Origin of the sequence: Pseudomonas sp. Z18(2022), assembly GCF_036346535.1 — a bacterium.
GTDB classification, from domain to species: Bacteria; Pseudomonadota; Gammaproteobacteria; order Pseudomonadales; family Pseudomonadaceae; genus Aquipseudomonas; species Aquipseudomonas yamanorum_A.
In genome coordinates this window covers 1-53,917 of the sequence record NZ_JAOTOA010000031.1, presented here as the reverse complement: position 1 = coordinate 53,917, position 53,917 = coordinate 1, and the positions used below count along the sequence as shown (strand labels likewise).

44 protein-coding genes are annotated in these 53,917 nt (G+C 62.9%); 25 read left to right on the top strand and 19 right to left on the bottom strand.

The genetic code is table 11. The features are described 5' to 3' along the window. Window positions 1–149: 149 nt before the first annotated feature. Both rhtA and V3W39_RS31400 read left to right on the top strand, forming a co-directional pair. Entirely contained in the window at window positions 150–1,037 is an 888-nt protein-coding gene (gene rhtA, locus V3W39_RS31405; RefSeq protein ID WP_177042782.1) for a threonine/homoserine exporter RhtA, read from the top strand. 167 nt (window positions 1,038–1,204) lie between these two features. Next, window positions 1,205–1,486: a hypothetical protein gene (locus V3W39_RS31400; protein ID WP_003210144.1), complete on the top strand. Its 282-nt coding sequence runs from the start codon at window positions 1,205–1,207 to the stop codon at window positions 1,484–1,486. A gap of 12 nt (window positions 1,487–1,498) precedes the next feature. On the opposite strand, the gene V3W39_RS31395 is transcribed toward V3W39_RS31400, so the two are convergent. Further along, entirely contained in the window at window positions 1,499–2,059 is a 561-nt protein-coding gene (locus tag V3W39_RS31395) for a TetR/AcrR family transcriptional regulator (protein ID WP_177042783.1), read from the bottom strand. A gap of 88 nt (window positions 2,060–2,147) precedes the next feature. Between V3W39_RS31395 and V3W39_RS31390 the strand changes: the two genes are divergently transcribed. Then, entirely contained in the window at window positions 2,148–2,879 is a 732-nt protein-coding gene (locus tag V3W39_RS31390) for an SDR family oxidoreductase (protein ID WP_167665787.1), read from the top strand. Between the two features lie 36 nt (window positions 2,880–2,915). Continuing rightward, complete coding sequence (locus V3W39_RS31385; protein WP_177042784.1) at window positions 2,916–3,506, top strand: 2-hydroxychromene-2-carboxylate isomerase; 591 nt, start codon at window positions 2,916–2,918, stop codon at window positions 3,504–3,506. On the opposite strand, the gene V3W39_RS31380 is transcribed toward V3W39_RS31385, so the two are convergent. After that, a complete protein-coding gene (locus V3W39_RS31380; protein ID WP_330214030.1) occupies window positions 3,503–4,498 on the bottom strand; it encodes a zinc-dependent alcohol dehydrogenase family protein in 996 nt (331 codons plus the stop codon). The genes V3W39_RS31385 and V3W39_RS31380 overlap by 4 nt on opposite strands. A 115-nt stretch (window positions 4,499–4,613) precedes the next feature. Here V3W39_RS31380 and V3W39_RS31375 point away from each other — a divergent pair, with 115 nt between their 5' ends. Next, window positions 4,614–5,522 carry a LysR family transcriptional regulator gene (locus tag V3W39_RS31375; RefSeq protein WP_330214029.1) on the top strand — a complete coding sequence of 303 codons (909 nt, stop codon included), beginning with the start codon at window positions 4,614–4,616 and terminating at the stop codon, window positions 5,520–5,522. On the opposite strand, the gene V3W39_RS31370 is transcribed toward V3W39_RS31375, so the two are convergent. From V3W39_RS31370 to V3W39_RS31360, 3 genes are all read right to left on the bottom strand, one after another. Next, window positions 5,515–7,323 (bottom strand): aminopeptidase P family protein, encoded by a 1,809-nt coding sequence (locus V3W39_RS31370; protein ID WP_330214028.1) that lies wholly within the window; start codon window positions 7,321–7,323, stop codon window positions 5,515–5,517. The genes V3W39_RS31375 and V3W39_RS31370 overlap by 8 nt on opposite strands. A gap of 36 nt (window positions 7,324–7,359) precedes the next feature. Further along, window positions 7,360–8,520, bottom strand: coding sequence for a cysteine desulfurase family protein (locus tag V3W39_RS31365; protein ID WP_177042788.1), 1,161 nt, complete (start codon window positions 8,518–8,520; stop codon window positions 7,360–7,362). Window positions 8,521–8,747: 227 nt separating this feature from the next. Then, on the bottom strand, window positions 8,748–9,017 hold the full coding sequence (locus tag V3W39_RS31360) for a hypothetical protein (RefSeq protein WP_177077854.1): 270 nt from the start codon (window positions 9,015–9,017) through the stop codon (window positions 8,748–8,750). Between the two features lie 397 nt (window positions 9,018–9,414). Between V3W39_RS31360 and msuE the strand changes: the two genes are divergently transcribed. Genes msuE through V3W39_RS31340 form a run of 4 tightly spaced genes read left to right on the top strand, consistent with a single transcriptional unit; the run spans window position 9,415 to window position 13,484 of the window. Then, entirely contained in the window at window positions 9,415–9,978 is a 564-nt protein-coding gene (msuE, locus tag V3W39_RS31355) for an FMN reductase (protein WP_088425167.1), read from the top strand. 9 nt (window positions 9,979–9,987) lie between these two features. Beyond that, the gene (gene ssuD / locus V3W39_RS31350; protein ID WP_330214027.1) at window positions 9,988–11,133 is read left to right on the top strand and encodes an FMNH2-dependent alkanesulfonate monooxygenase; all 1,146 of its coding nucleotides are present in this window, start codon (window positions 9,988–9,990) and stop codon (window positions 11,131–11,133) included. 47 nt (window positions 11,134–11,180) lie between these two features. Continuing rightward, complete coding sequence (locus V3W39_RS31345; RefSeq protein WP_177042791.1) at window positions 11,181–12,368, top strand: acyl-CoA dehydrogenase family protein; 1,188 nt, start codon at window positions 11,181–11,183, stop codon at window positions 12,366–12,368. 12 nt (window positions 12,369–12,380) lie between these two features. After that, entirely contained in the window at window positions 12,381–13,484 is a 1,104-nt protein-coding gene (locus V3W39_RS31340; protein ID WP_169385844.1) for a sigma-54 interaction domain-containing protein, read from the top strand. On the opposite strand, the gene V3W39_RS31335 is transcribed toward V3W39_RS31340, so the two are convergent. After that, on the bottom strand, window positions 13,476–13,838 hold the full coding sequence (locus tag V3W39_RS31335; RefSeq protein WP_177042792.1) for an antibiotic biosynthesis monooxygenase: 363 nt from the start codon (window positions 13,836–13,838) through the stop codon (window positions 13,476–13,478). The genes V3W39_RS31340 and V3W39_RS31335 overlap by 9 nt on opposite strands. Before the next feature lie 90 nt (window positions 13,839–13,928). Here V3W39_RS31335 and soxR point away from each other — a divergent pair, with 90 nt between their 5' ends. Continuing rightward, a complete protein-coding gene (soxR, locus tag V3W39_RS31330; RefSeq protein WP_330214026.1) occupies window positions 13,929–14,378 on the top strand; it encodes a redox-sensitive transcriptional activator SoxR in 450 nt (149 codons plus the stop codon). 138 nt (window positions 14,379–14,516) lie between these two features. On the opposite strand, the gene V3W39_RS31325 is transcribed toward soxR, so the two are convergent. Genes V3W39_RS31325 through V3W39_RS31315 form a run of 3 tightly spaced genes read right to left on the bottom strand, consistent with a single transcriptional unit; the run spans window position 14,517 to window position 17,215 of the window. Next, the gene (locus V3W39_RS31325) at window positions 14,517–15,287 is read right to left on the bottom strand and encodes a MetQ/NlpA family ABC transporter substrate-binding protein (protein ID WP_177042794.1); all 771 of its coding nucleotides are present in this window, start codon (window positions 15,285–15,287) and stop codon (window positions 14,517–14,519) included. A 35-nt stretch (window positions 15,288–15,322) separates the two neighbouring features. Beyond that, window positions 15,323–15,988, bottom strand: a complete 666-nt coding sequence (locus V3W39_RS31320) for a methionine ABC transporter permease (RefSeq protein ID WP_259201286.1) — start codon at window positions 15,986–15,988, stop codon at window positions 15,323–15,325. 3 nt (window positions 15,989–15,991) lie between these two features. After that, window positions 15,992–17,215: an SfnB family sulfur acquisition oxidoreductase gene (locus V3W39_RS31315; RefSeq protein WP_330214025.1), complete on the bottom strand. Its 1,224-nt coding sequence runs from the start codon at window positions 17,213–17,215 to the stop codon at window positions 15,992–15,994. Window positions 17,216–17,548: 333 nt separating this feature from the next. Here V3W39_RS31315 and V3W39_RS31310 point away from each other — a divergent pair, with 333 nt between their 5' ends. The 3 genes from V3W39_RS31310 (at window position 17,549) to V3W39_RS31300 (ending at window position 20,830) form a co-directional block, all read left to right on the top strand. Next, on the top strand, window positions 17,549–18,424 hold the full coding sequence (locus tag V3W39_RS31310; protein ID WP_177077860.1) for an alpha/beta fold hydrolase: 876 nt from the start codon (window positions 17,549–17,551) through the stop codon (window positions 18,422–18,424). Window positions 18,425–18,523: 99 nt separating this feature from the next. Continuing rightward, window positions 18,524–19,828 (top strand): C4-dicarboxylate transporter DctA, encoded by a 1,305-nt coding sequence (gene dctA / locus V3W39_RS31305; protein WP_003207293.1) that lies wholly within the window; start codon window positions 18,524–18,526, stop codon window positions 19,826–19,828. 87 nt (window positions 19,829–19,915) lie between these two features. Next, a complete protein-coding gene (locus V3W39_RS31300) occupies window positions 19,916–20,830 on the top strand; it encodes a LysR substrate-binding domain-containing protein (RefSeq protein WP_330214024.1) in 915 nt (304 codons plus the stop codon). Here V3W39_RS31300 and V3W39_RS31295 read toward each other — a convergent pair. The 3 genes from V3W39_RS31295 to leuC all read right to left on the bottom strand — a co-directional run bounded on the left by V3W39_RS31295 (window position 20,811) and on the right by leuC (window position 24,345). Continuing rightward, window positions 20,811–22,046 carry an MFS transporter gene (locus V3W39_RS31295; protein ID WP_330214023.1) on the bottom strand — a complete coding sequence of 412 codons (1,236 nt, stop codon included), beginning with the start codon at window positions 22,044–22,046 and terminating at the stop codon, window positions 20,811–20,813. The two genes, V3W39_RS31300 and V3W39_RS31295, sit on opposite strands and share 20 nt — an antisense overlap. Window positions 22,047–22,312: 266 nt before the next feature. Then, window positions 22,313–22,927 (bottom strand): 3-isopropylmalate dehydratase small subunit, encoded by a 615-nt coding sequence (gene leuD, locus V3W39_RS31290; protein WP_330214022.1) that lies wholly within the window; start codon window positions 22,925–22,927, stop codon window positions 22,313–22,315. Next, window positions 22,924–24,345: a 3-isopropylmalate dehydratase large subunit gene (gene leuC, locus V3W39_RS31285; protein ID WP_330214021.1), complete on the bottom strand. Its 1,422-nt coding sequence runs from the start codon at window positions 24,343–24,345 to the stop codon at window positions 22,924–22,926. Before leuC ends, leuD begins: the two co-directional genes overlap by 4 nt. A gap of 251 nt (window positions 24,346–24,596) precedes the next feature. On the opposite strand from leuC, the gene V3W39_RS31280 reads away from it, so the two are divergent. The 8 genes from V3W39_RS31280 to V3W39_RS31245 are packed head-to-tail and all read left to right on the top strand — an operon-like array spanning window position 24,597 to window position 30,724. Next, window positions 24,597–25,799 (top strand): PepSY-associated TM helix domain-containing protein, encoded by a 1,203-nt coding sequence (locus V3W39_RS31280; RefSeq protein WP_177077870.1) that lies wholly within the window; start codon window positions 24,597–24,599, stop codon window positions 25,797–25,799. Further along, on the top strand, window positions 25,796–26,335 hold the full coding sequence (locus V3W39_RS31275) for a thiamine pyrophosphate-binding protein (protein WP_177042804.1): 540 nt from the start codon (window positions 25,796–25,798) through the stop codon (window positions 26,333–26,335). The genes V3W39_RS31280 and V3W39_RS31275 overlap by 4 nt, the downstream gene beginning before the upstream one ends. After that, on the top strand, window positions 26,332–26,661 hold the full coding sequence (locus V3W39_RS31270; RefSeq protein WP_177042805.1) for a hypothetical protein: 330 nt from the start codon (window positions 26,332–26,334) through the stop codon (window positions 26,659–26,661). Before V3W39_RS31275 ends, V3W39_RS31270 begins: the two co-directional genes overlap by 4 nt. Further along, window positions 26,658–27,215, top strand: coding sequence for a DUF6162 family protein (locus V3W39_RS31265; RefSeq protein WP_177121931.1), 558 nt, complete (start codon window positions 26,658–26,660; stop codon window positions 27,213–27,215). The genes V3W39_RS31270 and V3W39_RS31265 overlap by 4 nt, the downstream gene beginning before the upstream one ends. Window positions 27,216–27,241: 26 nt before the next feature. After that, window positions 27,242–28,162, top strand: a complete 921-nt coding sequence (locus V3W39_RS31260; RefSeq protein ID WP_177042807.1) for a metal ABC transporter substrate-binding protein — start codon at window positions 27,242–27,244, stop codon at window positions 28,160–28,162. Beyond that, on the top strand, window positions 28,159–28,905 hold the full coding sequence (locus tag V3W39_RS31255; protein WP_259201087.1) for a metal ABC transporter ATP-binding protein: 747 nt from the start codon (window positions 28,159–28,161) through the stop codon (window positions 28,903–28,905). The genes V3W39_RS31260 and V3W39_RS31255 overlap by 4 nt, the downstream gene beginning before the upstream one ends. Continuing rightward, entirely contained in the window at window positions 28,902–29,801 is a 900-nt protein-coding gene (locus tag V3W39_RS31250) for a metal ABC transporter permease (RefSeq protein ID WP_029300631.1), read from the top strand. Before V3W39_RS31255 ends, V3W39_RS31250 begins: the two co-directional genes overlap by 4 nt. Next, window positions 29,801–30,724 carry a metal ABC transporter solute-binding protein, Zn/Mn family gene (locus V3W39_RS31245; protein ID WP_177077878.1) on the top strand — a complete coding sequence of 308 codons (924 nt, stop codon included), beginning with the start codon at window positions 29,801–29,803 and terminating at the stop codon, window positions 30,722–30,724. The genes V3W39_RS31250 and V3W39_RS31245 overlap by 1 nt, the downstream gene beginning before the upstream one ends. Window positions 30,725–30,859: 135 nt before the next feature. Here the strand turns inward: V3W39_RS31245 and V3W39_RS31240 are convergent, their stop codons facing one another. The 5 genes from V3W39_RS31240 to V3W39_RS31220 all read right to left on the bottom strand — a co-directional run bounded on the left by V3W39_RS31240 (window position 30,860) and on the right by V3W39_RS31220 (window position 35,585). Then, window positions 30,860–31,084, bottom strand: coding sequence for an MbtH family protein (locus tag V3W39_RS31240; protein WP_003209001.1), 225 nt, complete (start codon window positions 31,082–31,084; stop codon window positions 30,860–30,862). A gap of 53 nt (window positions 31,085–31,137) precedes the next feature. Then, entirely contained in the window at window positions 31,138–32,538 is a 1,401-nt protein-coding gene (locus V3W39_RS31235) for an aspartate aminotransferase family protein (protein ID WP_177077880.1), read from the bottom strand. Between the two features lie 150 nt (window positions 32,539–32,688). Further along, the gene (locus V3W39_RS31230; RefSeq protein ID WP_330214020.1) at window positions 32,689–33,462 is read right to left on the bottom strand and encodes an N-acetylmuramoyl-L-alanine amidase; all 774 of its coding nucleotides are present in this window, start codon (window positions 33,460–33,462) and stop codon (window positions 32,689–32,691) included. Between the two features lie 123 nt (window positions 33,463–33,585). After that, window positions 33,586–34,905 (bottom strand): ATP-binding protein, encoded by a 1,320-nt coding sequence (locus tag V3W39_RS31225; RefSeq protein ID WP_330214019.1) that lies wholly within the window; start codon window positions 34,903–34,905, stop codon window positions 33,586–33,588. Beyond that, entirely contained in the window at window positions 34,905–35,585 is a 681-nt protein-coding gene (locus V3W39_RS31220; RefSeq protein WP_003209011.1) for a response regulator, read from the bottom strand. Before V3W39_RS31220 ends, V3W39_RS31225 begins: the two co-directional genes overlap by 1 nt. Window positions 35,586–35,761: 176 nt before the next feature. Here V3W39_RS31220 and dsbD point away from each other — a divergent pair, with 176 nt between their 5' ends. The 3 genes from dsbD to dsbG are packed head-to-tail and all read left to right on the top strand — an operon-like array spanning window position 35,762 to window position 39,098. Beyond that, window positions 35,762–37,492 (top strand): protein-disulfide reductase DsbD, encoded by a 1,731-nt coding sequence (dsbD, locus tag V3W39_RS31215; RefSeq protein WP_330214018.1) that lies wholly within the window; start codon window positions 35,762–35,764, stop codon window positions 37,490–37,492. Beyond that, window positions 37,492–38,361, top strand: coding sequence for a TlpA disulfide reductase family protein (locus V3W39_RS31210; RefSeq protein ID WP_177042814.1), 870 nt, complete (start codon window positions 37,492–37,494; stop codon window positions 38,359–38,361). The genes dsbD and V3W39_RS31210 overlap by 1 nt, the downstream gene beginning before the upstream one ends. Beyond that, complete coding sequence (dsbG, locus tag V3W39_RS31205; protein WP_177042815.1) at window positions 38,337–39,098, top strand: thiol:disulfide interchange protein DsbG; 762 nt, start codon at window positions 38,337–38,339, stop codon at window positions 39,096–39,098. Before V3W39_RS31210 ends, dsbG begins: the two co-directional genes overlap by 25 nt. Window positions 39,099–39,224: 126 nt before the next feature. Here dsbG and V3W39_RS31200 read toward each other — a convergent pair whose 3' ends face one another. Both V3W39_RS31200 and V3W39_RS31195 read right to left on the bottom strand, forming a co-directional pair. Continuing rightward, window positions 39,225–52,160 (bottom strand): non-ribosomal peptide synthetase, encoded by a 12,936-nt coding sequence (locus tag V3W39_RS31200; protein WP_330214017.1) that lies wholly within the window; start codon window positions 52,158–52,160, stop codon window positions 39,225–39,227. A 64-nt stretch (window positions 52,161–52,224) separates the two neighbouring features. Next, the gene (locus tag V3W39_RS31195; RefSeq protein ID WP_330214016.1) at window positions 52,225–52,983 is read right to left on the bottom strand and encodes a thioesterase II family protein; all 759 of its coding nucleotides are present in this window, start codon (window positions 52,981–52,983) and stop codon (window positions 52,225–52,227) included. 278 nt (window positions 52,984–53,261) lie between these two features. Between V3W39_RS31195 and V3W39_RS31190 the strand changes: the two genes are divergently transcribed. Continuing rightward, on the top strand, window positions 53,262–53,813 hold the full coding sequence (locus V3W39_RS31190) for an RNA polymerase factor sigma-70 (protein ID WP_076953019.1): 552 nt from the start codon (window positions 53,262–53,264) through the stop codon (window positions 53,811–53,813). Window positions 53,814–53,917 lie beyond the last annotated feature (104 nt).

Below are 53,917 nucleotides of genomic sequence, written 5' to 3'. Positions count from 1 at the left end.
CTTTTCTATCAATCCATCCCGACAATCCCGAAATTCGACTATATAGAGAAGAATCCCGAACAAATTGAGCAATATATTGCCCATCGCCTAACAGTTAAGCATCATAGTCACTTCTGCTTCTTTAATATGACCTCGGACGAACACCCTCAATGACCACTTCACCCCGTAGCCTGGCCACGACATTGTTTCCGGTCGGCCTGCTACTCATTGCCATGGCCTCCATTCAATCAGGGGCATCGCTAGCCAAAAGCATGTTCCCCATCGTCGGAGCCCAGGGCACAACTACCCTGCGCCTGGTTTTCGCCAGCGTGATCATGCTGCTTCTATTACGCCCGTGGCGCGCCAAGCTGACAGCCAAGTCACTGCAAACCGTCATCGTTTACGGAATGGCGTTGGGCGGAATGAACTTCCTCTTCTATATGTCGCTGCGCACCGTCCCCCTCGGAATCGCAGTAGCCCTCGAATTCACCGGCCCGCTGGCAGTCGCCATCTATGCTTCGCGACGCGCTGTGGACTTTCTCTGGATAGCATTGGCCATCGTTGGCCTCCTGCTGTTGATCCCCACGGGAGAAGCCAGCAGCGGCATCGATCTCACTGGCGCAGCCTATGCACTGGGCGCTGGTGCATGCTGGGCGCTCTACATCCTCTTTGGACAAAAGGCTGGTGCCGACAACGGCGTACAAACTGCTGCCCTTGGCGTAATGATTGCCGCACTGTTTGTTGCACCGATCGGGATCGTCCACGCAGGCGCAGCCTTACTCACCCCCTCGCTGATCCCGATCGCCATTGGAGTCGCGGTTTTATCCACCGCCCTGCCCTACACCCTGGAGATGGTCGCCCTGACTCGCTTGCCTGCCCGCACATTCGGCACCTTGATGAGCATCGAACCCGCGTTCGGCGCCTTGTCAGGCCTGTTTTTCCTTCAAGAGCACCTGTCCCTGGCGCAATGGCTGGCCATCACCTGCATCATCCTGGCCTCGGTTGGCGCAACCCTGACCATGCGTAACGAATCGAAGCCACTCGTTCCTGCCGATTGATTCAGGATTTGACGTAGCTCTGGCATTTGCCGCTCAATTAGGCCATGTTTAGGCCGTAACCCAGTGTCACTCATGGAGAATTTCGATAAGGACATCATGAACGCTACACTCGAGAGCGAGCAAAGCCAGCTTCGCGCAGTTAAGCGAGGCGGCTATTAAGGATAGTAATGAAGCGAATTTTGATGCTGTTCATGATTGTGGCAATCGCAGGTTGTGCCGCGACAACCAAGACTGAAGTGAAACGGGGAAAAAAAGGGCTGCATATCAACTGTTCGGGCCTGTCCTCCTCCTGGGATCAGTGCTACGCCAGTGCAGCCAATTCATGTGGCGCCAAAGGCTATAAAGTCATCGCCAAGTCGGGCGACAACGCCGAAGACCCGGGCGACTACCCGTTCGGCCTCAACCCTGCCGGCTACACCAGCCGGAGCATGATTGTCATCTGCAAATAACTGTCGAGGCACTTACAGGCTCGACAGTTGCTGGCTGAGCACGTCGTAGTTCGATGACAGGACCTGCGCCTGCACCTGCGGGTTGACCATCATCCGCGCCACCACCAGGGCGCCGATGCATTGCGACAGGATCGACCACGCCAGGTCCTCGCTACCCAGCGTTGCAGCCCAGCCCGCCTGTAACCGGCAAATCCAGTCCTGCGCCTGTTGGCGCACCGACACATCCGATCGCGCAATCTCCGCACCCAGGCTCGGCAACGCACAGCCGGCTTCCGACTGCTCCACATGAGCCATGCTCAAGTAAAACTTCAAACAGCGATCCAACCGCTCCTTACTCTGCACCCCGGTGCCATTCAAGCGCTCGAGGCTATGGCTCAATTCGCGCTCGACTATCGAGCTGAACAACTCATCCTTGGAAGCGAAGTGGCTGTAAAACGCACCGCCACTCAAGCCAATGGCTTTCATCAAGCCATCCACTCCAACACTGGAAAACCCTTCTTTTTTCGCCAGGGCAGCACTGCTATCCAGCAGCTTCTCTCTGGTTTCCTGCTTATGGCTGGCTGAATATCGCATCACTTACCCCCGGTTTCGTCAGCTTGACGCCTACCGAATCGTAGCATAACGTTCGTTTGGCAAACGATCGTTTACTAAAGGATTTCCCATGACGAACAACAAGAAAATCGTATTGGTAGTGGGTGCCGGCGATGCCACGGGTGGCGCCATCGCCAAACGCTTTGCACGCGAAGGTTATGTCGCATGCGTGACCCGGCGCAGCGCCGATAAACTGCAACCCTTGGTGGAAAGCATCCACGCGGCTGGCGGCGAAGCCCATGGTTTTGCCTGCGATGCCCGCAAGGAAGAAGACGTTATCGCGCTGATCGAGCAGATTGAAACCGAGCTGGGCCCCATAGAAGCCTTTGTCTTCAACATCGGCGCGAACGTGCCGTGCAGTATCCTGGAAGAAACCGCCCGCAAGTACTTCAAGATCTGGGAAATGGCCTGCTTCTCAGGCTTCCTAAACGCCCGGGAAGTGGCCAAGCGCATGGTCACCCGCAATCGCGGCACTATTCTGTTTACAGGCGCCACTGCCGGGTTGCGTGGCGCCGCCGGTTTTGCCGCATTCGCAGGCGCCAAACACGGGATCCGTGCACTGGCGCAGAGCATGGCTCGTGAACTAGGTCCGCGGAATATCCACGTCGCCCACGTGGTGGTGGATGGCGCCATCGACACTGACTTCATCCGCGACAACTTCCCGCAAAAGTACGCCCTCAAGGATCAGGACGGTATTCTCAACCCCGAGCACATCGCCGATAACTATTGGTACCTGCACAGCCAGCCTCGGGACGCCTGGACCTTCGAGCTGGACCTGCGCCCGTGGAATGAACCCTGGTAAGCACGCCCCCATAACAATAAACAGCGAGTACCCAGCATGAGTAAAACCGTGGAATTTTTCTTCGACCTCGGCAGCCCTGCCACTTATCTGGCCTACACCCAGCTTCCTGGCCTGTGCGCTGCAACCGGCGCCCAGCTGATTTACAAGCCAATGCTGTTGGGCGGCGTGTTCAAGGCCACCGGCAATGCATCGCCGGTCACCATTCCCGCCAAAGGCCGCTACATGCTCCAGGACCTGGCGCGCTACGCCCAGCGCTACAACGTCCCGCTCAAGTTCAACCCGCACTTCCCCATCAATACATTGACGCTGATGCGTGCAGTCACCGGTGTCCAAATGCGCCAACCCGAGCGCTTCCAGGATTTCATCGACTGCCTGTTCCGAGCCCTTTGGATAGAAGGCCTTCACCTGGGTGATCCTGCTGTGGTGGCTGCGGTGCTGGCTGAACACGGCTTTGATCCCGAAGCAGTCCTGGCGTTGACGAATGACGACGCCGTCAAGGCCACCCTCAAGGACAACACCGAGCACGCCATCCAGCGCGGCGTATTCGGGGCGCCTACGATGTTCGTCGGCGACCAGCTGTTCTTCGGCCAGGATCGCCTGGAGTTTGTTCGCGAAGCGTTGGGCTAGATTTCAATCACCAAACGCCCTTGAGCGCCGCCTGCGAGTAACTCATAGGCGGCGTTTGCCGTGTGCAGGTCGAATTGACGCCCGTCGAGAATCGGCTTGAGCTTCCCGGCATCAATCAACCGCGCCGCCTCGGCAAGAATCTGCCCGTGGTGCTCGCGGCCCTTGCCCGTCAGCATCGGCAGCAGGGTAAACACCCCGGAATAGGTCGCCCCGCGAAACGATAACGGCGCCAGGCTATGAGAGCCCCAGCCAAGACAACTCAGCACATGGCCGTGATAAGTCCTGGCCGCCCGGAAGGACGCATCCAGCGTCGGCCCGCCCACCGTGTCATACACAATGTCAAAACCTTCGCCCGCCGTGTGCAAGGCTACATACTCCTCGACGGTCTGCTGTTGATAGTCGATAAACGTAGCCCCCAGTCCTTCGATCAGCGCCCGATGCCTGGCGGAACCTGTCGCAAATACCTCTGCGCCAAACGCATTAGCCAGCTGCACCGCAACATGTCCTACACCACCCGCACCACCCTGGATCAGTACTTTATGCCCAGGGCCTACATGCGCACGGTCCACCAGCCCTTCCCATGCGGTGATCAGCACCAGCGGCAATGCCGCGGCTTCGCGCATGCTCAGGGTCACGGGTTTTCTCGCCAGCAGGCGTGCATCCACCACGGCAAACTCCGCCAACGACCCCTGGATGCCCCCAACTCCCGTCGCCAGGGCGTACACCTCATCGCCCGCCTTCCACTCGTTGATATCCGGGCCCACTGTCTCGATGATCCCCGCCAAGTCCAAGCCAATTACAGCTGGGAACGACTGACGGGCATGGGCTGCCTCGCCTGCGCGAATTTTCCCGTCCAATGGATTGAGGCCACTGGCCTTGATCCTTACCAGCACCTCACCGTCACCCGGAGTCGGCCTGGGAATCGTTGCCAGCCGTAACGGCCCATTCGCCACATCCACCATCAGGGCATGCATTTGAGTTGTATCAGTCATGGTCGCGATCTCGATTCATCAGGAAGTGATCACCATGATGTGCCCGACCATTCATGCCGATAAGACGCCAAGCCGCTATAGTGACCATGCTCATTTGGCATGAATCGGTAGTCCCGTGGATAAGCTCAACGCAATGGCCATTTTCGTCCGGGTAATCGAGCGCGGGAGTTTCTCTGCGGTCGCCCGGGAGTTGCAGACCACTCAGCCCACCATCAGCAAAGTAATGCGGGCGCTGGAGACCGAACTGGGTGGCAAGCTGATTTCCCGCAGTACCCGCAAACTCTCCCTGACCGACGAAGGCCAACGCTATTACAGCCATTGCCGACAAATCCTCGCGGCAGTGGATGCCGCGGAACACAGCTTCCAATCCGGCAAGGAAGCCGTTGCAGGTCCGCTACGTATAGGTTCGTCGGTGAGCTTTGGCCGCCTGCACATTGCCTCGCGCCTGGCGGGATTTCTTGAGCGATATCCACAGGTCCAGGTTGACCTGCAACTCAATGACCAGAACCAGGATCTGGTCAGTGAAGGCCTGGACGTCACCCTGCGCATTGGCGAGCTGCCCGACAGCGGCCTGGTCGCCCGCCAGATCGGCACTACCCACCGAGTCACGCTCGCCAGCCCGGCCTATCTGGCCAAACACCCTGCACCGCAAAGCCCGCAAGCGCTGACCCAGCACAATTGCCTGCTGTTCAACCTGCTCAGCAGCCAGAACCAATGGGTTTACGAACAGGACGGGACGCGGCACAGCGTCAAGATCAAGGGCAACGCCCAGAGCAATAACTCCGAGGCAGTACGCGAGATGGTATTGGCAGGGCTCGGCATTGCGCTGTCGCCCCTATGGCTGTTCTTTGATGACCTGAACGCTGGTCGGGTGGTCGCGTTGCTGCAGGACTACACCCCACAGTCGCTGCCGATTCACGCCGTTTCGGCGCCGAATCGTCGCCAGTCCGCCCGGGTCAAAGCGTTTATCGACTACATGGCCGATGCCCTGACCCAGGCGCCCGAGCTACAGCCCCTTAGATAGCGGCCGTACGCACCTGCAACCATTCCAGCGCCGCGCCACTGAGCAGCGGGCTCAGGCGCTCACGCACTTGCGCGTGGTAATCGTTGAACCACTGGCGCTCCTCGGCCGTCAGCAAGGACGACTCCAGGCAACGGGTGTCGATCGGGCACAGCGTCAGTGTCTCGAACTTGAGGAACTCGCCAAACTCGGTCTTTCCCGCCTCACGGTTCAGCACCAGGTTCTCGATCCGCACACCCCACCGGCCAGGACGGTAAGTGCCTGGCTCGATGGACGTAATCATGCCGGCCTGCATCGCGGTTTGCGGTGCGGCGACGGCTTGATAAGCGATCACCTGCGGGCCTTCATGCACATTGAGGAAATAGCCCACGCCATGACCGGTGCCGTGGCCATAGTCCACGCCTTCGGCCCAGATCGGCGCACGGGCGATGGAATCCAGCAGCGGCGAAAGAATGCCCTTGGGGAAATGCGCGCGGGACAAGGCAATCACACCTTTGAGCACCCGCGTGCAATCGCGTTTCTGCTCCTCGGTTGGCGTACCAATAGGCACCATACGCGTGATATCGGTGGTGCCGCCCAGGTACTGGCCACCGGAGTCGATCAGCAGCAAGCCATCGCCTTCGATCAGCGCGTGCTCTTCTTCAGTTGCGTGGTAGTGCGGCATCGCGCCATTGGCATTGAATGCAGCAATGGTGTTGAAGCTCAACGACACATAACCCGGCCGGCGGGTGCGCGCCGCCGTCAGGTGTTCATCAATGGTCAGTTCGGTGATGCGCTCACGACCCAACGCACTGTCGAGCCAGGCGAAGAATTCGCACAAGGCCGCGCCGTCCTGCTCCATGGCCTGACGAATATGCTCGGCGTCTGCCAGGCTTTTGCGCGATTTGGCCAAGGTGGTCGGGTTAAGCCCTTCGATCAGCTTGACGTCACTGCCGAGGTTTTCCAGCAACCCGGCGGTCACCCGCGCCGGATCGACCTGCACACTGGCGCCCGACGGAATGGCCTTCAACGCAGCTGCGACTTCGCTGTAATCACGCAGGGTCACGCCATCCTGCTCCAGCACGGCACGAAGCTCGGCATCGACTTTGCTCAAAGCCACAAACAATGTCGCCTGCTGCTGGCCGATCAAGGCAAACGACACAAACACTGGGTTGAATGAAACATCACCGCCACGCAGGTTAAACAGCCAGGCGATGTCGTCCAGGGTTGCGATGAAATGCCAGTCGGCGCCCTTCTCGCTCAATCTTTCGCGCAGGGCCGCGAGTTTTTCACCGCGGCTGACGGTGGCCTGGGGCGGCAAGTGTTGATAGATCGGCTGGTTCGGCAAGGTGGGACGGTCTTGCCAGACTTCGTTCAACAGGTCGATATCCGTGCGCAAGCGTGCACCCCGTGCCTCCAGCTTGCTGCCCAGGGTACGCGCCGAGGCCACGGCCATGACCGCACCGTCCACTGCCACCACGCCACCTTCCGGGGTCTGCTCCGCCAGCCATTCCAGCGGCCCGGGCTGGCCGGGTTGCAGCTTGACCAACTCGATACCGCTGCCCTTGAGTTCCTTGGTCGCCTGTTCCCAATAGCGGCTGTCTGCCCATACACCGGCGAAATCAGCGGTGACAATCAGGGTGCCCACAGAACCGTGAAAGCCCGACAACCACTGGCGCCCTTGCCAGTAACCCGGCAGGTATTCGGACAAATGCGGGTCGGCCGACGGCACCAACAGGGCATGAATGCCCTCGCGGCTCATCAGTTCGCGGGTATGCGCCAGGCGCTGGGGAACCGTTCCATGGGTCAAAGGCTGTGTGCTCATCGTGTCTCCTGCTAACCACTAATAATTGTTATGGGGTCAAACGGCCCAGAACGCCGGTGCGCTGGCCAGTGCCGCCTTGATCAGTTGTACCGCCTGATCGATGTCCTGCTCGGTGGTAAACCGCCCGAGGCTCAAGCGAATGGTGCGACCCGCGCTGCGGGCATCGTGGCCCAGCGCCAGAAGCACATGGGACGGGGCATTGCTCGCCGAATTGCAGGCCGACGTGGCCGAGAATGCAATGCCCGCGCTCAAGGCGGCGGAATTGAACTCGCCCTCGCTGAACGTCAGGCTCAAGGTGTGGGGAATGCGCTGGGTAAGGCTGCCATTGAGGCGCACCCCGGCAATCGTATTCAGTTGTTCCAGCAGGCGCTCGCGCAAGGCAACGATGGTCGCCTTTTCTTCTGCAAACGACGCTGCCGCTAACGCGAACGCTGTGCCCATGCCGGCGATCTGGTGAGTCGCCAGGGTGCCGGAACGCAAGCCGCCTTCATGGCCACCGCCGTGAATCTGCGCCAGCACTTTCTGCTGCGCACGCGGGCCGACGTACAGCGCGCCGATGCCCTTGGGGCCATAGAGTTTATGGGCGGAAAACGACATCAGGTCTACTGGCCATTCGGCCAGGTCAATCGCCACCTTGCCCGCGCCCTGCGCCGCATCCACGTGAAACAACGCTCCATGCTCGCGCACGCGCGCGCCGATCGCCTGGATATCGTTGAGGGTGCCCAACTCGTTGTTCACCAACATCAGCGACACCAGGAAGGTGTCTTCACGCAACGCTTCGCTAACCGCCTCGACGCTGATCAACCCCTCGGCATCCGGCACCAGGTACGTCACGGCAACCCCGGCTTCCTGCAACTGGCGAGCGGTGTCGAGCGTGGCCTTGTGTTCGATCTGGCTGGTGATGATGTGCCCACCGGCCACACCCCGCGCCTGGGCAACGCCCTTGATGGCGAGGTTGTTGGACTCGGTGGCACCGGAGGTCCAGACGATGCTTGCCGGCTCGGCGCCGACCAATTCCGCCACTTGGCGCCGCGCCTGCTCAACCGTTTGCCGGGCCTGTTGGCCGAACGCATGGGAACTGGACGCAGGGTTACCGAAGTTGGCGTTGAAACCCAGGCACTCGACCATCACCTGGATGACCCGCTCATCCACCGGCGTGGTGGCGGCATAGTCGAAATACAGCGGACGTTTATTCATGACGTTAAAGACTCGCAGAGCATGTTCCCGAGAGCAGCGTCTCAGGGGCAGCGATCAGAAAGGAAGATGGTTTACCTGATCCCGTGCCGTTAAAGAAAGACCACTTTATTTAAAAGTGCGTAGGAACGCTCCTGAAATTCAGCTTAACAGGCTCCGGGAAACGGATGGCAAACAAAAAGCCCGAGGTTCCTGTGGGAAACCTCGGGCTCATCGACCTGGCCACTGACTCAGCTGGGGCGACCGTGCAGCGTTATACCGCGCTCGGCATTCATCTCGCCCTGACGGTCAAAACCAAAGCTTTTCTGTGGCTGGCCGGTCAGTTCGGCTTTCTTCTGTTGGTATTCATCAAACGACAGGCCTCGGCGGCTCAGGGCTTCCAGCGCCAGCTCCTTGCTTTCTTCAGCCGAGTAACCACGCAGTTCAGGCGACGACGGTGTCGCACAACCGGCAAGGACTGAGGTGACAAGCAATACGGAAATGGCGAGAAAGCGGTTCATGGCGAAGGTCCTGCGAAACGGGTTGAAGTCAATGAGCACAGGCTACTCCCGCCCCTTCAAGGTGAAAAATCACGCGCCGTGATAGTCGCTATCAACCTTTGCGACGCTGGTGATAGTCGCACCACATATTCCATACAGATCTATAAATATGGAAATACGTTCATTTACGGAATAAACACAACCCTCTATAAATGGCTTCAACGCTCACGCCACTGTTCGCCTGGCAACTGTTGCCCAGGCAACAGTCATTCAACAAAACACCAGGCAGACAACACCGCCATTTTCCAACACCTGGCCCACAGCCCGCGCCAGTCAAGGGCTACGCAGCTTGGTACAGCTCTTGCTCAAGCCCCGCTACTGCTCTTGCCCTGAGCCACTGTTGAAAAAGGAACTGTTGATGACCCGTCCACTGAATGTCGTTGCCCTCTCCGGCGGAACCTGGCGTCCGTCCCGCACCCTGGTGTTGACCCAGGCGGTGCTGGCCGAACTGGCCAATCAATTGCCGATCCAGACCACCCTGATTGAATTGGGCGACATTGCCCGGCCGCTGGGCGGCGCACTGTCCCGCCAGGAACTGCCCGCCGACGTCGAAGCCCAACTGCAAGCCATCGAACAGGCCGACCTGCTGATCGTCGCCGCCCCGGTGTATCGCGGCTCCTACCCTGGCCTGCTCAAGCACCTGTTCGACCTGGTGGACCTCAACGCCCTGATCAACACCCCGGTGTTGCTGGCGGCCACCGGCGGCAGCGAACGCCATGCGCTGGTACTCGATCACCAGTTGCGCCCGCTGTTCAGTTTCTTCCAGGCCTTGACCTTGCCGATTGGCGTGTACGCCACCGAGGCCGATTTCACCGATTACCAAATAACCAGTGAGCCCTTGAAGGCCCGCATTCGCCTTGCTGCAGAACGCGCCGCGCCGTTGTTTGCCGCGCATCCCACCTCTCTGCTGAAAATCGCTTAAGGATTTGTCATGGATGTTTTCTGGTTTCTGCCTACACACGGTGACGGCCATTATTTGGGCACCACCCAAGGCGCTCGCCCGGTCACCCTCAACTATTTGAAACAAGTCGCCCAGGCCGCCGATAACCTCGGCTACCACGGCGTGTTGATCCCCACCGGCCGCTCCTGCGAAGACTCCTGGGTGATCGCCTCGGCGCTGGTCCCGCTGACCGAACGCCTGCGCTACCTGGTAGCGATTCGCCCGGGGATCATTTCGCCGACCGTCTCGGCCCGCATGGCCGCCACCCTCGACCGCCTGTCCGGTGGCCGCCTGTTGATCAACGTGGTGACCGGCGGCGACCCCGACGAAAACCGCGGCGACGGCAGCTTCCTCGATCACGGCGAACGCTACGAAGTGACCGACGAATTCCTCAAGATCTGGCGCCGCGTGTTGCAGGGCGAATCGGTGGATTTCGAAGGCAAACACCTGCGTGTGCAGAACGCCAAGGCACTTTACCCACCGGTGCAGAAGCCGTATCCACCGCTGTACTTCGGCGGTTCCTCGGACGCTGCCCACGACCTCGCGGCCGAACAGGTAGACGTGTACCTGACCTGGGGCGAACCACCGGCTGCCGTCGCGGAAAAACTCGCCGACGTGCGTGAACGCGCCGCGCGCCATGGCCGCACCGTCAAGTTCGGGATTCGCCTGCATGTGATCGTGCGCGAAACCGAAGAAGACGCCTGGAAAGCCGCCGCCAAACTGATCGAACACATCAGCGACGAAACCATCGCCGCCGCGCAAAAATCCTTCTCGCGCTTCGACTCCGAAGGCCAGCGGCGCATGGCCGCCCTGCACGACGGGCGTCGCGACAACCTGGAGATCGCCCCCAACCTGTGGGCCGGCGTTGGCCTGGTGCGAGGCGGCGCGGGCACGGCCCTGGTGGGCAACCCTCAGCAAGTCGCCGAGCGGATCAAGGAATACGCGGACCTGGGCATCGAAAGCTTCATCTTCTCCGGCTACCCGCACCTGGAAGAGGCGTATCGCTTTGCCGAGCTGGTGTTCCCGCTGCTGCCGGAGCCCTACGCGAGCCTGGCCGGGCGCGGCGTCACCAACCTCACCGGACCGTTCGGCGAAATGATTGCCAACGACGTGCTGCCGGCAAAAGCCAAGGCCTGACCTGCCGTCTGCCGGGGTACGCCCCGGCACACCATGAGGAACACCGCGTGACAGCCAAACCCAACAGCGTCCTGCCCTCACCGTTGCAGACCGCCAAACTGCTGGCCGCCGAATTCGCCCTCACCGCCGTCGAACGCGACGAACGTGGCGGCACCCCCAAGACCGAACGCGACGCCCTGCGCCAGAGCGGCCTGCTGGCCCTGAGCATTCCCACCCAATACGGCGGCCTCGGCGCCCGCTGGAGCGAGACCCTGGAGATCGTGCGCGAATTCGCCAAGGTCGACAGCTCCATCGCCCACGTCTTCGGTTTTCATCACCTGATGCTCGCCACCGTACGGCTGTTCTCCCGCCCGGAGCAATGGCAACCCTGGTACGAACAAACCGCACGCAAAAACTGGTTCTGGGGCAACGCCCTCAACCCGCTGGACACGCGCACGGTGGTCAAGGCCTTCGGCGGCTGGCGGGAATTTTCCGGCAAAAAGAGTTTTTGCTCCGGCGCCAGCGACTCGGAAATGCTGATCGCCTCGGCCGTGGATGAAAGCGCCGGCGGCAAACTGCTGATCGCCGCAATTCCCAGCGGGCGCAGCGGCATCACCTTGCACAACGACTGGAACAACATCGGCCAGCGCCAGACCGACAGCGGCAGCGCCTCTTTCGAACGGGTACGTGTGGAGGAGTCGGAACTGCTCCTGGACCCCGGCCCGCTGAGCACACCCTTCGCCTGCCTACGCCCGCTGATCGCGCAACTGACCTTCACCCACATGTTCCTCGGCATCGCCGAAGGCGCCTTTGCCGAAGCCCGCCATTACACCCTGACCGAAACCCGGCCGTGGCATAAGTCCACGGTGCAGGACATTCGCCAGGACCCGTACGTACTCAACCACTACGGCGAATTCTGGGTCGCGCTGGAAGGCGTGCGCCTGCTGGTGGAGCGTGCCGCCGAACTGCTGGACCAGGCCTGGGCCAAAGGCCCGAGCCTCAGCGAAAGCGAGCGCGGCGAACTGGCCATCGCCATCGCCACGGCCAAGGTGGCCGCCACCCGCAACGGCCTGGAACTGTGCAGCCGCCTGTTCGAAGTCACCGGCGCGCGCTCCACCCACGCTTCCCTGCGCCTGGACCGGCACTGGCGCAACCTGCGCACGCAAACCCTGCACGACCCGGTGGACTACAAACTCCACGAACTGGGGGACTGGGCGTTGAACCAGTCCCTGCCGATTCCGACGTTCTACTCCTGAAAAGAGGTGCCCATGCAGCTTTTAACCTTACCGCCCTCGCCCGCTCTTGCGACCTCGATCCGCGCCACGGCCCAGGTCTTCGAAGACCCCAAATCCCAGGCGTTGCTGGCGCACATCCAGCAAGTCGCGCCGAGCGAAGCCAGCGTGCTGATCATCGGCGAAACCGGCACCGGTAAAGAGCTGGTGGCGCGCCATATCCACAACCTCAGCGCGCGGCGCAACCGGCCGTTCGTGGCGGTGAACTGCGGCGCGTTTTCCGAATCCCTGGTGGAGGCCGAGCTGTTCGGCCATGAAAAAGGCGCCTTCACCGGCGCCCTCAGCGCCAAGGCTGGCTGGTTCGAAGAGGCGGACGGCGGCACCCTGTTCCTCGATGAAATCGGCGACTTGCCGATGGCGATTCAGGTCAAGCTGCTGCGTGTCCTGCAAGAGCGCGAAGTGGTGCGCCTGGGCTCACGCAAAAGCATTCCCATCGACGTGCGGGTGTTGGCCGCCACCAACGTTCAGTTGGAAAAAGCCATCAACGCCGGGCATTTCCGCGAGGACCTGTACTACCGCCTCGACGTGGTCAGCCTGGAGTTGAGCCCGCTGCGGGACCGCCCCGGTGACATCCTGCCGTTGACCCGGCACTTCATCGAAGCCTACAGCCAGCGCCTGGGTTACGGCCCGATCACCATCAGCCGCGAGGCCGAGCAGAAACTCAAAAGCTACAGCTGGCCGGGCAACATCCGCGAGCTGGAAAACGTGATCCACCACACCCTGCTGATCTGCCGCAACGGCGTGATCGAGCGCGACGACCTGCGCCTGTCGAACATGCGCATCGAGCGTCAGGACGACAACCAGCACGGCATCGACAACAGCGCCGAAGCCTTGCTGGAGCGAGCCTTTCAAAAACTCTTCGAAGAACAGGCCGGCGCCCTGCATGAAAAGGTCGAGGATGCGCTGCTGCGCGCCGCCTACCGCTTCAGCCATTACAACCAGGTGCACACCGCCAACCTGCTGGGCCTGAGCCGCAACGTGACGCGAACCCGTTTGATCAAGATCGGTGAACTGGCGGTAAACAAGCGACGCCCCGGCGAGAACGTGCAGGGCGAGCGCATGCTGCACCTGTCAATTTAGGCGGCAGTGCAAGGCGTTGTCATGGCTGCGCTCGATGCTGCGCAGCACCTGGAACGAACCGAAGGTGACTGCCGTGGCCTGGTGGGCGCGGATCAGCGTCCAGAAATCTTCCTCACCGTGCTCAAAACACTTGAAGGCCGCCTCCCCGTCTTCGCGGGAGCGCCATTGCAGGTAGCTGAGCACCCGGCGTCCATCATCGCTGACCTGCACGCTGGCATTGATAAAGCCGCCATGGCCTTGGGCCAGACGCTCGCTTTGGGATGACAGGGCCGCCACCAAAGCCGATTGCTGCTGCGGTTCGATCTGGAACTCGACCATCTGGGTAAAACTCAGACGCTTCTCTGATACCTGCATGAACATTCCCCTCTCACTGTAGGCACAATCTTGCGATTCGATGCCACGCAGGGTAAAACCTCTAGTTAAGTCAAGGTCAAGGGCTTTTTCATGGTCAACAAAGAACTTACCGTCGGCCAACTGGCGGCCCGTAGCGGCGTGGCAGTCACCGCGCTGCACTTCTATGAAACCAAGGGGTTGATCAAGAGCAACCGCAACGCCGGCAATCAACGGCGCTACCCGCGGGACGTGTTGCGCCGGGTGGTGGTGATCAAGATTGCCCAGCGTTTGGGCATTCCCCTGGCGACGATCCATGAGGCGCTGCAAACCCTGCCCGATGGTCGCACGCCTAACGCAGCCGACTGGGAGCGCCTGTCTGCGCTATGGCGTGAAGACCTGGACCAGCGCATCGACAAGCTGATGCTGCTGCGGGACAAACTCAGTGGCTGCATTGGCTGCGGGTGTTTGTCGCTGGAGGCCTGCCCGTTGCGCAATCACGACGACGTACTCGGTGAGCGCGGCCCCGGCGCACAACTCTTGGAGCCCACCCCTGATCCCTGATGTGTGAACCCACTCAATGTGGGAGCTGGCTTGCCTGCGATGCAAGCACCTCGGTTTTTCTGGCAAACCGCAGTGATGCTATCGCGGGCAAGCCCGGCTCCCACAAAAGCCAGCGCCCACCTTAGATCGGTCTGGGTCTTAGAAACCCGGGGCAATCTGCCCTTTGTAGCGGGTCAGGATGAACTGGCGTACTTCATCGGAATTCAACGCCTTGGCCAGCTTCTGGATGCCGGGGTCGTTGATGTTGTCCGGGCGCGCTACCAGATACTCGACGTACAGGCTCTTGCCCTTCTCGACGATCAACGCACTGTTGGTATCGATCCCCGCTTCCAGGGCGTAGTTGGCGAACACGAATGCCAGGTCCACCTGGCTCACCGAGCGGGCCAGCAATGCCCCTTCCAGTTCACGGATTTTCAGGTGCTTGGGGTTTTCGACGATGTCCCGCGGGGTGGCCAGGGTATTGCTCGGGTCCTTGAGCTTGATCAGGCCGGCTTCATCCAGCAGCACCAGCGCGCGGCCAGTGTTGACCGGGTCGTTGGGGATCGACACCGTGGCGCCGTCTTTCAACTCCGAGATATTTTTGATCTTGGTCGAATAAGCGCCGAACGGCTCGATGTGCACGCCCACTACCGGCACCAGATTGGTATGCCGGGTCTTGTTGTAGTCATCCAGGAACGGCCGGTACTGGTAGTAGTTGGCGTCGATATTCTTCAGCGCCAGTTGTTGGTTGGGCTGGATGAAATCGGTGAATACCTTGATTTGCAAGTCCACGCCTTCCTTGGCCAGCACCGGTTTGACGAATTCGAGGATCTCCGCATGCGGCACGGGCGTGGCCCCCACCACCAACGTCTCGTTGGCGACGGCATTCAGGGAGAAGACAGCAGCCAAAATGGCCAGGGATTTTTTCATGATTGCTCCGAAAGCAGTGGTTCTAGGAATAGGTTTCAACGCCGGCTGTAACGCGCCACCAGACGGTCGCCGGTCATCTGCAGGGCCTGCACCAGCACCAACAGCAGCAACACGGTGACCACCATCACGTCGGTCTGGAACCGCTGATAGCCGTAGCGGATGGCCAGGTCGCCCAGGCCACCGCCGCCAATCACCCCGGCCATGGCGGTGTAGTCCACCAGCACAATCGCGGTGACGGTGACCGCCGCCAGCAGGCCGCCCCGGGCTTCCGGCAACAGCGTGTGGCGGATCACCTGCCAGGTGCTGGCGCCCATGGACTGGGTGGCTTCCACCACGCCACGGTCGACTTCGCGCAAGGCGGTTTCCACCAGCCGCGCGAAGAACGGCGTACAGCCCACCACCAACGGCGGAATCGTGCCGGGCACGCCCAATGAGGTGCCCACCAGCAAGGTGGTCACCGGGATCAGCACAATCAGCAGGATGATGAACGGCAGCGAACGCAGCACGTTCACCACCACCGACAGCGCTCGGTACACCACCAGGGTTTCGTGCAACTGGCGCTTGCCGGTGAGGAACAACACCACCCCCAGCGGCAACCCCAGCAACACGGTAAAACCCAGGGCGGCGCTGAGCATGCTCAGGGTTTCCAGGCAGGCCTGGCCGATGTCGGCCCAATAGATGTGTTTAAACAGCTCGGCCATGATTCAAGACCAGTCGTGACGCGGGGGCTTGGCGCCGTTGAGCAACCAGTTGCCCACCACGTGGTACTTCCAGCGCACCGGGTCATGCAGGGTATGCACCCGGGCATTGCGCCAGTGACGATCGAAGTTGTGCTTCTTCAGGGTTGACCGGGTGCCGCCGAGTTCGAAGAGCTTGTTGCTGGCTTCGATGGCGATTTCGGTGGTCAGCACCTTGGCCCGGGCGACGGCCAGGGAAGCGTGAGCGACGTTGTCTTCATCGGGCGCCGGGCGTGCGGCGTCGAGGGCTTTTCCGGCGCGCTCCAGCAAGGCCTCTGCCGCTTCCAGGCGAATATCCAGCGCGCCCACCTGAATGATGGTCAGCGGGTCTTCACTGGTTTTTTCCACCCCGGCATCGATCCATGGGCGGGCGAATTGCCGGACGAACTGCACCGTGTCGCGCAACGCGGCACGGGCGATGCCGGCGTCGATGGCAGCGGTAGTCAGTTGCGCGAAAGGGCCGGCCAAGGTTGGCGAATCGTAGGAACGATGGGTAGGAAACAGGTTGAACGCCGGCACCTTCAGGTCTTCGGCCAACACCGTACCGCTGGACGTGGTGCGCTGGCCCATGCTGTCCCAGTCGTCGACCACCACCAGGCCTTCAGTGCCGCGGGGCACAAACGCCAGTTGCGCATTCTGCTGCTCATCCAGCGCCAGCACCGCCAGCCAGTGGGCGTACAGCGAACCGGTGCAATAACCCTTGCGGCCGTTGATCACATAACCGTCACCTTGCCGGCGAATGGTCGCCTGAATGTCCTGGACGTTCTTGCCGCCGGTTTCCGACAGCGCATTGGCAAACCGATGCCCCTCCAGCGCCAGGCCAAAAAAGTACGCCTGCTGCTCGGGCGTGCCTTGCAGGCGGATGTCTTCCAGCAGGCAGTAATGGTTCTGCGGGATTTGCCCAAGCGACGGGTCGGCCGCCGAGATAATCGCAATCACCTGGGCCAGCACCGCGTAGGACACCTGGGCGCCGCCAAACTCGCGGGGCACGCTGATGCCCCACAGGCCGCTGTTGGAATACAGGTCGACCACGTCCGCCGGCACCTGGCGGGTGCGGTCGCGTTCGGCGTCTTGCTCCAGCAATACGGCGGCGACCTGGTGGGCAACGGCCAGGGCCTGGGCCTCGTCACGGATCAGCTCGGCGTGGGGCGTGTGAATCGGGTAATCGGCAGATACAGGCAGTACAGACATACAACGCTCTCGGGCGAATGATTTACCTGAGGCATTGCAGCTTCTGTGCCTGAGGCGCCAGGCTATCAAACACAAGGGTTTGCGCCTGATGTGCGCGCGGCAGACCGCCCACGGCGCAGCAAACTGCCGGTTTGCTGTTGTGTGGGCAACACCTCGGTGCGACTGATACACCGAGTTGCCTGCATCGCAGGCAAGCCAGCTCCTACAGTTGACCTGCATTGCCTGAAAGATCGGGCTTCAACACACTTCATGAACAACCCCTCCACGTTTTCCCCCTTGCCCCAGGCGCCATGTGATTTCAGGATGCAGGCAATCATCACAAGGAGTCATTCCATGTTCGCCGGATTCCAAAAAGACCAGCGCCACGTCAACGGTGTGGACATCAGCTACCGCAAAGGCGGCGCGGGTCCCGGCCTGCTCCTGCTGCACGGGCACCCGCAGACCCACGTCATCTGGCACAAGGTCGCCGAGCAACTGGCCGAACACTTCACCGTGGTCGCCGCCGACCTGCGCGGTTATGGCGACAGCAGCAAGCCCGCCGCCAGTGACCAACACTCCAACTATTCCAAGCGCGAAATGGCCCGCGACGGGGTCGAGTTGATGAAGGCCCTGGGCTTTGATGAGTTCTCGGTGCTGGCCCACGACCGTGGCGCCCGCGTCGCCCATCGCCTGGCCCTGGACCACCCCAAGGCCGTGCAGCGCATGGTGCTGCTGGACATCGCCCCGACGCTTGCGATGTATGCCCAGACCGACGAAGCCTTTGCCCGCGCCTACTGGCACTGGTTCTTCCTGATCCGCCCGGCGCCGTTGCCCGAGAGCCTGATCGAAGGCAACCCGGAACTGTACCTGCGCAGCGTCATGGGCAGCCGCAGTGCCGGGCTCAAGCCGTTCACCGATGAAGCCTTCGCCGAATACCTGCGCTGCCTGAAACTGCCCGGCACCGCCACCGGCATCTGCGAAGACTACCGCGCCGCCGCCGGCATCGACCTTGAGCACGACCGCGCCGACCTCGACAACGGCAACCACCTCAACCTGCCGCTGCTGGTGATGTGGGGCGCCGAAGGCACCGTCGGGCGCTGCTTCGAACCCCTCAAGGAATGGCAGAAAGTCGCCACCGACGTACGTGGCAAGGCCCTGCCGGCCGGCCACTACATCGCTGAAGAAGCCCCCGAGTTGTTGCTCGGCGAAGTCCTGACCTTCCTTCGCTGAGGCTTTAGTAAACCGCTGATCTGATCGATCCCGCCCCGCAGGCTTGAAACGGCCTGCGACGGGATCTGCTTGCCCAAAAAACGTCTCGAGATAATAAAAATGACAATCAGAAAACTGCTGGGAACCCTGTATGTGCAGGTGATCATCGCCATTGTGCTGGGCGTGTTGATCGGCAACCACTGGCCCCAGGTGGGCATCGACCTCAAGCCCCTGGGCGACGGGTTTATCAAGCTGATCAAGATGATCATCGGCCCGATCATCTTCTGCACGGTGGTCTCCGGCATCACCAGCATGCACGACGTGAAGCAGGTGGGACGTGTGGGCGGCAAGGCGCTGCTGTATTTCGAGATTGTCTCCAGCATCGCCCTGGTGATCGGCATCCTCGCCGCGCACCTGCTGCACCCGGGCGTGGGGTTCAACATTGACGTGAAGACCCTCGACACTTCGGCCATCGCCGGTTTTGTCGGCCAGGCCGAACATGGTGAAGGCGTCACCGGGTTCCTGATGCACGTGATTCCGACCACCTTCTTCGACGCCTTCTCCAAAGGTGAAATCCTGCCGGTGCTGTTTGTGTCGGTGCTGTTCGGCCTCGGGCTGGTGATGATCGGCGAGAAAGGCCGGCCGTTGGTGGGTGTGATCAACCAGGCCAGCGAAGTGTTCTTCCGCATCGTCGGGATGATCAGCCGCGTCGCGCCGATCGGTGCGTTCGGGGCGATCGCCTTCACCATCGGCAAATACGGCCTGGGTTCGCTGTTGCCGTTGTTGAAACTGGTGGGCACGTTCTACGTCACCGCGTTTTTCTTCGTGGCCGTGGTGCTGGGCAGCATCGCGCGGTATGTCGGTTTCAGCATCTTCAAGCTGCTGACCTACATCAAGGCCGAGCTGTTGATCGTGCTGGGCACCAGTTCCTCCGAGTCTGCCTTGCCGCAACTGATCCAGAAACTCGAAAGCCTCGGCGCCTCCAAAGGCGTGGTGGGCATCGTGGTGCCCACCGGCTATACCTTCAACCTGGACGGCACCAACATCTATATGACCCTGGCGGTGCTGTTCCTGGCCCAGGCGACGAATATCGACCTGACGCTGGAACAACAACTGACGCTTCTGGCGGTGGCGATGCTCACCTCCAAAGGCGCCGGTGCGGTGGTGGGTGCAGGTTTTGTCGCACTGGCCGCCAGCCTGGCGGTGGTGCCGACGGTGCCGGTGGCGGCGATGGTGCTGATCCTGGGGGTTGACCGTTTCATGGCGGAGTGCCGTTCGCTGACCAACATCATCGGCAATGCCGTGGCTGCACTGGTGGTGGCTGCCTGGGAGGGTGAACTGGACCGCGAGAAGATGGCGCCCATCGCCCTCAAGCATGGCCGCCATGCGCGGGCTGCTGCGCAGGCGAAGATCGCTGCCGAGTAGACCTTAAGTAGCAATCCCCTGTGGTGAAGCAGCTCCCTCACCACACCGGTGCTATTCTGGCGGCTCATGCCGCCACGCCTGTTTCTGATGACTAACAAGAAAGATACCGTGCCCCTACCTGAAGACCTGCGGGTATTCCTGACCGTGATCCGCAAGGCCGGCTTTGCTGCGGCTGCCGATGAACTGGGGCTGTCCCCGGCCTACGTCAGCAAGCGTATCCAGATTCTCGAAACCACCCTGGCCACCCGCCTGTTGCACCGCACCAGCAGGCGTATCGCCCTGACCGAAGACGGTGAGCGCGTGCAGCGCTGGGCCGTGCGCATTCTCGAAGACTTCCAGCAACTGTCCGACGAACTCTCCGACGCCCACGACAGCCCTCGCGGCCATCTGCATTTGTGCAGCAGCTTCGGCTTCGGCCGCAACCATGTGGCGCCGGCCCTGTCGCTGCTGGCTGAGCAATACCCGGACCTGGAGATTCGCCTGGACCTGTTCGACCGCGTGGTGGACATCGTCAGCGAAGGTTTCGACCTGGAGATCCGTGTGGGCGACGACATCCCCGGCCAACACATCGGCCGCCGGCTGGTGAGCAACCGCCGGGTGCTATGTGCCGCGCCCGCCTACCTCGAACGCCGTGGCACACCGCAGCACCTGGGCGATCTGGAACAGCACGACTGCCTGGTGCTCAAGGAGCGCGACAACGCCTTTGGCATCTGGCACCTGGAGCGCGATGGCGTGCAGGACAGCGTGCGCGTGCGCGGGCCGTTGTCGTCCAACAATGGAGAGATTGTCTTGCAATGGGCACTTGATGGGCGTGGGGTGTTGTTGCGGTCGATGTGGGATGTGAAGCCGCTGCTGGAGCAAGGGAAACTGGTGCAGGTGCTGCACGACTATACCCAGAGCGCCAACGTGTGGGCGGTGTATCCGACGCGGTTGGCGTACTCCGGAAAGCTGCGGGCGTGTGTGGAGTTCTTGCGGGAGCACTTCAAGGGGTTGTCGATCTGATACCCCGCTGAGTCCTGAACCCCATCCACAACCCCATGACCACCAGGGCACTCAACGGCAGCCCGTGGAACAGCACAATCACCTGGGCCGGCGTCCACGTCAGGTAGAACGGCCCGACCACCAGCATGCCCACGCCGAAGCCGGCCATCTGAATCAGGGTCAATAGACTGAACAGCGGCAAGCGCAGGCTATCGGGTTCACTTTGCGCGCGGGAGACCAGGGCCACCTCGGATACGCCATCTCCCAGCCCGGCCCACACCACCAGTACCAACGCCAGCCACAGTTCGGTTTGCTGGAAGGTCAGGATAAAGCCGCTGGACATCAGCGCTACACCGGCCATGAACATCCGTTCCATGCCTTGGGTGCCACGGCTTTTTAGAACCGCACTGGCCAGGCGTGCGCCAATAAACTTGCCGCAAGCCCACACCGCCAGCAGATAGCCCATGACGGTGTTTGCCGTGTCGGGGGAAATGTACTGGGACAGCACCGGCCAGCCGACGTTATGGGCAGCGCTGCCAAGGGTATCGAGCATGCTGATCAGCAACATGGCGGCCAGCACCGGGGCGCCGCGCAAGCCTTTCTTCAGTTCGTGCCATTCCGCCGAGAGGCCGCGATGCACGGCCATGGCGACGGCGTACAGCCCGCGCAGCGGCAGGATCAAGCCGGCGGCCACAATATAAGTGGCGATGTTGACGGCAAACACCGCCTCGAACCCACCGGTGGCGATCAACAACCCGGACAGCAAACTGCCGAATACCGCACCAGTGGCAGCCGCTGAAGTGATCCACGCATTGGTGGAAACCCGCTGCTCAAGCGCGACCCAGGTCGGTAACTGACTGTTCAGACCGATGGCAAACAGCGAATTGCACAAGCCGATCCCGAAGGCGATAAAGGGCAGCACACTAAGCTGAAGGTCCGGGATCAACACCAGCAACGGCGTCAGCAACAGCGCCCGGGCCAGGTCCAGCCCCGCCAACGTGCCACGCCCGGCAAAGCGCCGGAAAAACGGGATGCCGAACAGGCTGGCGACAATGCCGCCGGTGACGCGGCATGCCAGGAAGAGGCTGACAAACACCACGCTTTGGCTGAGCCAGTAGACGTAAGTGGACAAGGCCACCATGTTGAGGAACGCGCCGAAATCCGAAACACCCCGGGCGAAGATGATCAGGCGGGCGTTTCGGGTCGAGAGGGCGAACTCGGGATTGCGGTTACACACGCTGAAATTCCTTTTTCCGTGACGGACCAACCTCCATGTCGCGGTCCACTTAAGCCCACGGTGCCCAACGTGTCAACGTAAGGTGCTGAGTCTAATTGGCGAACTGCCCCCCTGTGGGAACGATCGCATTGGAAAACTGCACCCCTCCTGTAGGAGCTGTCGAGCTTCAGCGAGGCTGCGATGGGATCACCGCGGTACACCTGCAGCACCGCAGCGCCTGCATCGCAGCCTCGCTGAAGCTCGACAGCTCCCACAGGTGATCTTGCTCAGCTAAGCCAGGGATTGGCCGCCAGATGTTCGCGTTCAAACGCCCTGATCTGCTCACTGCGCTGCAACGTAGTACCGATAGCATCCAACCCCAGCAACAACGCAGTCTTGCGCAACGTATCAATCTGGAACGAAATCACCTGCCCGTCCGCCAACCGAATCTCCTGGGCCTCAAGGTCCACACTGATCTGCGCCTGTTCAGGCTGGCTCACCGTCTGCCCCAGCCGCTGCAACACCGCCTCCTCCAGCGTGATCAACAACACCCCATTACGCTGACAGTTGTCATAGAAAATCCCGGCAAAGCTGCTGCCGATCAGCGCCCGAATGCCCATCTGCTTCAAGCCCCACACCGCATGCTCGCGGCTGGAACCACAACCGAAGTTAGGCCCCACCACCATAAAGCTCGCGCCCTGCCAGGCCGGCTGGTTCAGCACGAATTGCGGGTTAGGCTCGCCCGAAGGCAAGAAGCGCAAGTCAAAGAACAACCCGCGATCCAGCCCGTTGCGGTCGATGCCCTTGAGAAACTGCTTGGGCATGATCACATCAGTGTCGATATTGGCCGCCAGCATCGGCGCGGCTTTGCCGGTGATGCGGGTAAAGGGTTGCAGGCTCATGTGCGGTCTCCAAAGTGGCGAATGTCCGTCAGGCGGCCGGTGATGGCGGCGGCGGCGACCATGGCCGGGCTCATCAGGTGGGTGCGGGCACCCGCGCCCTGGCGGCCTTCGAAGTTGCGGTTGGTGCTGGAGGCACAGCGGTCGCCCGGCTCCAGCACGTCGTCGTTCATGGCCAGGCACATCGAGCAGCCGGACTGGCGCCACTCAAAACCGGCGTCGATAAAGATCGCGGCGAGGCCTTCGGCTTCGGCCTGGTCGCGCACTTCAGTGGAGCCCGGCACGATCATCGCCCGCACATGGTCGGCCACGTGCTTGCCGCGCACCACGCTGGCAGCGTCCCGCAGGTCTTCGATGCGGGCGTTGGTGCAGGAGCCGATAAACGCGTGGCTGATGACGATCTCGCTCAAGAGCATGCCGGCCTCCAGGCCCATGTAGTTCAGGGCGCGGCGCATGTCCTGGCGCAGGATCAGGTCGCTGACGTCTTGCGGGTCCGGCACGCGGGCGCCGATGGGCGCGGCCTGGTCGGGGCTGGTGCCCCAGGTGACCATCGGCTCCAGCGCGGTGGCGTCCAGTTGCACTTCGAGGTCGAACACCGCGTCGGCGTCCGAGTGCAGTTGGCGCCAGCCCACCAGGGCGCGTTCCCACAATTCGCCCTTCGGCGCCCGGGGCTTGCCCTTGAGGTAGGCGAAGACTTTTTCATCCGGCGCCATGAAGGCACCGCGTGCGCCCGCTTCCACCGCCATGTTGCAGATGGTCATGCGGGCCTCGACGCTCAGGGCATCGATGGTCGAGCCACGAAACTCGATGGCGTAGCCGGTGGCGCCCGAAGCGCCGATCTTGCCGATCAGCGCCATGATCACGTCCTTGGAGGTCAGGCCGTGGGCCAATGTACCGTCCACGGTCACGCGCATGCTCTTGAGGCGTTTGTAGACCAGGGTTTGCGAGGCCAGCAAATGCTCGATTTCCGACGTGCCGATGCCAAAGCCGAACGCGCCCAACGCACCGTAAGTGGTGGTGTGGCTGTCGCCGGCGGCGATCACCATGCCCGGCAGGATAAAACCCTGCTCCGGGGCGATCACGTGTTCGATGCCCTGGCGTTTGTCGAGGATGTCCAGCAGTTCAATCCCGAAGTCCCGGCAGTTTTCCGCCAGGTACGACACTTGCCGCGCGCCGCCCGCATCCGGCATGGCCGCGATGCGCTTGGGCGTGGTGGGGTTTACATGGTCGACCACCGCCAGCGCCGTGCCGGGGCGCCACACGCCGCGGCCCGCCTCGCGCAAGCCGCTGAAGGCCTGGGGGCTGGTGTATTCGTTGATCACCTGGCGGTCGATGTACAGCAGCACATGGCCCTGGTCATCCAGGCGGCACACCGTGTGGGAATCGATGTGTTTGTCGTAGAGGGTTCTGGCAGAAGTCATTATGGGGCTCGCTCAACGGTATGACTCCATCATAGGCAGCGCCCCCGCCCCATCAATCCCGCCTTGGTGATGACTCGAAACATGTTTCGTGTTGCATGAATGAGTATCTGAAACATTTACTTTCATATCCGCCTTAGGGTTTTGCGTTTCTCATCCGTCTTAACTTAGATACAGCCGCTCGCGTCAGCAAAAGCTACGGGTGGCGTTTTCCGGGCCTTTACTGCCCCCCTCCGATCAAGACCCTCATTCACATGTCGAAGAAGTCACGCTCAAAACTCTGGTTTCTCGTGCACAGCTGGCTGGCATTGCCCATCTGGTTCTTTGTGCTGATCGTCTGCGTCACCGGCACCCTGGCGGTGGTCAGCCAGGAGATCGTCTGGCTGGCCAACCCGGACATCCGCGCCAGCAAGCCGTCGGACGATGCCGAACCGCTCACCTACGACCAGGTGATCGGCGCCATCAAGCGTGCCGAACCCCAGGTGATCGTCGAATCCCTGAGCCGCCCGGACGAATCGCACTTCGCCCTCAGCGCCGACCTGAGCTACCCCGACGGGCGCTCGCTGGAGGTTTACGTCAACCCGTATACCGGGGTGATCCAGGGCATCAGCCCATCGTTCAACTTCCAGCAATTTACCCGTGCCCTGCATGGCTGGTGGCTGGTGCCTTTCACCAATGGTTACAGCTGGGGCTGGTACCTGGTCTCGCTGCTGGGCTTGCCGCTGTTGGCCTCGCTGGTCACCGGCCTCGTGGTCTACAAGCGCTTCTGGAAAGGTTTTTTCAGGCCAACGCTGCGCATTCGTCACGGTGCGCGGATTTTCTGGGGCGACTTCCACCGGTTGAGCGGCATCTGGTCGATCTGGTTTATCGCGGTGATCTCCATCACCGGCACCTGGTTCCTGATCCAGGCGATCCTGGGCGATAACCAGATCACCATTTCCAGCGAGCCGATCGTCCCGGCGATTGCCCGCGACAAAGTACCGATGTCCGCCCCGGGCGTGCCGGCGCCCATGATTCCACTGGACGAGGCGATCACCATCGCCACCCAGCGGATTCCGGGGCTTGAGGCCAGCTTTGTGAGCCTGCCCAGCAACGCCTACAGCCACCTGCGCATCGGCGGGCGTGGCTGGTACCCGCTGATGTTCCAGACTGCGGAAATCAACCCGTACAACGGCGAAATCGCCGCCTCGCACCTGCTGTCCGACCGATCGGCCCTGGAGTTCGTCACCGAATCCATGCGCCCGCTGCACACCGGGGATTTTGGCGGTATCTGGATCAAGCTGATCTGGGCCTTCTTCGGCCTGGTGTTGAGCATGATGGTCTTGAGCGGCTTGCTGATCTGGACCAAACGCACGGCCCTGGCCACCCTCAATGCCCTGAAACGTGAAGCCAAGGCGTCCCGTCAACCGGCGAAAATCCAGGCCTTGCAGGCTGAAACAACGGAGGCCAATCCATGAACAAGGCCACGACGATTCAACCGCCCTCGCCGCTGCGGGCCTTTTGGCTCAAGTGGCGCTTCCACATCAATATCCTGCTGTTGCTGGTGCCCCTCGGCTTCATGCCCAAGTACTTCGCCGACGCCGCGCTGTTTCGCGGTGACAGCGGCCTGGGTGAACGGGAGATCGGTGACGTACAGGTCGGCCCCTGGAGCCTGAAGCTCGCAGAGCTACGCAACGAGCCGCCGCGCCCCAATCCGGCGGGCCCGATGAAATCCTTCAACGCGGCCCTGTGCGACACCTGCACCGACCAGGTCAAGGCGACCTACCTGCGCATCGGCAAGCCCCGCAGCCTGCGGGCCGCCGGGGTGATTTTCTTCGGCACCCCGTACCGCATGGGCGCCGCGCTGCCGATCCCTGAACGCACGCCGCTGGACGCCGAAGTGTGGATCACCATGGAAGGCTGGGACGGCGCCATGCACCAGGCCTCCATTCCCTTGAGCCAGGCATCGCCGGCCACCATCGACTGGCTGAAAAAACGAGGAGTCAAACCATGACCTTGCAGCAATTGGCCCGCGCCTGTGGCGTGCTGATCCTCGGCGCCGGTTTCAGTACCGTCGCCCTCGCCCACAACCCGATGTGCGAATGCAAGGAAATCGCCGGCGAGCAGATCCAGTGCACCGGCGGTTTCTCCGATGGCAGCGGCGCCCCGGGCGTGACCCTGGACGTGATCGGCTACGACGAAACCATCCTGGTGCCCGGCAAGCTGGGTGAAGACTCGAAGTTGACCTTCAAGAAACCGTCCGCCGAGTTCTACGTGTTGTTTGATGCCGGCCCCGGCCACGTGGTGGAAATCGACCAAGCGGATATCCAGCCCCAATGAGCACGACTCACGTTGTTCGCCCGGCCGGTGCCGGGCACGAAACCCTGTACGTCCTGCTGCTGTGCCTGATCATCCTCGCCGTTGCCGGCACAGTGGTGGCCTTGCGCGGTGAAAGCCAGGAGATCGCTGCGGTACCGAGCCACCAGTTGGACGCCCGCCGCGACCTCAGCGCAGCCGAGCAAGGCATTTACGCCGACCTGCGGGTGACCCTGGACGAAATCCATTTGCTGCAGGAGGAACACAGCGCCCTGCCGACGCCTGAACAGCTGGCCGAAGAAGGCTTTGCACCCTTCGCCCAGGACGCCAGTTCGGTGAGCCGTGGCGACCACCGCTGGCAGTTGCTGGACACCGCCTACCTGGGCCTGAGCCAGACCCCGGCCCTCAGCGGTTCACTGCTGATGCGCATCAGTGGAGCCGAGCCGGACATCTGGCTCAACCGCAGCGCCAACCTCACCGCCCCCACCGACCTCACTGACCAGGCGCTGATCAGCGCGGGCTGGCAACAAGTGGTCGCGCAGTTCGATGCGGGTGTCACCCGCCAGCATCGTCATTGAATTCACGCTGTAGCCGAGAGAAGACCATGTCTATTTCATCTCCATTTTTACGCCTGGTGCTCGCGGGCTTGTTCACCTTGCTGCTGGCGCCAATGGCCAGCGCCGACCCTGCCAAACGCCTGCGCATCGGCATCACCCTGCATCCTTATTACAGCTATGTGGCCAATATTGTCGGGGACAAGGCCGAAGTCGTCCCGCTGATTCCGGCCGGCTTCAACCCCCACGCCTACGAACCCCGCGCCGAAGACATCAAGCGCATCGGCACCCTCGATGTGATCGTGCTCAATGGCGTGGGCCATGACGATTTCGCCGACCGCATGATCGCCACCAGCGAGCGCCCGGACATCCCGGTGATCGAAGCCAACGCCAACGTGCCGCTGCTGGCCGCCACCGGCAACGCCGCGCGCGGTGCCGGCAAGGTAGTCAACCCGCACACCTTCCTGTCCATCAGCGCCTCGATTGCCCAGGTGAATAACATCGCCCGGGAACTGGGCAAGCTCGACCCGGACAACGCCAAGACCTACACCCAGAACGCCCGCGCCTACGGCAAGCGCCTGCGCCAGATGCGCGCCGACGCCCTGGCCAAACTCACCAGCGCGCCCAACCCGGACCTGCGGGTAGCCACAGTGCACGCGGCTTACGACTACCTGCTGCGGGAGTTCGGCCTGGAAGTTACCGCCGTGGTAGAACCGGCCCACGGTATCGAACCGAGCCCGAGCCAGTTGAAGAAAACCATCGATCAACTGCGGGAACTGGACGTGAAAGTGATCTTCTCGGAGATGGATTTCCCGTCCAGCTACGTCGACACCATCCAGCGTGAGTCGGGCGTGAAGCTGTACCCGCTGTCGCACATTTCCTATGGCGACTACAGCGCTGAAAAGTACGAAGTGGAAATGACCGGCAACCTCAACACCGTGGTACGGGCGATCCAGGAGTCCGGGGCATGACGGCGGCGGAACATTTGAAGGTGGTCAGTGTTGGCCCGACCCTCGACTTCAATAAAGTGGCGCTGACCCTGGGCCGCACGGTGATCCTCGACGCGGTGAGTTTCCAGGTCCAGCCCGGCAGCATCCACGCGCTGGTGGGCCCCAACGGCGGCGGCAAAAGCTCGCTGATCAAAACCCTGCTGGGGCAAACACCGCACCAGGGCCAGTTGAGCCTGCACTGGCCCGATGTGCCGGGCACCATCGGCTACGTGCCCCAGGCGCTGGAGTTCGACCGCGGCTTGCCGATGACCGTCGACGACTTCATGGCTGCCATGTGCCAGCGGCGTCCGGCGTTTCTCGGGCTGTCCAGACATTACGCCGCCGCGATTGGCGAAGCACTCGAACGGGTCGGCATGCAGGACAAACGCAAGCGGCGCATGGGCGCCCTGTCTGGCGGTGAACGCCAGCGGGTGCTGCTGGCCCAGGGCTTGATCCCGGCGCCGCAATTGCTGGTGCTGGACGAACCGATGTCGGCGCTGGACGAAGCCGGCATCCAGGTGTTCGAGCGGCTGCTGAACGACTGGCGCCACGCCGGGATCACCGTGCTGTGGATCGAACACGACCTGGAAGCCGTCGGCCGCCTGGCTGACCGTGTTACCGGCCTGAACCGCCGCGTGCTGTTCGACGCCACGCCCAAGGAGGCGCTGACCCCCGACCGCCTGCTGACCCTGTTCTCCACCCATCCACGGAGCACGGCCTTATGAGCTACGAAGCCTTTCGCTTGATGGTCCAGGGCTGGGCGTCTTCCGGGTATCTGCCGGAAGCGCTGGCCTATGGATTTGTGGTCAACGCCCTGCTGGCCGGGCTGCTGATCGGCCCGGTACTGGGCGGCTTGGGTACGCTGGTGGTGGTCAAGCGCTTTGCGTTCTTTTCCGAAGCCGTGGGCCATGCCGCACTGACCGGCGTGGCCGTGGGCATTCTGCTGGGGGAACCCTACACCGGGCCTTACGGCAGCCTGTTCGGGTACTGCCTGCTGTTCGGCATCCTGCTCAACTACCTGCGCAACCGCACGGGCCTGGCGCCGGATACGCTGATCGGCGTATTCCTGTCGGTGTCCCTGGCCTTGGGCGCGAGCCTGCTGCTGATTCTGGCGGGCAAGATCAACGTGCACATCCTCGAAAACGTGTTGTTCGGCTCGGTGCTGACGGTGAACGGCAATGACCTGCTGGTGCTGGCGATTGTCGGCTCGCTGGTGATGGCCCTGGCGTTGCCGCTGTACAACCGCATCATGCTCGCCAGCTTCAACCCGCAACTGGCAGCGGTGCGCGGGGTGGCGGTGAAGACCCTGGACTATCTGTTCGTGATCCTGGTGACGTTGATCACCGTTGCCGCAGTCAAGGTCATCGGCGCGATCCTCGTAGGCGCGTTGCTGGTGATTCCGGCGGCCGCCGCACGCCTGTTGAGTCAGTCGCTCAAGGGCTTCTTCTGGATCTCGGTGGTGATCGCCACCGTCAGCACCCTGTGCGGGATTCTGCTGCCGATCATCTTCGACCTGCCGATTCCATCCGGTGCCGCCATCATCCTGGTCGCCGGTATCGCCTTCGCCCTCGCCGCTATCGCTCGCGGCACGGTCCCCAGCCTGAAAGGGAATCTTGGATAATGCGCACCGTTCTGAATCCACTGGCCCTGGCCATCGCCTGCTTGATCGCGGCTCCGGTGATGGCGGCTGACGCCGTCAAGCCCGCGCCCCAGGGTGTTCACGCGAGCAAGCCGGTGAAGGTCCTCGCCGCGTTGCCGATCACTTATGGCCTGGCACAAGTGCTGCTCAAAGGCACCGACGTGCAGCTTGAACGTGCGGCGCCGGCCAACCTGCCCGGCTCGCGGCAAGTCGCCTATTTCACCGGGCGCGGCGCGCCGGCGCTGAACACACTGGCGCTGGACGCCGATGCGGCCATCGGCCTGCGCTCGTTATGGCCCGACGACCCGCTGTACCCGGTGGCCCGGCGCAGCAATATCCGCATCGTCGAAGTCGACGCCGCTCGCCCGGTGGACGGCGGCTTGCCAGGGATTGCCGTGCAGCCGGGCGCCAGCGACGGCCTGAACAGCCAGCCGTGGCAAGCCAGCAACAACATGGGACGCATGGCCGATGTGATGGCCGCCGACCTGAGCCGCCTGGCACCCGGGGCCAAGCCGCAGATCGAGGCCAACCTGGCCGCGCTCAAGCAACGCCTGCTCAAGCTCACCGCCGACAGCGAGGCACGACTGGCCAAGGCCGACAACCTGACGGTGGTCAGCCTGAGTGATCACTTTGGTTACCTGGTGAGCGGGTTGAACCTGGAACTGGTCAGCACCGATGCGCGGGCAGACACGGACTGGACGCCCGATGCATTGCAGCAACTGAGTGAAAACCTGAAGGAGAATGAGGTGGCCGTGGTGCTGCATCACCGCAAGCCAAGCGATGCGGTACAGGCGGCTGTCACGGCGGGTGGGTCGAAGTTGCTGGTGCTGGGCACCGATGGCGCAGACCCGGTGGCGGAGCTGGAAGGCAATGTGGATCAGGTAATCAAGGCGCTGACACCTTAAGGACAAACGCGGTCAGTGTGGGAGCTGGCTTGCCTGCGATAGCGGAGTATCAGTCAACAGAGATGCAAGCTGACTCACCGCTATCGCAGGCAAGCCAGCTCCCACATTCGATCTTCACAACCTTCAAGGTATGGGTCAGCCAGCCAGCGCCTGGCTATCCATCTTCTGGCGCAGGCTCAGCGGGCGCATGTCGGTCCACACCTCTTCGATGTAGGCCAGGCACTCTTTCTTCATCCCGCTTTTGCCCACGGTACGCCAGCCTTCCGGCACAGCCTTGTAGTCGGGCCAGATGGAATATTGCTCTTCATGGTTGACCACTACCTGAAACAGGATGTCTTCGCGGTCGAATACTGAGGTCATTACGGTTCTCCGTCGGTGTAATGTAAGAAGGAACGTGCCAGCCCGCTAAAAAATTAGAGGCTGGCGACGGCTGCTGCCAGGGCGCGACCAAAAATCTCGGCCACGCGGTCGATTTCCACAGCGGTGATCACCAGCGGTGGCAGGAAACGCACGACACTGCCGTGTCGCCCGCCCAGTTCGAGAATCAATCCACGCTTGAGGCATTCACGCTGCACCAGCGGTGCCAGTTGGCGATGCACCGGCGGATGGCCCTGGGTGTCGGGCGCGCCGGCAGGGTCCACCAACTCCACACCCAGCATCAGCCCGCGCCCACGAATGTCCCCCAACTGCGGGAAGTCACGCTGCAGGATGCGTAGATGTTCGCCGAGACGCTCGCCCATGGCCGCCGCATGGGCGGGAATGTCGTGCTCCTTGAGGTAGCGCATCACCGCCGAGCCGGCCGCCATGGCCATCTGATTGCCCCGGAAGGTCCCGGCATGGGCGCCCGGCAACCAGGTGTCGAGCCAGTCGCGATAAACCACCACCGCCAGGGGCAGGCTGCCGCCGATGGCCTTGGACAACACCACCACGTCCGGGACGATGCCGGCATGTTCGAAGGCAAACATCTTGCCGGTACGGCCAAAGCCGCTCTGGATTTCGTCGACGATCAACGCCACGCCGGCTTGCTCGGTGATGCGCCGCAGGCCGCGCAGCCAATCGAGATCGGCCGGGATCACGCCGCCCTCGCCTTGCACCACCTCGACGATCACCGCCGCCGGCAGCAATACACCGGCCTCGGGGTCGTTGAGCAGGTTTTCCAGGTAGTGCAGGTTGACCTTCACCCCTTCCGCCCCGCCCAGCCCGAACGGGCAGCGATAGTCGTAAGGGAATGGCAGGAATTGCACGCCATTGCCGAGCAGTGCGCCCAACGGCTTTTTCGGCCCCAGGCTGCCCATCAGGCTCAGGGCGCCCTGGCTCATGCCGTGATAACCGCCCTGGAACGACAGCACGGTGCTGCGCCCGGTGGCGGTACGCACCAGTTTCAGCGCGGCTTCCACCGCGTCGGTGCCGGTGGGGCCGCAGAACTGGATCTTGGCTTCCCGCGCCAGCGCCGGCGGCAGCAGGCCGAACAGGTCCTGCACAAACTGGTCCTTGACCGGCGTGGTCAGGTCCAGGGTGTGCAACGGCAATTCATCACTCAGCACCTGGCGAATCGCTTCGATCACCACCGGGTGGTTGTGCCCCAGCGCCAGGGTGCCGGCGCCCGCCAGGCAATCGATAAAGCTGCGGCCTTCGACGTCCTCGACGTAAATCCCGCGCGCACGCTTGAGGGCCAGGGGAATGCGTCGCGGATAACTGCGGGCATTGGACTCCTGCTGGCGCTGGCGGGCCAGCAGCGGGGTTTCGTCGAACTGATAGAGCGTTTCCGCAGGGACCGCCAGGGTCTCTTGAATACGGCTGGTAGCGACTGACATCTCTCGATCCCTCAATACGCTGATGATGGTGACCAAACTGCCAACCCGTTGGCGTCTGGCCCAAGGGCAGCGCACGGATTTCCTGTTCTGGAAACGCATCAGCGCGGGGAGGATTTACACCTGTGGTCGTTAAAAACCGCTTTAGCGGATTTACCCGACGACCCCGGTGTATTTTTCATTCAACGCATACAGGATGGCGCAGGTCTCCGCGTCCAGCCGCCCACTGTAGTCACAGGGGCGAAAATGCATCTGGAACGCGCGGACACGCTGCTGAAACCCCAGGCGATTTTTCGCCGGGGCGTACCCGTAGCGCTGGAACGCCCGTTCGACTTCAACCTCGGGCGGCAGGCCGATGTCGAACCAGCGTTGATAGGCGATCTTGGCGGTGTCCTCAAACCAGGCGCCTACGCCTGCTTCGAACAGGCAACGCCACGGCAAACGAGGCCCGGGGTCGCTCTTGCGCCAATAGGCAATGTCTGAGTGCCCGAGCATGTCGGTGGGGCCAATCGCCGGGTAGCGTGCCTGGATGTCATGAATCAGGGCAATCAACACGTCGACCTGCTCCTGCCCATACGCAGGAAAGCTGAACACACCGGCCTCATCCCGCGCCAGGTTGACGATTTCAATGCCGATGGAACTGCGGTTGAGGTTATCGCGCCCCGCCCAATGGCTGGCGCCCGCATGCCACGCGCGGTGGGCTTCATCCACCAGGCGGAAGACCCGCAACTCCTGATAACCCGCTGCGCGGTAACTCGGGTCATGAGGATCGGCCAACAGGTAGTGCGAACTGACGCCGCCGCAGGTCAGTGTCTGCAGCGACGAGGCAAAAGGCGCGGCGGTGTAGTGCACAATCACCTGGCGCACGGCTTCGCCGTTACGGCCGTTAAAGTCTGTTGCGGGGTACGTGGAATCGATGACCAACATGGAGGCTGTCCTTTTCAACACAGGCCGAATCATTCAGCCCGTTCAAACACAAAAAAATTACCGCCATCCTGAAGCGTTGCGCTTGAGGATGGCGGTAGCTATGTGTGCCGTGAAAAGAAGGTGTCAGCGACGCAGCGGCATGCCGAGGTCGACCCGCAGGCCATCGGCCTGGCTGTCGAATTTCAGCGAGCAGGAGCAGCGCTGCACGATTGCCTGCACAATCGCCAGCCCCAGGCCGCAACCGGGGCTGTTGCCATTGCGCCAGAAGCGCTGGGTCAGGTGTTGCAAGTCTTCACTGGAAATCGGCGCGCCGTGGTCACGTACCCGGAACACCACGTTATCGCCAGCACTGGACACACTCAGCTCCACCCGGGTATCCGCCGGTGTGTGGCGCAGGGCGTTATCCAGCAGGTTGCGCAAGGCGGCAACGGCCAGGCCCACCGGCATTTCCACCGGTTGGTCAGAGAGGCTGTCTGCCAGCACCAGGTCAATGCGCTGATTGTCGCCACCGTTGGCATCCTGGATCGCCAGTTGAGCGACTTGCTCGGCGCTCGATTGCAGGCCGTCATCAAACGACAGGCTGCCTTCGACCCGCGCCAGCAGCAGGAGCTGCTCAAGGGTGCGGTGCAGGCGGTCGGCGCCTTCCTCGGCGTGGGCCAGGGACTGGTCACGGGCGGCGCCTTCGGTCATGCGCGCCACTTGCAGGTGGGTCTTGATCGCGGTCAGCGGGCTGCGCAGTTCGTGGGCGGCGTCGCCGGTCAGGCGGCGCTCGCGCTCGATGGTCTTGGCAATGCGTTGCAGCAATTGGTTCTGGGTGTCGAGCAGCGGCTTGAGCTCGCTGGGCAGCGGGCTGATCTGCAACGGCTCCAGGGAGTCGGCACTGCGGCGCATCAAGGCGTCACGCATGCGGTTGAGCGGCAACAGGCTTTGGCCGATCCCCAGCCACAGCAGGCACAGGCAGCCCAGGAGTGCCACGCCCACCGGCACCGAAGCCGCCAGCAGGATCGACATATTCAAGGCTTCACGCTCCACCTGCCGGTCGGCGGTGGTGATAAACAAATCGCCACGGGACAGGGTGAAGCTGCGCCAGCCCACGCCATCAATCATCTGGTCGCGAAAGCCGCTCTTGCGCGACTCCAGGCCCTGGTCCGGGGTGGTATGGCTGCGGGCAAGCACCACCCCGCGCAAGGAGCTGACCTGGCACGCCATGCCGCCGGGTACATTCAATTGTTCAGCGCTGAAATGCGCGCCCTCGCCCGTGCTGGACAGGCCCGGCATCTGCTCCATCAGCCCGGCCACCATGCGCGCCGAAGCCACCAGGCGCTGGTCCAGGGAAAACATCATCTGGTTGCGCAGGTCGTTGAGCATCCACGCGGCGGCCAGTGCCCAGATCAGCACGAAGGCCGCGCCGAGCTTGAAGGTCAGCCGCAGGCGCAGGCTCATCACGAAGCGTCCTCTCCACCATCAGCCGGGCCCAGGCGATAGCCCAGGCCGCGTACGGTTTCGACGATGCCGTTGCCGAGTTTGCGTCGCAGGTGGTGGATGTGCACGTTGAGGGCGTTGCTTTCCAGCTCGTCGTTCAAGCCGTAGACGCTGTCCTTGAGCTGCTCGCTGGAGAGCACCCGGCCACGGTTTTGCAACAGGGCCTGCAGCAGCGCCTGCTCGCGGCGGGACAGGTCCACCGACTCACCACCCAGCAGGGTTTCGCGGCTGCTGGGGTTGTAGGTCAGGCGCCCGTGTTCGATCAGGTTGACGCTGCGCCCGGCGACCCGGCGCAACAGGGTGTGCAGGCGCGCTGCCAGTTCCCGCAGGTCGAAGGGTTTGAGCAGGTAGTCGTCGGCACCGGCTTGCAGGCCATCGACCCGGTTGGTCACCGAGTCCCGCGCCGTGAGGATCAGCACCGGAATCTCCAGGCCCTGGCTGCGCAATTGCTGCAACAGCTTCAAGCCGTCTTCATCCGGCAGGCCGAGGTCGAGTACCATCACGTCGAACTCCGCCACCTTGAGCATCGCCCGGGCAGCGGCAGCCGTGCCGACGCGCTCGACGGTCAGCCCCTGGGCGCTGAGCCCGGCAACAATGCCGCTGGCGATCAGCTCGTCGTCTTCACAGACCAGTACGTGCATGGTGAACCCTTTGCAAAATGTGAGGGTGATTTAAAAGGCGGTGGATTAAGCGCGCATTATGCCGCCAACGCGCGTAAACCCGGATAATCCCTTCTTCTCTAGGATAGCCCGGTTAATCATCGGTTAATCAACGCCACACATTGTGTGTCCCACTTGCTTCGAACTAAGGCTTGATCATGCGGCATCTGTTTATCTTCCTGCTGGTAGTGTTTGCTGGATTCGCCCAGGCCGCGCCGGGCAACAATCCTTTCGAGACCAAACCCGATTTTCTCCCCGTGGGCAAAGCCTTCACCTTTACCTCCGAGCGTCTGGCCTCCGGCGAAACCCAGCTGTTCTGGCAGATTGCCGACGGTTATTACCTGTACCAGCAGCGCATGAAGTTCGACGGCCTGGCCGAAAAGCCGACGTTGCCCCAGGGCGAAGCCCATAGCGACGAATTCTTCGGTGAGCAGCAAGTCTATCGCCAGGGCCTGGAAGTGAAGATTCCTGCCGGCGCCACCGGCCAGGTCAAGGTCGGCTGGCAAGGCTGCGCCGATGCCGGCCTGTGCTACCCGCCGCAATCGATCACCGTGGACCTGGGCGGCAACCCCGCCGTCGCCGCCACCGGCCAGGCCCAGGACCAAAGCCTGGCCAGCGGCCTGCAACAGCGCAGCCTGGGCTGGAGCCTGCTGGTGTTCTTCGGCCTGGGCCTGCTGCTGGCCTTTGCCCCGTGCTCCTTGCCGATGCTGCCGATCCTCGCCGGCCTTGTGGTCGGCAGCGGCGCCAGTCCACGCCGCGGCTTTGCCCTGGCCGCCAGCTACGTGGTGTGCATGGCGCTGGTGTATGCCGCCCTCGGCGTATTGGCCGCACTGCTCGGCGGCAACCTCGCCGCCCTGCTGCAAACCCCGTGGATCCTCGGCAGTTTCGCCGCGTTGTTTGTGATCCTGGCCTTGCCGATGTTCGGCTTCTTTGAACTGCAACTGCCGGCCTTCCTGCGGGACCGCCTGGATAACGTCAGCCGCAACCAAAGCGGCGGCAGCCTGGTAGGTGCCGGCGTGCTCGGCGCCTTGTCCGGCCTGCTCGTAGGCCCGTGCATGACGGCGCCCCTGGCCGGCGCCCTGCTGTATATCGCCCAGAGCGGCAACGCCCTGCATGGCGGCCTGATCCTGTTTGCCATGGGCATCGGCATCGGCGTGCCGCTGTTGCTGCTGGTGACCGTAGGTAACCGCTTCCTGCCCAAGCCCGGTACCTGGATGAATATCCTCAAGGGCATCTTCGGCTTCCTGTTCCTCGCCACCGCCGTGTTGATGATTCGCCCGGTAGTCGGCGAAACCCTGTGGCTTGGCTTGTGGGGTGTGCTGGCGCTGGTCATGGCCTATTGCGGCTGGCGGCTGGCCCGGGATTTCGGGCGCACCGCCATGCTGTTCGGTGCCGGCTCCCTGGTACTGGGCCTTTGGGGCAGCGTATTGGTGATCGGCGCGGCCGGCGGCAGCGACGATCTGTGGCAACCGTTGAAGGTCTACAGCGGCTCGCGGGTGGCCGCAGCCCCCACCGCCCACGAAGCCTTCATGACCATCAACGACCCGGCCGTGCTGCAAAGCCAGCTCGACAGCGCCAAGGCCCAGGGCCAATGGGTGCTGGTGGACTACTACGCCGACTGGTGCGTGTCGTGCAAGATCATGGAAAAACAGGTGTTCGGCAAACCCGAAGTCCTCGACGCCCTCAAGGATGTGCGCCTGCTGCGCCTCGACGTAACCGCCGACAACGCCGCCAGCCGCGAGCTGCTGGGCCGCTACAAGGTCCCCGGCCCGCCGAGTTTCGTCTGGATCGGCCCCGACGGTGAAGAGCGCCGCGCCCAGCGCATCACCGGCGAAGTCGACGCCGCCGCCTTCCTGCAAAGCTGGACCCAAGCCCGGGAAGCCCTCTGATGCTGACACTGACCATCGGCACGTTCGCCATCGCCCTGAATCACTTGCTGCTGATCACGGCGTTGATCCTCGCCACCCTGGTGGGCTGGCGCGTGGCCAAGCGCGGCGGCGAAAACCCGGAGTCGGTGCTGTTCACCCTGTTCTTGCTGGGCATGCTCGCCGCCCGCGTCAGCTTTGTGCTGATGTACTGGACGTACTACCAGAATGACCCGCTGCAAATCGTCGACCTGCGCGACGGCGGCTTCCTCGCCTGGCCCGGCGTCATCGCGCTGGTCCTCGGCGCCTTGGTCTACGGCTGGCGCCGCCCGCTGTTGCGCAAGCCACTGAGCGCCGGGGTGATCACCGGCCTGGCGTTCTGGGCCTTGACCAGCCTGTCCCTGACCCTCTACGAAAAAGGCACCCAACTGCCGGACATTGCCCTGCGCAACGCCAATGGCGAAACCGTGCAACTGGCCGACTACAAGGGCGGCCCGCTGGTGATCAACCTCTGGGCCACCTGGTGCCCGCCGTGCCGGCGTGAAATGCCGGTACTGGAAAGCGCCCAGCGCCAGCGCCCGGACGTGACCTTCCTGTTCGTCAACCAGGCCGAAAGCATGCAAAGCGTCGCCACCTACCTGGCGACCCAGGGCCTGAACCTGGACAACGTGCTGTTCGACGCCAGCGGCCGCCTCGGCCAGGCCGTGGGCTCCATGGCCTTGCCCACCACCCTCTTCTATCAACCGGACGGTCGCCTGATCAACAGCCACCTGGGCGAGTTGTCCCAAGCCAGCCTGGCCCGCGCCATGGAGCGCTTCGAACCGATCAACGCCAAGCCGGCCCTGCCTGCCACCACAAGGAATTCGCCATGCTCCGCCTCCGCCACCTGCTGACCCTGTTGCCCCTGACCCTCGCTGCCACTTTGGTCCACGCCGAAGACTGGCCGGCGCCGATCAAGAACATCGAGGCCAAGGGTGCCAAGATCATCGGCAAGTTCGACGCGCCCAGCGGCCTCACCGGCTACGCCGCGCAGTACCAGAACCGTGGCATGGCGCTGTACCTGACCGCAGACGGCAAAAGCGTGATCGCCGGCAACCTGTACGACGCTGCCGGCAATGACCTGAGCACTGCGCCCCTGGAAAAACTGGTGTACGCGCCCATGGCCAAGGAGGTCTGGGCGAAGATGGAACACAGCAACTGGATCCAGGACGGCAACAAGGACGCGCCACGCATTGTTTATCTGTTCAGCGATCCGAACTGCCCGTACTGCAACATGTTCTGGGAACAGGCGCGGCCGTGGGTGAAGGCAGGCAAGGTGCAGTTGCGGCACATCATGGTGGGGATTATTCGTGAGGACAGCCCGGGTAAATCGGCGGCGCTGTTTGCCGCCAAGGATCCGCAGCAGGCCCTGGAAGCCCATGAGTCGGCCGGTAAAGGCAGCAAGTTGCAGGCGCTGGAAAAGATCCCGGCGGATATCCAGGCCAAGCTCGATTCGAACATGAAGCTGATGGATGAGCTGGAATTGTCGGCGACGCCGGCGATTTTCTATCTGGATGACAAGGGCGGTTTGCAGCAACAGCAAGGGGCGCCGTCGCCGGATAAGTTGGTGAAGATTCTGGGGCCGAAATAAGCGGCGACCGGTCTGACGCCATCGCAGGCAAGCCAGCTCCCACATTTTTGAATGTGTTCACAATCCAAAATGTGGGAGCTGGCTTGCCTGCGATGAGGCCGTCACAAACAGCGAAGATTCAGCGCCTTACAACCCCTCCAGCTCCGCCATCAAATCACTCAACCGATCCACCTTCTCCGCGCTGATCTCATTCGCCGCCAGCCCGTCGATATACCCCGCCAACTCCTCCACCGTGCTGCACTCGAACATCGCCCGCAACGGCACATCCCGCTGCAATGTCTTCTGCACCCGTGAAGCAATCTGCGTGGCCAGCAACGAATGCCCGCCCAGCTCAAAGAAGTTGTCCTGCACCCCTACCCGCTCGACCTTGAGCACTTCGGCCCAAATCCCGGCCAACGTCTGCTCCAGCTCATTACGCGGCGCCAGGTAATCCTGGCTGTGCAACTGGCCAATCTCCAGTACCGGCAAGGCCTTGCGGTCCAGCTTGCCGTTGGCGTTCAGCGGCAAACGGTCGAGCCACAACCAATGCAGCGGCACCATGTACTCCGGCAACTCGGCCCGCAGGCGCTGCTTGATGCGATCAAGGCGCTCGCCCGGGTTGAGCTGCGCATCGGTCGCCACCAGATAACCCACCAGATGCTTGCCATTGACGCCCTCCTGCACCCCGACGGCCGCATCGCGAACTTCCGGTTGCTCATGCAGGCGCGCCTCGATTTCACCCAGCTCGATCCGGTAACCGCGAATCTTCACCTGATGGTCGATGCGACCGACATATTCCAACACCCCATCACTGCGACGGCGGGCCAAATCCCCTGTTCGATACAACCGGTCCGCACCAAATGGATTCGGCACAAACGCTTGCGCCGTGCGCAGCGGGTCGCTGACATAACCACGACCCACACCGGTCCCGGCCACACACAACTCGCCGACTGCACCTTGAGGCACCAGCTCCAGCGCGCCGTCCAGCAGGTACAACCGGTTGTTGTCGGTCGGCGTACCAATCGGCAGATAGGTGCTACGGGTTGACGCCAGGTCGACGCGGAAGAACGCCACGTCGTCCGAGCATTCCGCCGGGCCATAAGCGTTCACCAGGCCAATCTCCGGGTAACGCAGCAACCACTGGTGCGCCAGCTCCGGCGGCATCGCTTCACCGGTCGGCAGCATCCAGCGCAAACCCTCCAGGCTGATGCGATCCTGGGCGAGCATGCCCTGGATCAGCGACGGCACGCTTTCCAGTACGGTGACGCCCTGGGCCTGGACGTGAGCCAGCAAGCCTTGAGGATCATGGGCAAGGGTGTTCGGCACAATGTCCACCCGCGCCCCGAACAGCGGCGCGGCGAGGAATTGCCACACCGAGATATCGAAGCTTTGCGAGGCGGTCTGGGCGATGACATCGTCCTGGCCCAGGTTCAGGTACGGCACCTTGCTCAACTGGTTATTCAGCATGCCGCGCTGTTCCACCATCACGCCCTTGGGCAAGCCGGTGGAACCCGAGGTGTAGATCACGTAGGCCAGGTTATCCGGCGCGCTGTAGATGCCCGGGTTCTGCTCTGACCCCACCAGCTCCTCCCACACCAGCAGCCTCGGTCGCGAGCCACAGGCAAACTCTTCCAGCAACACCTGCGCCTGCTCAAGGCACGCCTCGGTGCACACCAGTAACGGCGTACGGCTGAGGTCGATGATCCGGCTCAGGCGCTGGCCCGGCAGCCCCGGATCCAGCGGCAGGTAACCCGCACCGGCCTTGAAGCTGCCGATGATCATGCCCAGCAAGTCCAGATTGCGCTCGGCCAGCAACGCCACCGGTTGATCCAGCCCGACACCGGCGGCAATCAGCGCATGGCCCAGGCGGTTACTGTGCCGGTTCAGCTCGGCATAGCTCCATTGCTGATCCAGGCAACTGGCGGCAATCCGTTGTGGATGCCGTGCCACTTGCTCCTCGAACAGCTCGACGTAACTGCGCTCCAGCGGGTACTCATGCTCGCTCTGGTTGCAGCCCTCCACCAGGAACTCGCGCTCCTGCTCGCCAATCAGCGGCAAGTCGGCCATATCGCCGTGGAAGCCCTGCACCAATGCCAGCAGCAGGCGCTTGAATTCGCCGAGCATGCCTTGCACGGTGGTTTCATCGAAATAACGCTGGTCGTAAGACAGGTGCAAGCCCAGGTCATCCCCCGGGTAGCACACGGCGGTGAGCGGGAAGTTGGTGTGGGTGCGCCCGGAATCCGAGGTGGCATTCAGGCTTTGCGCACGGTCCAGTACCGAGACTTCCACCGGGGCGTTTTCGAACACGAACAGGCTGTCGAACAGCGGCTGCCCCTTGGGCAGTTCGCTGTGCTCCTGGATGGTCACCAGCGGCAGGTATTCGTACTCGCGCAGTTGCATATTGCTGTCGAGCAGGCCGCTCAACCATTGGCGCACGCTGCACTTCTGGTCGTCCTCAGGCAGCTTCACCCGCAACGCGATGCTGTTGATAAACAGCCCGACGGTGCGCTGCATCTCCGGCATTTCCACCGGGCGCCCGGCCACAGTGACGCCGAACAGCACGTCGCGATCACCACTCAGACGCCGCAGCACCAGGGCCCACGCCGCCTGGGCGAAGGTGTTCACCGTCAATTGATGGGCCTGGGCCAACTCGCGCAATTGCGCACCGTCGCGCACATCCAGGCGGGTGTAGCAGTCGCCCACCACCATGCCGCCGCTGTGGCCGGCGTGTTCCCGCAGGAACGGCCGGTCGCTCGGGATCGGCGTGGTGCGTTCAAAGCCTTGCAGGTTCTGCTGCCACCACTGACGCGCCTCGGCCAGGTTCTGGCGTTGCAGCCAGGCGATGTAGTCGCGGTAACGCGGCGGCGTCGCCAGTTGCGCCTCGCGGCCTTCGCCGAGGGCCATGTAGATGTCGAAGAAATCATTCATCAGCAGCGAACGGCACCAGGCATCGATCAGGATGTGGTGGTTGCTCATCATGAACCAGTAGCGCGCCTCGCCCACGCGGATCAGCCGCAGGTGGAACGGTGCCTGGTTGAGCAGATCGAAGCCGGCTTCGCGCTCGCTTTTCAGCAGCGCTTGCAGACGCGGTTCCTGTTCACTTTCAGGGTCGGCGCTCCAGTCGAGGTATTCGATCGGCGTGCTGCCTGGCTTGTGGATAACCTGCAGCATGTCTTCACCGACGTTCCAGCAGAACGAGGCACGCAACGCTTCATGCCGGGCGATCACCGCCTGCCAGGCCTGGGCAAAACGCTCCGGGTCCAGGGCGCTGTTGATGCGGTAGCGGTCCTGCATGTAGTAGAGGCCGGTGCCCGGTTCCAGCAGGGTGTGCAGCAGCAAGCCTTCCTGCATCGGGGTCAGCGGGTACACGTCTTCGATGGCAGTGGCCGGCACCGGCAGTGCATCGAGTTGCCCTTGGGTCAGGTGCGCCAGCGGGAAGTCCGACGGCGTGAGGCCGCCGGCGTCTGGCTTGAGGCAATGCTCGATCAGGCTCTGCAATTCTGCCAGGTAAGCGTCCGCCAGTTCAGCGATGGTCTGGCTGTCGTGACGCTCGCGGCTGAAGGTCCAGCGCAGCACCAGTTCACCGCCATACACCTGGCTGTCGACGCTCAGCTCGTTGGGCAGCGGCGCGTCCGGGTCGTGGGCGGTGCCGGCAAACTCCTCCAGCGGGTGGAACAGCGCATCGGCACCAAAGCTCTGGTCGAACTGGCCAAGGTAGTTGAAGGTGATGCTGGCCGTCGGCAACGCGGCCATGGTCTGGCGGCACAGGTCGTCGGCCAGGTAGCGCAGCACGCCATAACCCAGGCCTTTGTGGGGCACGCCGCGCAGTTGCTCCTTGATCGCCTTGATCGAGGCGCCCTGCCCGGCGGCTTCTTCGATGTGCAGCGGGGTCAGGCGCAGCGGGTAGGCACTGGTGAACCAGCCGACGCTGCGGGTCAGGTCGATCTCGTCGAACAGGGTTTCGCGGCCGTGGCCTTCGAGCTGGATCAGGGCCGATTCATGGCCGCTCCAGCGGCACAACACACGGGCCAGGGCGGTCAGCAGCAAATCGTTGACCTGGGTGCGGTAAGCGCTCGGCGCCTGCTGCAACAGCTGGCGGGTGCGCTCGGCATCCAGGCGCACGCTGACGGTATCGGCGTCGCGATTGCGCAGTGAACCTTGGGGGCGATCCACCGGCAACTCAACGGCAGGGCCGGCCAACTGCTGCTGCCACACGTCCAGTTCTTCACGCAGGGATTCGCTGCCGGCATAGGCCTGCAAGCGTGTCGCCCAGTCGCGCAAGGCGCTGGTCTTGGCCGGTAGGCTGACAGGTTGGCCGTCGCTCAATTGGCGGTACACGGTCTGCAAATCTTCCAGCAACACGCGCCAGGAAACGCCGTCCACCACCAGGTGATGGATCGCGATCAGCAGGCGACGCTGACCTTGCGGCCCGTCCACCAGCAACGCGCGCAACAGCGGGCCATGGGCAAGGTTGAGGCTGCGTTGGGTGTCGGTGAACAGCGCGTGGCACTGCTCCATGTCCGCCACCTGGGCCTGCAACAGCAGGCCGCCTTCCGGCACCGCCAGGTGTTCGGCGTGCCATTGGGCATCGCGCTGGGTGAAGCTCAGGCGCAAGGCGTCGTGGTGCTCCAGCACCGCCAGCAGGGCTTGTTCCAGGCGATGGGGTTCCAGGGGTTGAGCCGGTTCCAGCAGCAGTGCCTGGTTCCAGTGTTGACGCTCGGGAATGTCGGTGTCGAAGAACCAGTGCTGGATCGGGGTCAGCCCGGACGCGCCGGTCAACACGCCTTGTTCGGCGATGACCTGCTCGGTGCGGGTCGCCACGGCGGCCAGGGTCTGCACGGTCTGGTGCTGGAACAGATCACGCGGGCTGAAATGAATCCCCGCCTGACGCGCCCGGCTGACCACCTGGATCGACAGGATCGAGTCACCGCCCAGTTCGAAGAAGTTATCGTCGAGGCCCACCTGTTGCACGTTCAACACCGCACACCAGATCGCCGCCAGGGTTTGCTCCAGCTCGTTGCGCGGGGCCACGTACTGTTGACGGTTCGCCTCGGGGTCCGGCTGCGGCAAGGCGCGGCGGTCGAGCTTGCCGTTGGCGGTCAACGGCATGCTGTCGAGGACGATCAGGTGCGCGGGCACCATGTAGTCCGGCAACTGCGCCTTCAGATGGGCCTTGAGTGACTCACGCAAGGCGCCGTGTTCTTCGTCGCTGACCAGGTAGGCCACCAACTGTTTGCCACTCGGAGAATCCAGCGCCAGCACCACCGCTTCACGCACCGCTGCGTGTTCCAGCAGGCGGGTTTCAATTTCTCCCAGCTCGATACGGAACCCGCGAATCTTCACTTGATGGTCAATACGACCGAGGTATTCCACCAGGCCATCGACCCGCTGGCGCACCAGGTCACCGGTGCGATACAGGCGACCGCCATTCGTGGCAAACGGATCAGCCACAAACCGCTCCGCCGTCATGCCCGGGCGCTGGTGATAACCCTGGGCCAGGCCAGCACCGCCGACGTACAACTCGCCGGTGGCACCCTGCGGCACCAAGGCCAAATCCGCATCCAGAATGTACGCCACACGCGCGCCGATGATGCTGCCGATCGGCACGCTGCCAGCGCCCTCCTCCAGTGTGTCCGGGGCAAGACTGGCCAGCGGCATTACCACCGTTTCAGTCGGACCATAGGCGTTGAAAAACAGCGCCGGCTTGAATGCGGCGCGGATGCGCTGCAAGTGTTCGCCGGTCAGGGCCTCGCCGCCGGTGATGCACATGCGCACCGGCAAGGTCTGGTTTTGCGTGGCCAGCCATTGCGCCAACTGACTGCCGTAGCTCGGGGTAAAGCCGAGGATATTGATGCGGTGCTGACGAATCAGCCCGCAGATTTCTTCCGCATCCCACTGGCCCTGGGCCCGCAATACCACCTGCGCGCCGCTGAGCAATGGCACCAGCAGACGCTCGGTGGCGGCGTCAAAATTGATGGAATAGAAATGCAGCTCGCAGTCATCCGGCCGCATGCCAAAGCGCTCGATCACCGCCTGGCAATGCATGGCGATTTCACCGTGGGACACCACCACGCCCTTGGGCTTGCCGGTGGAGCCGGAGGTGTAGATCAGGTACGCCTGGTGTTGCGGCAGGCTGATGAAAGGCAACTCGCTGGCCGGGTACGCGGCCAGGGTCGGCAGGTCATCTTCCAGGCACCAGCGGCCGACGCTGGCGGGCAGCTCGCCCAGCGCGTCGAACATCGCGGCGTCGCTGAGCAGCAGGCCGATGCCGCTGTCTTCGATCATGTAGTGCAGGCGGTCCAGCGGGTATTCCGGGTCCAGCGGCACATAGGCGCCGCCGGCCTTGAGGATCGCCAGCAGGCCGACGACCATCTCAAGCGAACGCGGCAGCGCCAGGCCAACCCGCACCTGCGGGCCTACGCCACGCTCGCGGAGCATCCAGGCCAGGCGATTGGCGCGGCCGTCGAGTTCGCTGTAGCTCAGGGTCTGCCCGGCAAAGGTCAACGCCGGGGCGTCGGGACGGGCCAGGGCTTGCTCGCTGAACAGGTGATGGATGCACTGGTCGAGGCGATGCTCGCCGGCCTCAATGCCGAGGCTGTCTTGCAGCGAACGCTGTTCGGCCGCCTCCAGCAACGGCAACTCGCTCAGGCGCTGGTGCGGATCGGCGAGCAAGGCTTCCAGCAGGTTTTGCCAGTGCGCGGCCATGCGGGCAATGCGCGGCTCGTCGAACAGGTCAGTGCTGTAGGTCAGGCAGCAACCCAGGCGATGGTCGAGGTCGGTGACTTCCAGGTTGAGGTCGAACTTGGTGGCGCGGGCATCGTTGGCCAGGTACTCGACAGTCATCCCGGCCAGGGTGCGGCTTTGCTGGAACTCCCAGCGCTGCACGTTGCACATCACCTGGAACAGCGGGTTGTACGCAGCACTGCGGGGTGGTTGCAGGGCTTCCACCAGGTGGTCGAACGGCAGGTCCTGGTGAGACTGACCTTCGATTACCGTGTGACGCACCTGCTCGAACAATTCACCGACGCTCATCTGCCCGTTGAGCTGGCAACGCAGCACCTGGGTGTTGAGGAACGCGCCGATCAGCCCTTCGCTTTCCGGGCGAATGCGGTTGGCCACCGGCGCCCCGATACGCAGGTCGGTCTGGCCGCTGTAGCGGTAGAGCAATACGGCAAGGGTGGCGGTCATGGTCATGAACAAAGTCAAACCACGCTCGGCGTTGAAGGCACGCACGCGGGCAGCCAGGTCATCGCTCAAATCGAAACGGTACAGCTCGCCCTGGTGACTTTGCACCGGTGGGCGCGGACGGTCGCCCGGCAGTTCCAGCAGTGGATGCTCAGTGCCCAGTTGCGCGGTCCAGTAATCCAGCTGGCGCTGACGCTCGCCGGATTCCAGCCACTGCCGTTGCCACACGCTGTAGTCCAGGTATTGCACCGGCAACGGCGCCAGCGGCGATTCGCGGTCGTCGATAAAGGCTTCGTACAGCGCGCTGAGTTCACGGGCAAAGATGTCCATGGCCCAGCCTTCGGTGACGATATGGTGCAGGGTCAGCACCAGGTAATGTTCCTGCTCGCCGGCCTTGACCAGGCAGGCACGCAGCAGCGGGCCGGTTTCCAGGTTGAACGGTGTATGAGCCTCATGGTCGGCCAGTTGCTGCACACGCTGTTGGCGCTCAACTTGATTGAACGCCGAGAAGTCCTGCCAATCCATGCGCACGCCGGTTTGCGCCGCGACCTTTTGCTGCGCCACGCCGTTGATGCTCGGGAAGGTGGTGCGCAGGGTTTCGTGACGCATGATCAAGGCCTGCAACGCCGCCTCGAAACGCCCCACGTCCAACACCCCGCGCAGCCGCGCCATGCCGCCGACGTTATACGCCGGGCTGTCCGGTTCCATCTGCCAGAGGAACCACATGCGCTGCTGGGAATAGGACAGCGGCACCGGTTGGCTGCGGTCGACCTTGCCGATGGCCAGTTGCTGGTTGCGTTGGCCCGAGGCCTGGATCAGGCGGACCTGCTCGGCGAAAGCCCCCAACTCGCTGGCTTCGAACAGCGTGCGCAACGGCAGCTCGACGTCGCAGGCCTGGCGGGTGCGGGAGATGATTTGCGTGGCCAGCAACGAATGGCCGCCGAGGGCGAAGAAGTCATCCCGCAGGCCGATGCGTGGCAGGGCCAGGACTTCGCGCCAGATCCCGGCGATTTGCTGTTGCAGCGCTGTTTCGGGTTCGACGTGTTCACGCACTTGCCACACCGGTTCTGGCAAGGCACGGCGGTCGAGTTTGCCGCTGGGGCTCAGGGGCATTGAGTCCAGGCGCATCAACTGCGCCGGCACCATGTACTCCGGCAGCTCGGCGGCCAGGGCGGTTTTTACGTCCTGTTCATCCAGCGGCTCGTTGGCGGTGTAGTAACCGATCAGTTGCGCACCGGCAGCGGTTTCCCGCACCAGCACCACCGCTTGGGCGATACCGTCGAGCGCCAGCAGGCGAGCTTCGATTTCTTCAGGCTCGACACGGAAGCCACGCAGTTTGACCTGCTGGTCCAGGCGACCAAGGTATTCCAGCACACCGTCGGCGCTCCAGCGCACGCGGTCACCGGTGCGATACAGACGTGCGCCCGCCTCGCCCAACGGGTCGGCGACGAATCGTTCAGCGGTCAGCCCCGCACGCCCGAGGTAACCGCGAGCCAGGCCGATGCCACCAATGCACAACTCACCCGGCACACCTGCCGGCAACGGATTGAACTGATCATCCAGCACCCGGCAGATCACGTTGCCCAGTGGCCGGCCAATCGGCGAGCGCTCGCCGTCTTGGGCCTGGCAATGCCAGTGCGTCACGTTGATCGCGGTTTCGGTGGGGCCATATCGGTTGTGCAACTGCACCGCCGGCAACTGCGCCAGCACCCGGTTGCGCAACTCGGCAGGCAATGCTTCACCGCCGGAGAACAGGCGACGCAGGCTGGTGCATTCGGCGGCCAACGGTTCATCGACAAACAGCTGCAACAGCGGCGGCACAAAGTGCAGCGTGGTCACGCCGTGCTCCTGCACCAGTTGGGCGATGCGATGCGGGTCGCGGTGCTCACCCGGCCCGGCCAGTACCAGCCGGCAACCGGTGATCAACGGCCAGAAGCATTCCCACACCGACACGTCGAAACTGATGGGTGCCTTTTGCATCAGCACATCGGTTTCATCCAGTGGGTAGGTGGCTTGCATCCACTGCAAGCGCTCGGCCAGCGCGGCATGGGTATTGCCCACGCCCTTGGGCTGGCCGGTGGAACCGGAGGTGTAGATCACATAGGCAAGGTTGTCGCCGTTCAGGTGCAGGCCCGGCGCGTGGGTCGGCCAGCTTTCCAGCTTGAGACTGTCCATGGCGATGACGCACACGCCTTCAGCCGTGGGCAGTTGCTCCAGCAGCGAGGTCTGGGTCAGCAGCAGTTGCACGCCGCTGTCCTTGAGCATGTAGGCCAGGCGCTCGGCGGGGTAATCCGGGTCCAGGGGCACGTAGGCGCCGCCGGCCTTGATGATCGCCAGCAGGCCGATCAGCAGTTGCGGCGAACGCTCGGCGGCGATGGCCACGCACACGTCCGGGCCGACGCCCTTGTCCCGCAGGTAATGGGCCAGGCGGTTGGCCTGGGTGTGCAGTTGGGCGAAGGTCAGGCTCGCGTCCTGCCACACCAGCGCCGTGCGTTCCGAGACCTGTTGGTTGAGTTGTTCCGGCAGCCACTGCTGCGCCGCCGCGCAAGGTGCAGCGCTCCACTGGTGTTGCTGCGTGTGCTCGTCGTCGTGCAGCAGTTTCAAGTCGCCGATGGCCTGTTGCGGGTGCTTGCAGGCGGCTTGCAGCAGGTTGATGAAGTGCTCGGCCAGACGCTCGATAGTCGCGGCGTCGAACAGTTCGTCAGCGTAGTCGAAGGCCAGGCTCAAACGCCCGTTACGGTCTTCTTCGCTGTGCAGTTGCAGGTCGAACTTGGCTTCGCGGCTGTGCCACGCCAGCTCGTCGGCCAACAGGCCCGGCAGGCGGCGCAAGGCGCCGAGGTCGCGTTGCTGGTGGTTGAACATCACCTGGAACAGGCCTTGTTCCCGGGCTTGCGGGAAGGCTTCCAGCAACTGCTCGAACGGCAGGTCCTGATGGGCCTGGGCACCCAGCGCAGCGGTTCGCGTCGCCGCCAGCAACTCGGCGAAGGGCAGGCGTGCATCCAGTTCAGCGCGCAGCACGAGGGTGTTGATAAAGAACCCGATCAGGCCCTGGGTTTCCTGGCGCGGACGGTTGGCGCTGGGTATGCCGATGCGGATATCGCGCTGGCCGCTGTAGCGATGGAGCAGGCTCTGGAACGCCGCGAGCAACAGCATGAACGGAGTGGATTCATGGGCCTGGGCAGTCTTGCGAATGGCTTCGCCGAGGCTCGCGCTCAAACGCACACTGTGACGTGAAGCACTGCGCACATGTTGAGCCGAACGCGGATGATCGGTGGCCAGGCTCAGGGTCGGGTGTTCGTCGCCCAGTTGTTGTTTCCAGTACGCCAGTTGCCGTTGGCCCTCGCCTTCGGCCAGCCATTGGCGCTGCCAACTGCCGTAGTCGGCGTATTGCAGGGCCAGGGCTGGCAGCTCAAGGGTCTGGCCCAGGGAGGCAGCGGCGTACAGGCGGGCAAACTCATCGATCAATACGCTGAGGGACCAACCGTCCGCGATGATGTGGTGCAGCGTCACCAGCAACTGGTGGTCTTCGTCATCCAGGCGTACCAGCGTGACCCACAGCAGCGGGCCTTTCTCCAAATCGAACTGGGTGCGGGCTTCGTCTTCGCGGATCTGGTTTGCGCGGGCTTCGCGCTCGGCGGCCGGCAGGTCGCTGAGATCGATGACTTGCAGGTCGAACTCCACCTTGGCATCGACCCGCTGAAAGCCTTGGCCATCGCGCTCAAAGAAGCGCGTACGCAGGGCTTCGTGACGCTGGATCAGTTGCTGGAAGCTTGAGCGCACCGCGTCTTCGTCCAGCTCGCCACGCAAACGCAGGCCGCCGGGAATGGTGTAGGCACTGCTTTGCGGGTCGAGTTGCCAGGTGATCCACAGGCGGTTTTGCGCCAGGGATTGCGGCAGGTCTTCCTGGCGTGACAGGGCCTGGATCGCGCCTTGGGCCACACCGCCGTCCTGTTGCAATTGCGCGACGCCGGCGGCGAAGGCGGCCAGGGTTGGCGCTTCGAACAACAGCCGCAGGTTCAGCTCCAGGCCAAGGGTTTCCCGCAGCCGGGCGACCACCTGGGTGGCGCTGATGGAGTTGCCCCCCAGCAGGAAGAAGTGATCGTCGGCAGCGACTTGCGCCAGCTGCAATTGCTCGCACCAGATCGCGGCAATTTGGCTGTGCAGTTCGGATTCCAGCGCCGCATCAGCGGCCTGGGCCTGCACGCCGGGGAACTGCGCATAACTGTCGAGACTGCCATCCGCCAGGCGCGTGCGGCAGGCCGAACGCTGCACCTTGCCACTGGAGGTTTTCGGCAAGCCACCGGGATTGAGCAACACCACCACGCTCGGGGCTTCCTGGCAGGCCTCGGCCACCGCTTGGCGAATCGCCTTGATCAGCGCTTCGGGCGGCAGGATCTTCTGCACGCTACGGCTGATTTCCGCGGCGATGCCGATGCCTTCCTGGCCGTTGTCATTCACCGCAAACGCCGCGACCCGGCCCTTGCGCACCACTTCCACTTCGCGCTCGATGGCTTGCTCGATGTCCTGGGGATACAGGTTGTGGCCCCGCACGATCAGCAGGTCTTTGAGGCGGCCGGTGATGAACACTTCACCGTCGCGGATAAAGCCCAGGTCGCCGGTACGCAACCAGGTGCGGCCTGCGTGCTGGACGAAGGTCTTGGCGGTGGCCTCAGGGTTGCGCCAGTAACCGTGGGCGATGCTCGGGCCGGTGGCCCAGAGTTCACCGACGGCATTGTCGGGGAGCGTCGCCAGGGTGGCGGGGTCGGCAATCAGCACCGCGTGTTCAGGCTGGCTGGTACCGCAACTCATGATCGCCGCGCCCTGCCCCGGCTCGGCGCGATTGGCGGCCAGGGCCTGTTCGTCGAGACGCAGGGCCGGGATACCCTGGCCACGAGTGCCGCCGGCAACGAACAGGGTGGCTTCGGCCAGGCCGTAGGACGCGAAGAAATTGTTCGGGGTGAAACCGCAGCTAGCGAACTTCTCGGCGAAGCGCTCGAGGGTGTCGAGGCGGATCGGCTCTGAGCCGGAATACGCCACGCGCCATTTGCTCAAGTCCAGGCGCTCCAGGGCCGAATCACTGACCCGTTCGCTGCACAGCCGATAGGCGAAGTCCGGCCCGCCGCTGATGGTGCCGCCGTATTCGCTGATCGCTTCCAGCCAGCGCAGTGGCCGGCCGAGGAAGTACGCCGGCGACATCAACACGCACGGCACGCCGCTGAAGATTGGCTGCAGCAGGCCGCCGATCAGGCCCATGTCGTGGTACAGCGGCAGCCAGCTGACGATCACGTCGTCGGGGTTCAGGTCGATGCCGAAGCCCCGGCGGATCAGCAGTTCGTTGGCCACCAGGTTGCCGTGGGTGACTTGCACGCCCTTGGGCAACGCGGTGGAACCGGAGGTGTATTGCAGGAAGGCGATGTCATCGTCCTGCAAGTTCGGTGCGACCCAATTGCCCGCGATTTCGGAGCTGAGGCTGTCGACGCACAGCAACTGCGGCGCGCCTTCGAGTTGCAGCAGCGCATCACCGAGGCTGGTGGTGGTCAGCAGCACGCTTGGCTCGGCGTCCGCGATGATCGACAGCAGCCGCTCCTGATGATGACGGCGAGTGGACTCCGGCGGGTACGCCGGCACCGCGATCACCCCGGCGTACAGGCAACCAAAAAACGCCGCGACGTAGTCCGGCCCGCTGGGGAACAACAGCACCGCACGGTCACCCAACCCGGCGTTGGCCTGCAAAGCGGCGGCGATGGTGCGGGCGCGCAGGTCGAGGTCGCGGTAACTGAGGACAGCGCCCTGCTCGGCCGTCTCGGCGAGGAAGCGCAACGCCAGTTGATCCGGGGTTTGCGCGGCGCGGCGTTGAAGGGACTGAACCAGGGTGCGGGGAAGTTCGAAGGCGTCCATCGTGGGGTTCCTGCCTGAAATCGGCTTACTGGGAAATCGGGGAATGTGTGGCCAGGGGGCTTGTTCAGCCGGCTGCCCGGGCCATCTGCCGCGCGGCGTCATTGCGCCAGCGGGCCAGGTGTTCGTCGGCGTAACGCCGGACACAGCGCAGCACAGAACTCTCGTGCTGCATCAGGAAGAAGTGGTGACCGTCGAACATGTCGAGGGAAAAACCGCTGGCGGTGTCTTGCTGCCAGTCCAGCAATTGATCGGCGGTCACTGCGTCTTGCTTGCCGCCGAATACATGGATGGGCAGCCTCAGCGGCTCGCGCTCGCCATACTCGAAACTGCCGCACAGGAGGAAGTCAGCCCGCAGGATCGGCAGCATCAACTGCATCAGCTCGGCGTTGGCCAATACGTCCTCGCCGGTGCCCTTGAGTTCACGCAGGCGGGCGATCAGTTGCTCGTCGTTTTTCTCGATGGCGTATTCGCTGACATCGCGGCAGGCCGGGCCGGCGGTGCCCGATGCGAACAACGCCAGTGGCTGCGGTACACCCCGCTCACGCAGGGCATGGGCCAGTTCGAACGCCAGCAGGCCGCCGAGGCTGTGGCCAAACAAAGCGTAAGGGCCGTCCAGCTCGGCGCTGATCTCATCGGCCAGTTGCCCGGCCAGGGCCTTGATGTCGCGCTGCAGCGGCTCGTCCATGCGCATGCCGCGCCCCGGTAACTCCAGCGGGCGCACCTGCAACCACTCGGGAAGCGCCCGCCGCCAGCGGCTGTAGACCATGGCGCTGGCACCGGAATAAGGCAGGCAAAACAGGCGTAATCGAAGCGGCGTGTTCATTTCAGACCACCCCGACCCACACGATAAAAACCCATTTTGTACTCCTCCAGGCGCTGATCCTTGGCCGGTTTGTTAACTGGCCTTTCACCCATGAGAACGGATGGCACCTGGAAATAATTAGGCAGCGAGACGCGGTTCACACCTCTCGATAAAGCATAAGATTAGTTCGTCTTCTCATTTGACAATCATTATCATTAAGCATAATTTGTTGCCCGATGTGTAGGAGGCCTCAGCAAGGACGCCCTCCCCCAACCTTCTCTTGCAACTAGGTGATTTCCATGACGGAACAAGTATCCACAGGCAGGTGCGACTCACCCCTCCTTCAGGCCTTTGTCGATAACCGGCTGATCCTGGTCAAGATCGCAGCACGTATTACCGGCTGCCGCTCTCGCGCCGAAGACGTGGTGCAGGACGCCTACTTCCGGTTGCAATCGGCACCGACCATTACGTCATCGTTCAAGGCGCAGCTCAGTTACCTGTTCCAGATCGTGCGTAACCTGGCCATTGATCACTACCGTAAGCAGGCGCTGGAGTTGAAGTACTCCGGTACTGAAGAGGAAGGCTTGAATGTGGTTATTCACGGGGCTTCACCTGAGACTTCGCACATCAATTTCTCCACCTTGGAAAACATTGCGGATGCATTGACCGAGTTGCCTCAGCGCACGCGGTATGCGTTTGAGATGTACCGGTTGCACGGGGTGCCGCAGAAGGATATTGCCAAGGAGCTTGGGGTTTCGCCGACGTTGGTGAACTTCATGATTCGGGATGCGTTGGTGCATTGCCGGAAGGTTTCCGGGACTCACAGCGACACGTTTGCGCGGCGGGTTTGATTGGCTCTGCTGTTGAGTACATATCCGATATTTGGGTGATGGCTTCGATTGGTTCCGCTCTTACAGCGGGTCACTTTTGAAAGGAGCCCAAAAGTAACCAAAAG

What these genes read in the sequence shown, in the direction of transcription:
- rhtA (WP_177042782.1), top strand. Translation starts at nt 150, where the DNA reads ATGACCACTTCACCCCGTAGCCTGGCCACGACATTGTTTCCGGTCGGC.
- V3W39_RS31400 (WP_003210144.1), top strand. Translation starts at nt 1,205, where the DNA reads ATGAAGCGAATTTTGATGCTGTTCATGATTGTGGCAATCGCAGGTTGT.
- V3W39_RS31395 (WP_177042783.1), bottom strand. Translation starts at nt 2,059, where the DNA reads ATGCGATATTCAGCCAGCCATAAGCAGGAAACCAGAGAGAAGCTGCTG.
- V3W39_RS31390 (WP_167665787.1), top strand. Translation starts at nt 2,148, where the DNA reads ATGACGAACAACAAGAAAATCGTATTGGTAGTGGGTGCCGGCGATGCC.
- V3W39_RS31385 (WP_177042784.1), top strand. Translation starts at nt 2,916, where the DNA reads ATGAGTAAAACCGTGGAATTTTTCTTCGACCTCGGCAGCCCTGCCACT.
- V3W39_RS31380 (WP_330214030.1), bottom strand. Translation starts at nt 4,498, where the DNA reads ATGACTGATACAACTCAAATGCATGCCCTGATGGTGGATGTGGCGAAT.
- V3W39_RS31370 (WP_330214028.1), bottom strand. Translation starts at nt 7,323, where the DNA reads ATGAGCACACAGCCTTTGACCCATGGAACGGTTCCCCAGCGCCTGGCG.
- V3W39_RS31365 (WP_177042788.1), bottom strand. Translation starts at nt 8,520, where the DNA reads ATGAATAAACGTCCGCTGTATTTCGACTATGCCGCCACCACGCCGGTG.
- V3W39_RS31360 (WP_177077854.1), bottom strand. Translation starts at nt 9,017, where the DNA reads ATGAACCGCTTTCTCGCCATTTCCGTATTGCTTGTCACCTCAGTCCTT.
- msuE (WP_088425167.1), top strand. Translation starts at nt 9,415, where the DNA reads ATGACCCGTCCACTGAATGTCGTTGCCCTCTCCGGCGGAACCTGGCGT.
- ssuD (WP_330214027.1), top strand. Translation starts at nt 9,988, where the DNA reads ATGGATGTTTTCTGGTTTCTGCCTACACACGGTGACGGCCATTATTTG.
- V3W39_RS31340 (WP_169385844.1), top strand. Translation starts at nt 12,381, where the DNA reads ATGCAGCTTTTAACCTTACCGCCCTCGCCCGCTCTTGCGACCTCGATC.
- V3W39_RS31335 (WP_177042792.1), bottom strand. Translation starts at nt 13,838, where the DNA reads ATGCAGGTATCAGAGAAGCGTCTGAGTTTTACCCAGATGGTCGAGTTC.
- soxR (WP_330214026.1), top strand. Translation starts at nt 13,929, where the DNA reads ATGGTCAACAAAGAACTTACCGTCGGCCAACTGGCGGCCCGTAGCGGC.
- V3W39_RS31325 (WP_177042794.1), bottom strand. Translation starts at nt 15,287, where the DNA reads ATGAAAAAATCCCTGGCCATTTTGGCTGCTGTCTTCTCCCTGAATGCC.
- V3W39_RS31320 (WP_259201286.1), bottom strand. Translation starts at nt 15,988, where the DNA reads ATGGCCGAGCTGTTTAAACACATCTATTGGGCCGACATCGGCCAGGCC.
- V3W39_RS31315 (WP_330214025.1), bottom strand. Translation starts at nt 17,215, where the DNA reads ATGTCTGTACTGCCTGTATCTGCCGATTACCCGATTCACACGCCCCAC.
- V3W39_RS31310 (WP_177077860.1), top strand. Translation starts at nt 17,549, where the DNA reads ATGTTCGCCGGATTCCAAAAAGACCAGCGCCACGTCAACGGTGTGGAC.
- dctA (WP_003207293.1), top strand. Translation starts at nt 18,524, where the DNA reads ATGACAATCAGAAAACTGCTGGGAACCCTGTATGTGCAGGTGATCATC.
- V3W39_RS31300 (WP_330214024.1), top strand. Translation starts at nt 19,916, where the DNA reads ATGACTAACAAGAAAGATACCGTGCCCCTACCTGAAGACCTGCGGGTA.
- leuD (WP_330214022.1), bottom strand. Translation starts at nt 22,927, where the DNA reads ATGAGCCTGCAACCCTTTACCCGCATCACCGGCAAAGCCGCGCCGATG.
- leuC (WP_330214021.1), bottom strand. Translation starts at nt 24,345, where the DNA reads ATGACTTCTGCCAGAACCCTCTACGACAAACACATCGATTCCCACACG.
- V3W39_RS31280 (WP_177077870.1), top strand. Translation starts at nt 24,597, where the DNA reads ATGTCGAAGAAGTCACGCTCAAAACTCTGGTTTCTCGTGCACAGCTGG.
- V3W39_RS31275 (WP_177042804.1), top strand. Translation starts at nt 25,796, where the DNA reads ATGAACAAGGCCACGACGATTCAACCGCCCTCGCCGCTGCGGGCCTTT.
- V3W39_RS31270 (WP_177042805.1), top strand. Translation starts at nt 26,332, where the DNA reads ATGACCTTGCAGCAATTGGCCCGCGCCTGTGGCGTGCTGATCCTCGGC.
- V3W39_RS31265 (WP_177121931.1), top strand. Translation starts at nt 26,658, where the DNA reads ATGAGCACGACTCACGTTGTTCGCCCGGCCGGTGCCGGGCACGAAACC.
- V3W39_RS31260 (WP_177042807.1), top strand. Translation starts at nt 27,242, where the DNA reads ATGTCTATTTCATCTCCATTTTTACGCCTGGTGCTCGCGGGCTTGTTC.
- V3W39_RS31255 (WP_259201087.1), top strand. Translation starts at nt 28,159, where the DNA reads ATGACGGCGGCGGAACATTTGAAGGTGGTCAGTGTTGGCCCGACCCTC.
- V3W39_RS31250 (WP_029300631.1), top strand. Translation starts at nt 28,902, where the DNA reads ATGAGCTACGAAGCCTTTCGCTTGATGGTCCAGGGCTGGGCGTCTTCC.
- V3W39_RS31245 (WP_177077878.1), top strand. Translation starts at nt 29,801, where the DNA reads ATGCGCACCGTTCTGAATCCACTGGCCCTGGCCATCGCCTGCTTGATC.
- V3W39_RS31240 (WP_003209001.1), bottom strand. Translation starts at nt 31,084, where the DNA reads ATGACCTCAGTATTCGACCGCGAAGACATCCTGTTTCAGGTAGTGGTC.
- V3W39_RS31235 (WP_177077880.1), bottom strand. Translation starts at nt 32,538, where the DNA reads ATGTCAGTCGCTACCAGCCGTATTCAAGAGACCCTGGCGGTCCCTGCG.
- V3W39_RS31230 (WP_330214020.1), bottom strand. Translation starts at nt 33,462, where the DNA reads ATGTTGGTCATCGATTCCACGTACCCCGCAACAGACTTTAACGGCCGT.
- V3W39_RS31225 (WP_330214019.1), bottom strand. Translation starts at nt 34,905, where the DNA reads ATGAGCCTGCGCCTGCGGCTGACCTTCAAGCTCGGCGCGGCCTTCGTG.
- V3W39_RS31220 (WP_003209011.1), bottom strand. Translation starts at nt 35,585, where the DNA reads ATGCACGTACTGGTCTGTGAAGACGACGAGCTGATCGCCAGCGGCATT.
- dsbD (WP_330214018.1), top strand. Translation starts at nt 35,762, where the DNA reads ATGCGGCATCTGTTTATCTTCCTGCTGGTAGTGTTTGCTGGATTCGCC.
- V3W39_RS31210 (WP_177042814.1), top strand. Translation starts at nt 37,492, where the DNA reads ATGCTGACACTGACCATCGGCACGTTCGCCATCGCCCTGAATCACTTG.
- dsbG (WP_177042815.1), top strand. Translation starts at nt 38,337, where the DNA reads ATGCTCCGCCTCCGCCACCTGCTGACCCTGTTGCCCCTGACCCTCGCT.
- V3W39_RS31200 (WP_330214017.1), bottom strand. Translation starts at nt 52,160, where the DNA reads ATGGACGCCTTCGAACTTCCCCGCACCCTGGTTCAGTCCCTTCAACGC.
- V3W39_RS31195 (WP_330214016.1), bottom strand. Translation starts at nt 52,983, where the DNA reads ATGAACACGCCGCTTCGATTACGCCTGTTTTGCCTGCCTTATTCCGGT.
- V3W39_RS31190 (WP_076953019.1), top strand. Translation starts at nt 53,262, where the DNA reads ATGACGGAACAAGTATCCACAGGCAGGTGCGACTCACCCCTCCTTCAG.